This is a genomic window from Gulosibacter massiliensis (genome assembly GCF_900626105.1).
Lineage (GTDB): Bacteria > Actinomycetota > Actinomycetes > Actinomycetales > Microbacteriaceae > Gulosibacter > Gulosibacter sediminis.
The window spans coordinates 1,992,870-2,050,540 of the sequence record NZ_UYZX01000001.1; the positions used below are offsets into that span (position 1 = coordinate 1,992,870).

Genomic DNA, 57,671 nt, shown 5'->3' on the forward strand with positions numbered 1-57,671 from the left:
CCGGAATACCGGGCGACACGCCCGGGCTGCAGGCGTGATTTGCACGACCCCCCGGATCTCCGTAAAGTATTCATCTGTTGCCACCGCAGCGAAAGAAACACCATCTGGTGCTCATCGCAAAGGAGGCAACGGTCGCCGCCCAAGCGACAGGGTCTTCACAGACTCAGCGCTTGAGCCACTTGCACGCCACGGCGAGCATGGGGTAAGGTAGACGACCTAACAACAACTTCACTACCACGAGGTTACGTCAGACATCGTCCGACACGCCGAGGTAGTAGAACCTAGAGCTCTCAGTAGCAACCACGCAAGCGCGGGGTGAAAATGAGAAGCGAACGGTCTTTGAGAACTCAACAGTGTGCACTAAATAAATTGTCATATGCCATTTTTTATATGGTTACCTCGTGACTGGCTAGCTTCGGCTGGCTGGTTTATTTGGTTCCTTTTTTTAATATTTTGGATGATGATCGCCAGATTAATTTTGGTGTTTTGATTCTGGATTGAACTCATTTTTTACGGAGAGTTTGATCCTGGCTCAGGACGAACGCTGGCGGCGTGCTTAACACATGCAAGTCGAACGATGAAGCCCAGCTTGCTGGGTGGATTAGTGGCGAACGGGTGAGTAACACGTGAGCAACGTGCCCGAAACTCTGGAATAACCACCGGAAACGGTGGCTAATACTGGATATGTGCCAGGGAGGCATCTCCTCTGGTTGGAAAGATTTTTCGGTTTCGGATCGGCTCACGGCCTATCAGCTTGTTGGCGGGGTAAAGGCCCACCAAGGCGACGACGGGTAGCCGGCCTGAGAGGGTGACCGGCCACACTGGGACTGAGACACGGCCCAGACTCCTACGGGAGGCAGCAGTGGGGAATATTGCACAATGGGCGCAAGCCTGATGCAGCAACGCCGCGTGAGGGATGACGGCCTTCGGGTTGTAAACCTCTTTTAGTAGGGAAGAAGCGAAAGTGACGGTACCTGCAGAAAAAGCACCGGCTAACTACGTGCCAGCAGCCGCGGTAATACGTAGGGTGCAAGCGTTGTCCGGAATTATTGGGCGTAAAGAGCTCGTAGGCGGTTTGTCGCGTCTGCTGTGAAATCCCGAGGCTCAACCTCGGGCCTGCAGTGGGTACGGGCAGACTTGAGTGCGGTAGGGGAGATTGGAATTCCTGGTGTAGCGGTGGAATGCGCAGATATCAGGAGGAACACCGATGGCGAAGGCAGATCTCTGGGCCGTTACTGACGCTGAGGAGCGAAAGCATGGGGAGCGAACAGGATTAGATACCCTGGTAGTCCATGCCGTAAACGTTGGGCGCTAGATGTGGGGACCATTCCACGGTTTCTGTGTCGTAGCTAACGCATTAAGCGCCCCGCCTGGGGAGTACGGCCGCAAGGCTAAAACTCAAAGGAATTGACGGGGGCCCGCACAAGCGGCGGAGCATGCGGATTAATTCGATGCAACGCGAAGAACCTTACCAAGGCTTGACATATACCGGAAACTTCCAGAGATGGTTGCCCTGCTTGCAGTCGGTATACAGGTGGTGCATGGTTGTCGTCAGCTCGTGTCGTGAGATGTTCGGTTAAGTCCGGCAACGAGCGCAACCCTCGTCCTATGTTGCCAGCACGTTATGGTGGGAACTCATGGGATACTGCCGTGGTCAACACGGAGGAAGGTGGGGATGACGTCAAATCATCATGCCCCTTATGTCTTGGGCTTCACGCATGCTACAATGGCCGGTACAATGGGCTGCGATACCGCGAGGTGGAGCGAATCCCAAAAAGCCGGTCTCAGTTCGGATTGGGGTCTGCAACTCGACCCCATGAAGTCGGAGTCGCTAGTAATCGCAGATCAGCAACGCTGCGGTGAATACGTTCCCGGGCCTTGTACACACCGCCCGTCAAGTCATGAAAGTCGGTAACACCCGAAGCCGGTGGCCTAACCCTTGTGGAGGGAGCTGTCGAAGGTGGGATCGGTGATTAGGACTAAGTCGTAACAAGGTAGCCGTACCGGAAGGTGCGGCTGGATCACCTCCTTTCTAAGGAGCATTGACACGGTCACAATCAGTGTGGTCGTGGTGCCCAGTCTCATCCGAATGTGGTGAGTGGGTGCTCAAGGGTGGAACATATGGCAAGTGTGGGAGTGACGTGATGCGTTAGTACCTGGTTCGTTCGCGAGCCGGTGGAAGGGGTGTTGTGGAGCTGTTGCGCGGTGTGCACGCTGTTGGGTCCTTGGGGACCGGTCAACTGCCAGGCCTTCGGGTTGGGTGGCGGTTTCCTGCAGACCATTGCAGGCCACGGAATGGAATGTTCGGTGGTGTGGGGTGGTGCTGATTGTATGTTGAGAACTACATAGTGGACGCGAGCATCTTATTAGCTGTCGCGTAGTGTTGAGTCGCTGTTGGTGGCTTGATGGTGCGTGGTGGTGTAATAGTTTCTAGATTTCTAGATTTCTAGATTTCTAGATTTCTAGAGTTCAAATTTTTTTGATTCTTATTCTTATGTATCGTACTTGGTGATTTTGAAGTTGCTAAGAGCGAACGGTGGATGCCTTGGCATCTGGAGCCGATGAAGGACGTAGTAATCTGCGATAAGCCTCGGGGAGCCGATAAACGGGCGTTGATCCGAGGATTTCCGAATGGGGAAACCTGGCCACATTTATTGTGGTTACTCGCACCTGAATGTATAGGGTGTTGAGGGGGAACGCGGGGAAGTGAAACATCTCAGTACCCGCAGGAAGAGAAAACAATTGTGATTCCGTTAGTAGTGGCGAGCGAACGCGGATGAGGCTAAACCGGTTGTGTGTGATACCTGGTAGGGGTTGCATGGTCGGGGTTGTGGGACTTGTTGTGTCGTGCTACCACGCGACGAGTGTCTGATGCAGTGTAGGAGAACAGGTTTGAATGCCTGACCGTAGGGGGTGGGAGTCCCGTATCCGAAACAGTGTGTTGGTGCTGATGAGTATCCCAAGTAGCACGGAGCCCGTGAAACTTTGTGTGAATCTGTCGGGACCACCCGATAAGCCTAAATACTTCCAGATGACCGATAGCGGACAAGTACCGTGAGGGAAAGGTGAAAAGCACCCCGGGAGGGGAGTGAAATAGTTCCTGAAACCGTTTGCTTACAATCCGTCGGAGCCTTTCGGGGTGACGGCGTGCCTTTTGAAGAATGAGCCTGCGAGTTAGTGATGTGTGGCGAGGTTAACCCGTGTGGGGTAGCCGTAGCGAAAGCGAGTCTGAAGAGGGCGTTGAGTCGCATGTTCTAGACCCGAAGCGAAGTGATCTAGCCATGGCCAGGTTGAAGCGTCGGTAAGACGTCGTGGAGGACCGAACCCACCTAGGTTGAAAACTGGGGGGATGAGCTGTGGTTAGGGGTGAAAGGCCAATCAAACTTCGTGATAGCTGGTTCTCTCCGAAATGCATTTAGGTGCAGCGTTGCGTGTTTCTTGCTGGAGGTAGAGCTACTGGATGGCTAATGGGCCTTACCGGGTTACTGACGTCAGCCAAACTCCGAATGCCAGTAAGTGAGAGCGCAGCAGTGAGACAGTGGGGGATAAGCTTCATTGTCGAGAGGGAAACAACCCAGACCACCAATTAAGGTCCCTAAGCGTGTGCTAAGTGGAAAAGGATGTGGAGTTGCAGTGACAACCAGGAGGTTGGCTTAGAAGCAGCCACCCTTGAAAGAGTGCGTAATAGCTCACTGGTCAAGTGATTCCGCGCCGACAATGTAACGGGGCTCAAGCACACCACCGAAATTGTGGCAGTCCATTTGTTGGGCTGGGTAGGAGAGCGTCGTGTACTGGGTGAAGCGGCACGGGAACGTGGTCGTGGACGGTACACGAGTGAGAATGCAGGCATGAGTAGCGAAAGACGGGTGAGAAACCCGTCCTCCGAATAACCAAGGGTTCCAGGGTCAAGCTAATCTTCCCTGGGTAAGTCGGGACCTAAGGCGAGGCCGACAGGCGTAGTCGATGGACAACGGGTTGATATTCCCGTACCGGCGAAAGACCGTCCAATCCAATCCAGTGATGCTAAGAGCCTGAAGTTCCCTGCTGCGCCTTTGGTGTGGTGTGGGGATGGAGCGTTCGAACCTATGCTGGGGCGGGTAGCGTAGTAACAGGTGTGACGCAGAAAGGTAGCCAATCCGGGTGAATGGTTGTATCCGGGCAAGGTTGTAGGGTTCGTGGTTGGTAAATCCGCCACGTGGATGCCTGAGAACTGACGCGGAAGCCGTAATGGCGAAGTTGGTGATCCTCTGCTGCCAAGAAAAGCATCGACGCGAGGTCTGAGTTGCCCGTACCCCAAACCGACACAGGTGGTTAGGTAGAGAATACTAAGGAGTTCGAGAGAATCGTGGTGAAGGAACTCGGCAAAATGCCCCCGTAACTTCGGGAGAAGGGGGGCCATCCACTTATTAGGATTTACTCCGAAAGGGTGTGGTGGCCGCAGAGACTAGTGGGAAGCGACTGTTTATCAAAAACACAGGTCCGTGCGAAGTTGCAAGACGATGTATACGGACTGACGCCTGCCCGGTGCTGGAAGGTTAAGAGGAAGTGTTAGCTTTGGCGAAGCACAGAATTTAAGCCCCAGTAAACGGCGGTGGTAACTATAACCATCCTAAGGTAGCGAAATTCCTTGTCGGGTAAGTTCCGACCTGCACGAATGGCGTAACGACTTCCCAGCTGTCTCCACCGCGAACTCGGCGAAATTGCAGTACGAGTAAAGATGCTCGTTACGCGCAGCAGGACGAAAAGACCCCGTGACCTTTACTATAGCTTGGTATTGGTGATTGGTGTGGCTTGTGTAGGATAGGTGGGAGACTGTGAAGCTGGCACGCTAGTGTTGGTGGAGTCGTTGTTGAAATACCACTCTGGTCACTCTGATTATCTAACTTCGAACCGTGATCCGGTTCAGGGACAGTGCCTGGTGGGTAGTTTAACTGGGGCGGTTGCCTCCCAAAGAGTAACGGAGGCGCCCAAAGGTTCCCTCAGTCTGGTTGGTAATCAGATTTCGAGTGTAAGTGCACAAGGGAGCTTGACTGTGACACTGACAGGGGGAGCAGGGACGAAAGTCGGGACTAGTGATCCGGCAGTGGCTTGTGGAAGCGCTGTCGCTCAACGGATAAAAGGTACCTCGGGGATAACAGGCTGATCTTGCCCAAGAGTCCATATCGACGGCATGGTTTGGCACCTCGATGTCGGCTCGTCGCATCCTGGGGCTGGAGTAGGTCCCAAGGGTTGGGCTGTTCGCCCATTAAAGCGGTACGCGAGCTGGGTTCAGAACGTCGTGAGACAGTTCGGTCTCTATCCGCTGCGCGCGTTGGAAGTTTGAGGAGATCTTTCTTTAGTACGAGAGGACCGAGAAGGACGAACCTCTGGTGTGTCAGTTGTTCTGCCAAGGGCATGGCTGATTGGCTACGTTCGGAACGGATAACCGCTGAAAGCATCTAAGCGGGAAGCCGGCTCCAAGATGAGACTTCCTACCCTTTGTTGGGGTGAGGTGTCCAGTAGATGACTGGGTTGATAGGCCGGATGTGGAAGCGCTGTAAGGTGTGGAGCTGACCGGTACTAATACGCCGAAGACTTCAATAATTTTCTCACTGAGTATGTGTATGTGTATGTTGCTGTTGTGTGAGTTGTTCGCGTCCCTGTGTGGTTCTTGACATACGATGAGTGTGTTAGAAAGTGTTTCGGTGGTTTTAGCGAGATGGAAACGCCCGGTTACATTCCGAACCCGGAAGCTAAGCGTCTTTGCGCCGATGGTACTGCAAGGGGGACCTTGTGGGAGAGTAGGACACCGCCGAACTTAACTTAATGAAGAGGGGTCATTCCTTTTAGGAATGACCCCTCTTTTTCTTTTTCCGCAACTTTCTGTTGCGGGGTACTGCGCGCGCCTGAAGGTGCGCGCGTTAGACTTGCGCAGATTAATTCCACAGTGCACCGACGAGAGGATTGAGCATGGTAGATCAGCGAGGGCGCGACCGAGACCGGCACTCCTCCGGCGGAGCACGAGGCGGCAACCAGCGCCGCGACGACAACCGCGGCGGTGGCTACCAGCGCCGCGACCGTAACGATGGTGAGCGCGGCGGATATCAGAAGCGCGACGGTGACAACCGTGGCGGCTACCAGCGCCGCGACCGTAACGACGGCGAGCGTGGCGGTTACCAGCGACGCGACCGTAACGACGGCGAGCGGGGCGGCTACCAGCGTCGCGATCGCAACGATGGCGAGCGCGGCGGTTACCAGAAGCGTGATGGTGACAACAGTGGCGGTTACCAGCGTCGGGACCGCAATGACGGTGAACGTGGCGGTTACCAGAAGCGTGATGGTGACAACCGTGGCGGTTACCAGCGTCGGGACCGCAATGACGGTGAACGTGGCGGTTACCAGAAGCGCGACGGCGAGCGGGGCGGCTACCAGCGTCGCGACCGCAATGACGGTGAGCGCGGCGGCTATCAAAAGCGTGATGGTGACAACCGCGGTGGCTACCAGCGTCGCGATCGCAACGATGACGAGCGTGGCGGTTACCAGAAGCGTGATGGTGACAACCGTGGCGGTTACCAGCGTCGCGATCGCAACGATGGCGAGCGTGGTGGCTACCAGCGTCGCGATCGCAACGATGGCGAGCGCGGCGGGTATCAGCGTCGCGACCGCAATGATGGCGAGCGCGGTGGCTACCAGGGGCGTGACGGCGAGCGGGGCGGCTACCAGCGTCGCGATCGCAACGATGGCGAGCGCGGTGGTTACCAGCGTCGTGACGGCGACAACCGTGGCGGCTACCAGAAGCGTGACGGTGACAACCGTGGCGGCTACCAGAAGCGTGACGGTGACAACCGTGGCGGCTATCAGCGTCGTGATCGCAATGACGGTGACCGTGGTGGCTACCAGCGCCGTGACGGTGACAACCGTGGCGGTGGCTACCAGCGTCGCGACCGCAACGATGGCGAGCGCGGGGGTTACCAGCGCCGCGATCGTGATGACAGCCGGGGCGGCGACCGTCGCGACGGCGGCCGGCCCGAGCGCCGCGGCGAATGGCAGAAGCCCGAGGGCAGCGCGCGCCTACAGCCGTCGCGTCCCGAGGAACTCCGCGCGGTCCGCGCCGAGCACACCGACCCCGAGATTCCCGACACCGTTTCGCCGCGCGACCTCGACGAGGTCGCGCGCATGGAGCTGAAGACGCTCGCGAAGGAAACGGCCGACTTCGTCGCCGAGCACCTCGTGATGGCGTCGGCGCTCGTCGACACCGACCCCGAGCTTGCGCACCAGCACGCGCTCAGCGCATCCCGCCGTGGCGGTCGTATCGCGATGGTCCGTGAGACGCTCGCGATCACCGCCTACCTCACCGGTGACTATGCGCTCGCCCTGCGCGAGCTGCGTACCTACCGTCGCATCTCGGGTCGCGATGACCAGATCGCGCTCATGGTCGACTCGGAGCGCGGCCTCGGCCGTCCCGACCGCGCCCTCGAGCTTGGTCGCTCGGTCGACGAGAGCAAGCTCGACACCAACGGAAAGGTGCAGCTCGCCATCGCGATGTCAGGCGCGCGCCTCGACCAGGGCAACGCCGAGCTGGCGCTTGCCGAGCTCGAGATTCCGCAGCTCGACCGCACCAAGGCGTTCTCCTACAGCCCCGCGTTGTTTGGCGCGTACGCGGCCGTGCTCACCGACCTCGGTCGCGACAAGGAGGCTGCCGTCTGGGAGCGTGCCGCCGAACTCGCGCAGAACGCCCTCGACGAGTCGCAGGAGGGCTTCGAGACCGTCGAATTCGTCACCGAGCCGAACCCCGACTACATCCCGCCAGAGGAGCCGGAGGACGCCGACGACGAAACCGAAGAATCGGAAGACGCCGCTTCGCAAGACGCCGATGAGGCAGACAACGTCGAAGACGAGCCCGCCGAAGAATCGGACGAATCGGACGACTCTGACGTGACCGAAGAGGTTGCTGACGACGACGCGTCGGATGACTTTGACGAAGCCACCGATGAACCTGAGGCTGCACCCGCCGAGCCCGAGTCGGCTGTTGCGGCTGAAGCTGTTAGCGCGGAACCCGCGCACGACGAGTCGGAAGCAGAAGACGTCACCGTCGCCGCCGACGTTCTCGACGACGACGAGTTCACTCGCGCATCCGTTTCGGAGCAGGTGGAGGCGGAGTTCGCCGAGATCCTCGCCGAGATCGATGAGGCCACCGAGGTTGAAGCCGAGGAGATCGTCGAAGAGATTGCCGAGGCGGGTGAGGTCGTTGAGGCTGAGGACGCTCAGGCTCCCATCGAAGCCGAGCTTGAGGTTCCAGTCGAGGTTGAGGTCGAGGCTGAAACCGAGCCCGAGCATGAAGCTGACGTTCAGTCGGCAGACGCCGAGCAGCCGGTCGCCAAGGCGGACAAAACTGAAAAGTATGACGACGAGTCGGAGGACGACGACGAGGACGACGAGCAGCTCTCGCTGTTCGACCTCTAGGAGCACTCGATGGCACTGTTCGGCAATCGCACGACGCCGGCACCGCTCGACGGCGTCGACGTGATCCTCTCCGACCTCGACGGCGTCATCTATCGCGGCCCGCACGCGATCGATCACGCGGTCGCTGCGCTCAACGAGTACGCGACCCGGGGCATCCGGCTCGGCTACATCACGAACAACGCGAGCCGCACCGATATCGCGGTGGCCGAGCAGCTCGCCGGCTTCGGCCTCAACACGACCCCGAGTGACGTCGTGACGAGCCCGCAGGCGGCCGTGCACCTGCTCAAGAACCACGCCGAGCCGGGCGCACTCGTGCTCGTGATCGGCGGCGAGGGCATCGTGCACGAGCTCGAGAAGGCCGGATTCCGTGCCACCCGTTCGGCGGACGATCAGCCGGATGCGGTGCTGCAGGGCTTCGCGCCCGAGGTTGGCTGGCAGCACCTCGCGGAGGCATCGTTCGCGCTCACGCGCGACATTCCATGGATCGCGACGAACCAGGACTGGACGATCCCGGTCGCGCGCGGCATCGCGCCCGGGAACGGCACACTCGTAAGCGCCGTGCACACGGCCGTGCAGAAGCTGCCGATCGTCGCGGGCAAGCCCGAGACGCCGCTCTTTGAAGCGGCCGTCGAACGCTTCGGCGCGACGTCGCCGATCATGATCGGCGACCGGCTCGACACCGACATCAAGGGCGCCTTCCGCTCGAACATGAAGTCGGTGCTCGTGCTCACCGGCATCGACGGCCCGAAGCAGCTCATTGCGGCGGGGCCCGACGAGCGACCCGACTACATCGTGGGTGACCTGCGCGACCTCGACACTCCGTATCCCGTGGTCGAGGTCAACGCCCGGCCCGAGTACGTTGAGGCGAAGGTCGGTAGCGAGCGCGTCGTGCTCGATGGTATCGACCTGCAGGTGAAGTCGCGCGGCAAGCACAAGCTCGACCTGCTGCGCGCTGCGACGGCCGCCATCTGGAACTCCGACAAGCTCATCTACGCGCTGCGCGTGCCCGAATACCTCACGCAGGACTGGTCGAAGTGGTAGACCTCGAGGGCGTTCCGCTCGGCGAGCACGCCGCTGCCCTGCAGCGGCAGCTTGACGCACTCAAGCGCGCCCTCGACGACCCGAACGTGCGGCTCGACCTCGACGGGCTCGACGACCTCGGTGCGCGCGACGACTTCGACGCGCAGGATGCGGTCGGCGAGGGCGATGACTGATCGTCTCGATCGAGCGCTCGCCGCGCGCGGGCTCGCGAAGAGCCGCACCGAGGCGGCGCGCCTCGTCGACGCGGGCCTCGTCTTCGTCGACGGCATCGCCGCCACGAAGGCGTCGCAGCAGGTTGGTGATGCGGCCATCCTCGAAGTGCAGCGCGAGCAGCGGTGGGTGTCCCGCGCCGCGCACAAACTCCTCACCGCGCTCGAGGCGTTCGGCATCGACTGCGCCGGGCGCGAGGCGCTCGACGTCGGGGCCTCCACAGGCGGTTTCACCCAGGTGCTACTGCACCACGGCGCGCGAGAGGTGATCGCGCTCGACGTCGGGCACGACCAGCTCGACCCGCTCATCCGCGCCGACACCCGCGTGCGGGTCGTTGAGGGCGAGAACGCGCGCTACCTCACGGCCGAGCGGCTCGAGCAGCTCGCGCCGGGCGTGCATCCCGACCTCGTCGTCGGTGACCTCTCATTCATTTCGCTGCGGCACGTCCTGCCCGCGCTGCGCGCGAGCGTACCCGCGGCGCGCGACTATGTGCTGCTGTTGAAGCCGCAGTTCGAGGTCGGTCGGGGCCACGTGCGCGGCGGGCTCGTGACCGACCCCGCGGTCGCCGCCGACGCGGCGCTCGACGTCGTGCGCGACGCGGCCGGGCTCGAACTCGGTCTCGCGGGCATCGCGCCCTCGCCGATTACTGGCATGCACGGCAACCACGAATACCTGCTCTGGCTGCGAGCCGACTTCGTACCTGAACACGACCCCATCGAGCGCATTCGTAGGATGGTAGGAGAGGGAGGCTTATGACCGGCGAAGTGCGCAGAATCCTTGTGGTGGGCCACGTTGCCCGCGACGAGGCAATCGACGCGACCCTGAACACCCTCCTGTTCTTGGCGGCGCACGACATCGTGCCGGTGCTCGAAGCCTCGTTCGCCAGCGAACTCAGTGAGCACCAGACAGAGGGGCTGCCCGAGCAGGTTGAGCGCCTCGGCGTCGACTGCGAGGTCGCCGACTGTGAGCTCGTCGTGGTGCTCGGCGGCGACGGCACGATCCTGCTCGGTGTCGACCTCGCGCGCGAGGCGAACGTGCCCGTGCTGGGCGTCAACCTTGGCCACGTCGGCTTCCTCGCCGAGTCGGAACGCGAGTCGCTGCCGCTCGTGCTGCAACGCGCCATCGACCGCGCCTACGAGGTCGAGGAGCGCATGGCACTGCGCGTCGACGTACACCGACCCGACGGCGTGGTCGAAACCGACTGGGCCCTCAACGAGGCCTCGATCGAAAAGGGCAACCGGCAGCGGATGCTCTCGGTCGGCATCGACGTCGACGGCGAGCCGCTCTCGAGCTTCGGCTGCGACGGCGTGCTGTTCTCGACCCCGACCGGGTCGACCGCGTACTCGTTCTCGGCGGGCGGGCCGATCGTCTGGCCCGCCGTCGAAGCGCTCCTGCTCGTGCCGGTTTCGGCGCACGCACTGTTCACGAAGCCCATCGTCGTCGCGCCCGATTCGGAGCTCGCCGTCGAGATTCACCCCGAGGGGCCGGATGCGATTATCTGGCTCGACGGACGCCGCCGGCTCGAGCTGCCCGCGGGCTCGCGCGCGACCGGCACGCGCTCTGAGCAGCCGGTGCGACTCGCGCGCCTGCACCCGGGGCCGTTCACGACGCGACTCGTGAAGAAGTTTCAGCTGCCGACGGTGGGCTGGCGGGGCTAATGCTCGACGACATCGAGATCCGTTCGCTCGGCGTCATCGATCAAGCGCGGCTGCCCCTCGGCCCCGGCTTCACCGCGATCACCGGCGAGACCGGTGCGGGCAAGACCATGGTCGTGACAGCGCTCGGACTGTTGCTCGGTGGCCGCGCCACGAGCGACGCGGTGCGGGCCGACGCTGACAAGGCCGTAGTCGAGGGTCACGCCGTCATCGATCCGAGCGGGCCCATCGCCGAGCTCGTCGCTGAGGCCGGCGGTGACGCCGAGCCGTTCACCGAGGACGACGCGACGCGCGCCGAGGTCGTGCTTGCGCGGCAGGTCGCGAAGTCGGGTCGCTCGCGCGCCTGGCTCGGTGGCCGCGCCGTGCCAGCGAGCGTGCTGGCGAGCGCGGGGGAGCACCTCGTCGCCGTCCACGGGCAGTCCGAGCAGCTGCGGCTCACGCGCGAGGAAGCGCAGCGCACCGCCCTCGATCGCTTCGGTGGGGTCGAGGTGGCGGATGCGCTCGAGCGCGTCGCCGCGCTGTACGACGAACTGCGCGAACGGAAGCAGGAACTTGACGCGCTCTGTGCCTCGGCGGGGGAGCGCGAGGCCGAGCGCGAAGGTCTGCGCAAGCTGGCGGATGCGGTGGACGCGGTCGCGCCGCAGCCCGGCGAGGACAAGGAACTGCTCGGCCGCATCGAGCGACTCAGCAACCGCGAGCAGCTGCGCAGCGACGTCGGCGGCGCGCACGAGCTGCTGTCGGGCGAGCATCCGGCCGGTTCGCTGCGCGATCGGGCCCGCGAGGTGCGCACCGCGGTCGACCGCGCGCTGCGGAGCGACTCGAGCCTCGAGTCCGTCGCCGAGGCCGCGAACGACCTCGAGTACACGATCGACGATCTCGCCGCGCAGCTCGGCGGGTATCTTGCCGACCTCGACACCGACGGCGTCGGCGAACTCGACTCGCTCAACGACCGCCTCGCCGCGCTCGAAGACCTCAAGCGCCGCTACGACGGCGAACTCGACGAGATTGCGGAGCGCGCGGCCGACGCGGGGCGGCGCTTGCTCGAGCTCACGGGCGCCGATACGCGCATCCCGCAGCTCGCCGAGACGGTCGAAGCCCTCGCCGCCGATCTCGATGAGGCCGCGACGCGCCTGAGCAATCTTCGTGCCGCCGCGGCCCAGGAGCTCGCCGAGGGCGCCACCGGCGAACTCGCCGCGCTCGCCATGCCAAACGCGCGACTGCACGTCGACGTGACGCCGGGCGAGCGCATCCGCCGCACCGGCCGTGACCAGGTGCAGTTTCTGCTGACACCGCATCCGGGCGCGAAGCCGTCGCCGCTCGCGGTTGGTGCCTCGGGCGGCGAGCTGAGCCGCGTCATGCTCGCGCTCGAAGTTGTGCTTGCGGCCGCGAGCCCCGTGCCGACACTCGTGTTCGACGAGGTCGACGCCGGCGTCGGTGGCGCCGCCGCGCTCGAGATCGGCGCACGCCTGCAGCGGCTCGCGACGACGAGCCAGGTGATTGTCGTGACGCACCTCGCGCAGGTCGCGGCGTTCGCCGATCACCACGTGCGCATCGAGAAGGCGACGGATGGGCAGGTCACGACCTCGTCCATCCGCGAGCTCGACGCGCCCGGGCGGGTCGAAGAGATGACTCGCCTGCTGTCGGGCCTGACCGAGTCGGAAACCGGCCGGGCACACGCTGAAGAACTGCTGCGCCGCGGGGCGCGTGAGGTAGGCTGAGAATCCGTGAACGACGCAACTGTGCACCCCGCCAAGTCCGAGACTCCGGTCAAGCAAATCTTCGTCACCGGAGGAGTTGTCTCCTCGCTCGGTAAGGGCCTCACGGCGGCCAGCCTCGGCAATCTGCTGACGGCCCGCGGCCTGCACGTCGTCATGCAGAAGCTCGACCCATACCTCAACGTCGACCCGGGCACCATGAACCCGTTCCAGCACGGCGAGGTATTCGTCACGAACGACGGTGCCGAGACCGATCTCGACATCGGTCACTATGAGCGCTTCCTCGACGTCAACCTCAGCGCCGCCGCGAACGTCACGACCGGCCAGGTCTACCAGACGGTCATCGCGAAGGAGCGCCGCGGCGAGTACCTCGGCGACACGGTGCAGGTGATTCCGCACATCACCGACGAGATCAAGCGCCGCATGCGCCTCCAGGCCGAAGAAGAGCCGCGCCCCGACGTGATCATCACCGAGGTTGGCGGCACCATCGGCGACATCGAGTCGCTGCCATTCATCGAGTCGGCCCGCCAGATTCGCCACGAGCTCGGCCGCGACAACGTGTTCTTCGTGCATGTTTCGCTCGTGCCGTTCATGGGTGCGTCGGGCGAGCAGAAGACGAAGCCGACCCAGCACTCGGTCGCGTCGCTGCGCTCGTACGGTATTCAGCCGGATGCGCTCGTGCTGCGCAGCGACCGCCCCGTCACCGACTCGAACCGCTCGAAGATCGCGCTCATGTGCGACGTCAACGAGCGCGCAGTCGTGAACACCCCCGACCTGCCGTCGATCTACGAGATTCCGTCGACGCTGCACGAGCAGGGCCTCGACGACTACATTATCGAGCAGCTCAAGCTACCGGTCGAGGACGCCTTCGAGTTCGACGACTGGGAGCGACTGCTCGACGTCGTGCACAACCCGAAGCGCACCGTCACGATCGGCCTCGTCGGCAAGTACATTGACCTGCCCGATGCGTACCTCTCGGTCTCGGAGGCGCTCAAGGCCGGCGGTTTCACGAATGACGCGCGCGTCGAACTGCGCTGGGTTCCCTCGGACACTTGCGAGACGCCCGAGGGTGCCGCGGCAGCGCTCTCCGACCTCGACGGCATCTGCGTGCCCGGCGGCTTCGGCGTGCGCGGCATCGAGGGCAAGCTCGGCGCCCTGCGCTTCGCCCGCGAGAACCGCATCCCGACCCTCGGCCTCTGCCTTGGCCTGCAGTGCATGGTGATCGAGTATGCGCGCAACGTCGCCGGCATCGCTGGCGCTTCGTCGAGCGAGTTCGACCCCGAAACCCCGGCACCCGTCATCGCGACGATGGCCGAGCAGGTCGACATCATCGACGGCGGCGACCTCGGCGGCACCATGCGCCTCGGCGCCTACCCGGCCGCGCTGCAGGCCGGCTCGATCGTCTCGGGCGTCTACGGTGCCACCGAGGTCGAAGAGCGCCACCGCCACCGCTACGAGGTGAACAACGAGTACCGCGAGCAAATCGCCGACGCGGGGCTCGTCTTCTCGGGCACGTCGCCCGACGGCCACCTCGTCGAGTTCGTTGAGCTGCCCGCCGACGTGCACCCGTACTACGTGGCGACCCAGGCGCACCCCGAGCTCAAGTCGCGGCCCAACCACGCGCATCCGCTGTTCGCCGGCCTCGTCAAGGCCGCCATCGAGCGCGAGGCCGCGAGCCGCCTCGTGGAAGTGGACGACGCCGAGTGACCCTGCGCGACGAACCCGAGGTGCACGAGCTGCGGTCGCAGCGACTCGTGCATCGGGGTTGGGTGTGGAACCTCGTCGACGACGAGGTGCAGTACGGCGACGCCGTGATGCATCGCGAGTACGTCGACCACACCTCGGCCGTCGCGGTGCTCGCGATCAACGAAGACGACGAGGTGCTGCTCATTTCGCAGTATCGCCACCCCGTGCACTCTCGCAACTGGGAGATCCCGGCCGGCCTGCTTGACGGTGGCCCCGAGGAGTCGCCGCTCGTCGCCGCGCAGCGCGAGCTCGCCGAAGAGGCGCAGCTCGAGGCTTCGCAGTGGTGGCTGCTGCACGACTTCTGGAACAGCCCGGGCGGCTCGAACGAGTCGATTCGCATCTTCCTCGCCCGCGGGCTCAGCGCCTCGCCGCTCGAGTTTGAACGCACGCTTGAGGAGGCCGACATCGAGACGCGCTGGGTCGCGCTCGATGAAGCGATTGACGCGATCCTCGCCGGCGACCTGCACAATCCCGCGCTGCTGCAGGCGCTGCTCGTCGCGAACGAGTCGCGCCGCCACGACTGGTCGACGCTGCGCGACGCAGCAACGCCCTGGCCGACCCGTTCGCCGGGCCCGGAGGTGACGCCGCGCGCCCTCGAGGGCGGACGGCGCGCGTGAACCGCTTCGCCGAACGCTACCTTCGGCACCTCACGATCGAGCGCGGCCTCTCGGCGAACTCGCTCGGCGCCTACCGCCGCGACCTCGACCGCTACGTCGGGTTTCTCGCCGAGCGCGGCATCGACGAGCCGGTGAAGATCACCGCGAACGACACCCGTGAGTTCATGGCGTGGCTGCGTGACCCCGACGGCTTGGATCTCGCGGCTTCCTCGGCCGCGCGCATCGCCTCGAGCGTGCGCGGTTTCCACCGATTTCTCGACGACGAGGGCCTGGTGGACGAAGACGTCGCGAGCGAACTCCAGGCCCCGAAACTGCCAAAACGCCTGCCGAAGGCGCTCACGATCGACGAGGTGCAGCGACTGCTCGACGCCGCCGGCGGCGACACCCCCGAGCAGCTGCGCGACCGGGCGCTGCTCGAGGTGCTCTACGCCTCGGGCGCCCGCATCTCGGAGGCGGTCGGCCTCGCCGTCGACGACGTCATCGACCGCGACATGGTGCGGGTGCGGGGCAAGGGCGACAAGCAGCGCATCGTACCGCTCGGCTCCTTCGCCCAGGATGCGCTGAACGCCTACCTCGTGCGGGCCCGGCCGGGGTTCGCGGCGAAGGGCAAGGGCTCGCCCGCGCTGTTCCTCGGCGTGCGTGGCGGCCCGCTCTCACGCAATAGCGCCTGGAACATCCTGCAGCGCGTCGCCGAGCGCGCCGAACTCACGACGAACGTGTCGCCGCACACGCTGCGCCACTCCTTCGCGACGCACCTCATGCAGGGCGGGGCGGATGTGCGCGTCGTGCAGGAGCTGCTCGGCCACTCCTCGGTGTCGACGACGCAGATCTACACGAAGGTCACGGCCGACGCGCTGCGCGAGATGTACGCGCTCGCGCATCCGCGCGCCCGTTAGCAATCTTTAACGTTCAACTAGCACTTGAGGTGAGGTGCCTGTGACCCGGCGAGGCAGGGTCGGCGTGTCGGGGCCCGTGGCTACTATCTGAAAACGCGTGATCAACCTGTCGAAAAAGGAGGCGGCGACTGTGTCTGCAATGAACGAAGCCGACCTGCCCGAGCTGCCGGGCCTCGAGGTTCCGGCTGATCTGCTCAAGTCGAAGCCCAAGACCAAGCCGCGCCCGGTCACGGGCCCCGCGCCCGAACCCGCCGAGGGCAGCGCCCCCGGCCAGCCTCGCTCGGCCGAAGCCGTGTCGACCCGGCAGTACAACAAGTTTCCCGAGCCCGAGCCGCTGCCCGAGCACGGCCCCGCGCGCGTCATCGCGATGTGCAACCAGAAGGGCGGCGTCGGCAAGACGACGACCTCGATCAACCTCGCCGCGTCGCTCGCGTCGTATGGTCGGCGCGTGCTCTGCATCGACTTCGACCCGCAGGGCGCGCTCTCGGCGGGCCTCGGCATCTCGACGCACAACTCGCTGACGATCTACGACCTGCTCATCGGTCGCGAGTCTGACCCGCACGCCGCGATCACGAAGACCCACTTCGAGGGCCTCGACGTGATCCCCGCGAACATCGACCTCTCGGCCGCCGAGGTGCACCTCGTCACCGAGGTCGCCCGCGAGCAGATCCTCGCGTCGATCATCCGCAAGGTCGCCGACGACTACGACCTCGTGCTCATCGACTGCCAGCCCTCGCTCGGCCTGCTCACCGTGAACGCGCTCACGGCGAGCCATGGCGTGATGATTCCGCTCGAGTGCGAGTACTTCGCGCTGCGCGGCGTCGCCCTGCTCATCGAAACGATCGAGAAGGTGCGCTCGCGCCTCAACCCGGCGCTTGAGCTCGACGGCATCCTGCCGACCATGTTCGACGGCCGCACCCTGCACTCGCGCGAGGTGCTCGACCGCGTCTTCGAGGTGTTCGGCGACAAGGTGTTCGACACCGTCATCGGTCGCACCGTGAAGTTCCCCGACGCGTCGATTGCCGGCGTGCCGATCGTTGAGTTCGCGCCCGAGCACGCAGCGGCGAAGGCCTACCGGCAGCTGGCCCGCGAGCTGGTGGCCCGCGGTGCAGCCGCCTAGCGAGGCACCCACGGAGGGCGACTTTCGAGTCGCCCTCGACGTGTTTCAGGGGCCGTTCGACCTGCTGCTGCAGCTCATCGGCCGCCACGAGGTCGACATCACCGAGATCTCGCTGTCGCGGGTGACCGACGAGTTCATCTCCTACGTTGCCCAGCTCGAGCGCGCCGAAGAACTCGACCGCGCGAGCGAGTTCATCGTCGTCGCCGCGACGCTGCTCGACATGAAGCTCGTGAGCCTGCTGCCGCAGGGCGACTACGTCGACGCCGAAGATGTCGCGGTGCTCGAGGCGCGTGACCTGCTGTTCGCGCGGCTGTTGCAGTACCGCGCGTTCAAGGAGGCCGCCGAGTGGTTTCGCGGCCACTTCGAGGTCGAAGAGCGTCGCACGGCCCGCACGGTGCCGCTCGAGCAGAAGTTCATCGACCGCGTGCCCGACCTCGTGTGGACCCACTCGCTCGAGGACTTCGGCGCGATCGCCGCGCTCGTGTTTGCGCCGCGGGAGATCCCCACGGTCGGCCTCGACCACCTGCACGCGCCGCTCGTGTCGATTCGCGAGCAGGCGAGCCTGCTCGTCGGGCGGCTGCGCGACGGCGGGCCGGCGACGTTCCGCGAGCTCGTGGCGGATGCGGATGTCGCGGGCGTCGTCGTCGCTCGCTTTCTCGCGGTGCTCGAGCTGTTCCGCCGGGCCGCCGTCGAACTGCACCAGGAGGTGCCGCTAGGGGAGCTCACGGTGAGCTGGAGCGGCGAAGATTGGAACGACGAAGACTTGAGCACGCTGGGGGCCGACTATGACCAATGACCAACCCGTCGAGGTCGATCTCACGCGCGCGATCGAGGCGATGCTGTTCGTCAGCGACGAGCCGATTCCGGTCGTCGCGCTCGCGGCAGCCGTGTCGCAGCCGGTCAAGGCGGTCCAGCAATCCCTGCACGAGCTCGTCGCAGACTATGATGGAGAGTCTGGCGGCGCGCGCCGAGGCTTCGAGCTGCGCGAGGTCGGCGGAGGCTGGCGTATGTACGTGCGCTCGGACTTCGACGAGATCGTGGGCGACTTTGTGTCGGTGCGGCAGCCGTCGCGGCTGTCACAGGCGGCACTCGAGACCCTCACGGTGATCGCGTACCGCCAACCCGTGACGCGTTCGCAGGTCGCCCAGGTGCGAGCCGTGAACGTCGACTCCGTGGTGCGAACCCTCGTCAGCCGCGGCCTCATCACAGAATCGGGCGTCGAGCCGGTGACTGGGGCGACGCTCTACAGCACGACCGAACTGCTGCTGCAGCACCTCGGCATTAACTCCCTTGAGGAGCTTCCCAAGATTTCCCCGTTGCTCGACGACGGGCAGGATGGATTCCATGAATAACTACGACCGTGATCGCGAGCGCCGAGACGAGCGCGAGCGCAGCCGCCAGGAGCGCGAGCAGGAACGCGACGCCGTGCGTCGGGCGAAGCACGAGCGACCCCGCGGCGGTTATTCGCTCGCCGACTTCGACGACATCCCGTTCCAGCCGCAGCACCGACCCGAGGCGGCCGCCGCGCCGCGCGAAGAGCTCTCGACCGAGGGCGTGCGTCTGCAGAAGGCGCTCGCGAACGCGGGTGTCGCATCGCGCCGCGCATCCGAGAACCTCATCACCGCGGGCAAGGTGCGCGTCAACGGTCAGCGAGTTACCGAACTTGGCACGCGTATCGACCCGGAGCGCGACGAGGTCATTGTCAACGGCACCCCGGTGCAGTTCGACCAGAGCCGCCGCTACGTCATGCTGAACAAGCCCGTCGGCGTCGTCTCGACGATGCACGACGATCAGGGGCGCCCCGACCTACGCCAGTTCGCGAAGCAGTTCACCGAGCGCGTCTACAACGTCGGTCGGCTCGACGGTGAGACGAGCGGACTGTTGATTCTCACGAACGACGGCGAACTCGCGAACGTGCTCGCGCATCCCTCGTTCGGTGTGACCAAGACCTACGTCGCGAAGGTGCGCGGCAAGTTCACCCCCGGCAAGCTCAAGCAACTGCTCGACGGTATCGAGCTTGAGGACGGCTTCATTAAGGCCGACGCGGGCCACATCGTCGACCGCTCGGGAGGCGGGCGCACGACCCTCGTCGAGGTCACCCTGCACTCGGGCCGCAACCGCATCGTGCGCCGCATGTTCGACGCCGTCGGCCACCCGGTGCAAGAGCTCGTGCGCCGCAGCTTCGGCCCGCTTCAGCTCGGCACGCTCAAGACCGGCGAACTGCGCGAGCTCTCGCGCGACGAGCTCGGCAAGCTGCTGCGCCTTGCCAAGCGGGCGGCCCGCCAATGACCCCGACGCGTACGAACTCGCCGGTGCTTGTAGTCGGCACTGGGCTGCTCGGCTCCTCGGTGGGCCTCGGTTTGAGCGCCAAGGGCGTAGATGTGCTGCTCTCGGACGCCTCGCCCGTCGCGCTGGGGCTCGCCGCCGACTACGGCGCCGGCCGCGTCGCGCCAGCGAAAAACGCCTCCGAGGCGTCGTCCGCGGACACGCCGCAGATCGTCATCGTCTGCGTGCCGCCGGATGTTGCCGGGCACGTCGTCATGCAGCAGCTCGAGGCCTGGCCCGACGCGATCGTCACCGATGTGACGAGCGTCAAGACTGCGCCGCTCGAGCACGTGCGCGAACACGGCGGCGACCTGAGCCGTTACCTCGGCTCGCACCCCATGGCGGGCCGCGAGACCGGTGGCCCGCTCGCCGGCCGCATGAACCTGTTCGTCGGTCGCCCATGGGTGATCGCGCCGCACGAGCAAACGACCGTGTTCGCGCTGCAAGAGATCGAGGGCCTCGCGCTCGACCTCGGCGGCACCGTGGTGTCACTCAGCGCCGAAGAGCACGACAATGCGGTTGCACTGATCTCGCACGTGCCGCAGCTCGTCTCGAGCATCATGGCCGGGCAGATTTTGCGCGACGAGACCGACGCGGCTGCGCTCGCGGGCGGCGGCCTGCGCGATGTCACGCGCATCGCGGCGAGCGACCCCACACTCTGGAACCAGATTCTCGCGGCGAACGGGCCCCGGGTCGCCAAGATCCTGCGCCAGGTCGCAGCCGACGCGGGCGAGCTTGCCGAGGCCCTCGACGACGTGTCGGTGCCGGGCGCGCGCAAGGCCGTGGCCGAACACATGCGGGCCGGCAACGAGGGCGTTGCGAAGATTCCGGGCAAGCACGGCAGCCGCCGCACGTTCGCCCGGCTCACGGTGCTTGTGGACGACCGCCCGGGCCAGCTCGCGCAGCTGTTCCACGATATTGGCGAGGCCGAGATCAACGTCGAGGAGCTCGTGCTCGAGCACTCGCCGGGCGCGAACCTCGGCCTCGTGCAGATCGAGGTGCTGCCCGAGGTGCACACCCGACTCACGGAAGAACTTGAGGCGCGGGGATGGAGGCTGGCGGAGTGACCGCAACGGTAGTAGCAATCGACGGGCCCGCGGGCTCCGGCAAGTCGACGGTGTCGCGCGAGGTTGCACGCCGCCTCGGCTGGCAGCTGCTCGACACCGGCTCGGTGTATCGGGCCATCACGTGGTTCGGGCTGCAACGCGGCACCGACCTCGACGACACACAGGCCGTCATCGCGCTCATGCCTGAGTTTCTCGACGCGTGGCGTCTCTCGCTCGACCCCGACGAGTCGTGGGTGCGCGTGGGGGAGCAGGACATCACGGGCGACATCCGCACCACCGAGATCTCGGCGAGCGTGTCGAAGGTCGCGCGCATCATTCCCGTGCGCGAGGCCGTCAACGAGCGGTTCCGCGAACTGCTGTTTGGGGCGGATGCGGCGGGCATCGTCGCGGAGGGCCGCGACATCACGACCGTGGTCGCCCCCGACGCGAATGTGCGCATCCTGCTCACCGCCGACGAGGCCGAGCGCATTCGGCGCCGCCAGGCCGAGCTCGCGGGCGACGACGCGGCGGCCGTCGCCGCGACCGTGGCCGCGCGCGACGCGCGTGACTCGCAGGTCGTGAACTTTACTTCGGCAGCCGACGGCGTCACCGTCGTCGACTCCACTCATCTTGACCTTGACGCGGTGATCGACGCCGTGCTCGAGTTGATCCGCGAAAGGAGCGGCTCGTGAGCGACACCACCCCGTACGAACCCGAATTCATCGAGGGCGACGACCTCTTCGAGGAGGGCTACGAGGGCGACCTCGGCGAGCGCCTCGAAGAAATCGAGGACGACGTTGCCGAGCAGCGCGCCGAGGTGCTTCGCCGCGCCCTTGACGAGTACAACCTCGACGATGATGACCTCGAAGTGCTCGAGGGTGACTTCGCCGATGACGGCACCTTCCTCATGCCGGCGCTGCCCGTGCTCGCAGTCGTCGGCCGCCCGAACGTCGGCAAGTCGGCGCTCGTCAACCGAATCCTCGGCCGCCGCGAAGCCGTGGTTGAGGACGTGCCGGGCGTCACCCGCGACCGCGTGAGCTACCGCGCCGAATGGGGCGGCCGCCACTTCACTCTCGTCGACACCGGCGGCTGGGAACCCGACGCGCGCGGCATCGACCGGTCGGTTGCCGAGCAGGCCGAGATCGCCATCGAGCTCGCCGACGCCGTGCTGTTCGTCGTCGATGCGAACGTCGGCCCCACCTCGAGCGACGAGCACGTCGTGAAGATGCTCCGCAAGAGCGACCGCCCCGTGCTGCTGCTCGCCAACAAGGTCGATGACCTGGTGCAAGAGCCGAACGCGGCCACGCTGTGGGGCCTCGGCCTCGGCGAGCCCTGGCCGGTCTCGGCGCTGCACGGTCGCGGCGTCGCCGACATGCTCGATGAGGCCATGCGCATCTTGCCCGAGGTGTCGAAGGTCGCGAAGCAGGAGGTCGGTGGGCCCCGTCGCGTTGCGATCGTCGGCCGCCCGAACGTCGGCAAGTCGAGCCTGCTCAACAAGGCCGCGGGGGAGGAGCGCGTCGTCGTCAACGACCTCGCCGGCACCACCCGTGACCCCGTCGACTCGCTCGTCGAGATCGGCGGCCGAGTCTGGCGCTTCGTCGACACCGCGGGTATCCGCAAGCGCGTGCACCTACAACAGGGCGCCGACTTCTACGCCTCGCTGCGAACCGCGACGGCGATTGACAAGGCCGAAGTGGCAGTCGTCGTGTTCGACGTGACCGAGCCGCTCGGCGTGCAGGATGTGCGCATCGTCGACATGGTGCTGCAGTCGGGCCGCGCGCTCGTGCTCGCCTTCAACAAGTGGGACGAACTCGATGACGAGCGCCGCTGGCAGCTCGAACGCGAGATCGAGCAGGACCTCAAGCACGTCGCCTGGGCACCCCGCGTCAACATCTCGGCGAAGACCGGCCGGCACCTCGAAAAGCTCGTACCGGCCCTGACCGTCGCGCTCGAGTCGTGGGACACCCGCATCCCCACCGGCAAGCTCAACGCGTTCCTCACCGAGCTCACGCAGGAGCTGCCGCACCCGCTGCGCGGTGGCAAGCAGCCGCGCGTGCTGTTCGCGACGCAGGCGCAGACGCGCCCGCCCACGTTTGTGCTGTTCACGACGGGGTTCCTTGACCCCGGCTATCGGCGCTTTATTCAGCGACGCCTGCGTGAGGTGTTCGGTTTTGTGGGCACGCCGATTCAGATCAACATGCGTGTCCGCGAACGGCGGAAGCGGAAGTAGGCCAAAAAAGAGGGCGGGCGTCAACGACGCCCCTCCCTCTTTGCGAAAGCACTGAGGGCTGTGCAATAGTTGCATGTAGCATGCAACACTCTGGTGTGTTGTCTGCACGGAGTACGGCGATGGAATTCAGCGTTGAATGCAGGTGAGCAATCTTGACCATTATCGACCTTGAGCAGCCACGATTCTCAGGGATGCCGATCTTTCCGGATCACCAACCTGGGTATTCATATTTTCTCCATCGCCGGCACAGGGACACGCTTAAGTCGCAACCAGGAAGCCTTGGTCGCTCAAGCTCCTCAGGTGTTCTCGTGATGATGGAGCATTCAGGGACGCATGTGGATGCGATCTGCCATCAAGCTGAGGACCTCAAGTTCTACGGGTGCCACGACGCCGACGACTACGAATCCGTTAACGGGTTTAGCATGGGGGACGCGACCGCGATTCCGGTGTTTCACCATCCGGGCGTGCTGATAGACCTCGTTCGCGACAACGATGGTGCCGAGGTCTCCGCGTCAGCGTTGATCTCGCTCGAGCAGGTGCAGCGAGCGGCGAAAAAGCAGAATGCCGTACCGGCGCCCGGTGAGGTGGCTTTGATTCGCACGGGGAATGGTCGGTACTGGAACGACTCCGAGCGGTATCTCAACGGGCCCGGTATGTCGCCCGACGTCTCGCAATGGCTCGCGGATCTGGGTGTTGTCGCGGTCGGCGCCGACAACATGGCGTGGGATTTGCAAGGGTACGTCGACCCGAAAGTTAATTGCGACCTGCCAGGGCACGTCATACTACTGGTTCGATCGGGCATCCACATCTTCGAGAACGTAAACCTCGAGCGACTCGGTGATGCCGGCGTCGGGAGATTTACCTTCTTCGCTGCCCCGCTGCAACTCCGCGGCGCGACTGGCTCACCAATTCGCCCGATTGCTGTCTTGGAAGGGGGAGACCAATGAGCAGTGAAACGCACGTCAATGAAGGAGTGCCGCAGCCGCCAAAGACGTTCTGGGGCAAGCTGAGGGCCATCGGCCCCGGGATGATGGTTGCGGGCGCGTTCGTCGGTACTGGCACGATCACCACCAGCATTGTTGCTGGCACCGAGAACGGCTATCAACTCCTGTGGGCCTCCGTCACGTTCGCCATCATCCTCGTAATTATCCTGCAAGAGATGGTGGCCCGGCTTACGCTTGCCTCTGGCAACACGCTCGCCACCCTGATTCGCAGCAAGCTTGGGCTCTGGGTCGGCATCATTGCCGTCCTCGCGATTTTCGGCGGCAACGTGGTCTACAGCGTCGGCAACGTCAATGGTGTCGCATTGGCTACCACGTCAATGCCCGGAAATTTTCCGCCCGTCGTTTGGGTGGTCATCGTGACACTCCTGTATTGGGGATTGCTCATGATCGGCAAATTTAATGTGCTCGAGAAACTGATCACTTGTTTGGTTATTGGGCTCTTCGGACATTCGGTGGGGTCATGGGGTGAGTCCGCCGGCGGCGAGGAGCATTCGTAGGCGGTAGTTCTCGCGGTTGCGGAAGCCGCGAGCGAGGCGACGATGCAGCTCGATGATCCCGTTGATTGCTTCGGTGCCGCCGTTGTTTGCTCGGCTGGTGGTGAAGTAGGCGAGGAACGCTGAGCGCCAGCGTCGCAGGGTGCGGCCGAGGCGTGCGATCTCGGGGATCGGACAGGTGTGGAACGACTCGACGACCTTCTCGGCGATCTGTCGCCCCTCAGCGAGGTCCTTCTGGTGATAGGCCGAGCGAAGTTGCTGCGCGCACTGCCATGCGACGAACACCTCGTCGTGGGCCGGGTTCGCCTCGATGGCTGCGGTCAGGCGCGCCCACTGCTTGTCGGTGAGGTTCTCAGCCCCGGCGCGGAGGATGGTCTGGATCCCGTAGAGCGGATCACCTTTCCGACCGCGATGGCCGAGAGTGTCTTGCTGGACCCGACGGCGAACCTCGTCGACCGCGACGGTGCCGAGCTTGACGACATGGAACGCGTCCAGCACGGCGGTGGCATCTTGCAGTTTGTCGTCGATCGCGGTCTTGTAACCGGCGAACGGATCCAGCGCCGCGACCTTCACCTGCTCGCGGAATGCGTCGCCACGTGCGCTGAGCCAGGTCGCGTAGGCCTTCCCCGACCTGCCCGGCACGAGGTCCAACAGCCGGGCCCGCGTCTTCCCGGTGCTGTCGCGGGTGAGGTCGACCATCCCGGTCAGCTCTTTCGGACCGCGCTTGCGCGGGTCGACGTGATGCCAGATGTGCTCGTCAACGCCCAGCGTTGTCACGTTCTCGAACCGGGACTCATCGGCCGCGAGCTTCACAAGCTCCGGCTCGACGGCCCGCCACACCGTCTTCCACGACGTGCCCAGCTGGCGACGCAGTCCTTCGATCGTGGCGTGTTCGCGACGCAGCTGACCGACTGCCCAGACGACCGCGCGTCGGGTGAGTGCCCCACGCGGGGCGACAAGAGACGGCAGCTGTTCCACGAACGTCTGTCGTGCACAGCCCGACTCGTCGCACCGCCAGACTCGCTGCCGCCACACGATTCGCACCCGTGTCATGCCGGGCACGTCATGAAGCAGCCGGCGGTGACGTCCACGGCCGGTCGCCACGGTCCCGCACGACGGGCAACCGGCAGGCGCCGCAGGACTCGAGACCGTCACGATCAGTAGTCCGTTGCGGCGGTCCACGTGCTCGACATGGACGCCGTCGAGGCCGAGCAGGAGGTCGCAGCGGGAACACGGGTCAGTGGCAGAGCGCGCGTCAGCGCACCCCGAAGTAGGGTGAAGCACGTCGAGGTCCTCGTAATGGATCAGGTGGTTAGCGCTTCTGATCCTCGGGGACCTCGACCCCTACCCGTCGAACCTCACCCGGCGAGCCCTACCCCCACCGAATGTCCGAAGAGCCGGTTATTGTCATGAGTGCAGTATTTCTGATCGACATGATCGCGGTGGGCCCTAATTATGGAGAAATGATTAAGGGACTCACGATACCGGAGTTCTCTTCCTCGCAGGTGTTGCTTGTCACCGGTTTGATCGGCACGACCGTCGTCCCGTACAACCTCTATCTGCACTCCTCTGCGGTATTGGAGCGAGGATGGCACAAGAATCCCAAGGGATTCACTGGTCTAGCACGCCTCGACACCATCATCCCGATGTGCATCGGCGGTCTCGTGACCATGGCGGTCGGTGTCACCGCTGCCGCGGTGCTGAACCCAAGGTTCCTTGAAGGCACGCTAAAGATTGAGAACGCGGCAGACATGTCGACGGCGCTGGAACCGATTCTTGGCCCGTTCGCGTATGTCTTCTTCAACATTGGCTTATTCGCCGCTGCAGTCTCTTCCATGCCGATGGCTGCACTATCTGCAGCGTATGTAACAACGGAAACTTTCAACATGTCGAATGACTTGAAGGCGCCGGGTTTCCGAATCATCCTTTCACTCGTGGCCTGGCTGCCAGTGATTATCTTTGTAGTCATGAATTCGTCACCAATTGCGACCATTATCGCGGCGCAATCCATTAATGGAATGCTCCTGCCGATTACTGCAGTGTTCGTGCTCATCTTCGTAAACCGAAAGAGCATTATGGGTGATTTGGTGAACAAGGCCTGGCTCAACGTTCTGGCATTTGTCGCCGTTGGGTTCGTTTGCTTCCTTGGAATCGTGAACATCTTGAAAGCAATTGGTGTCGTGTAAATCTGGCCATTTATGTCGGTCGAAGGGTGGTCGCCTGTAGCGTCCTGGCACTAGAGGCAGTCAGGTACTCTGAAAGAGCCCACAGTGCGCCGACAAGCGCCGAAAACCGGACCCAACGGAGGACGTCCCACTATGACCGAAGTGCATCAGGCTGAGCAGCGTCAGTGGTTTGAACAACTGGACGCCGCGGAGCAGGTGATTCCGCTGATTTCTAAGCTGTACCGCGAGCGGAATATCGTCACCTCGATCCACGGTCGCCGCCTGATCAACATGTCGTCGATCGACGTCATCAAGGCGCACCGTTTCGGTCGTCGTCACGCGGGCGGCGAAGCACTCAGTCTTGACGTCACCCGCCAGCTGCTCGAGGGCCTCAGCCGCATGAGCCTGAACATTGCCTCGGTCGATCTCGGCGCGCTTGGCGTCGCGTTTAAGCAGGCATCCTCGGGTGATGTGGATGCGTTCCTCGCTGACCAGCTGACGGATGTTCGCCCCGTGGTTGAGGGCGACGGCGGCACCGACGTCGTGCTCTACGGTTTCGGCCGCATCGGCCGCATCCTCGCGCGCATCCTCATCGACCAGGCGACCACCGGCCCCGGCCTGCGCCTGCGCGCCGTCGTGGTGCGCAAGAACGGCGACGATGACCTCGAGAAGCGCGCCTCGCTGCTTCGCCGCGACTCGGTGCACGGCCCGTTCAAGGGCACGATTAGGGTCGATCGCGACAACAACACGATCCTCGCCAACGGCACGCTGATCCAGGTCATCTACTCGAACGACCCGACCGCCGTTGACTACACCCAGTTCGGTATCAACGACGCGATTGTCGTCGACAACACCGGTCGTTGGCGCGACGAGGAGGGCCTCGGCCAGCACCTCCAGGCGAAGGGGGTGGCCCGCGTGCTGCTCACCGCGCCGGGTAAGGGCGACATCCGCAACGTCGTGTTCGGTATCAACGACAAGGACATCCGCGACGACGAGCAGATACTCTCGGCCGCCTCGTGCACCACGAACGGCATCACCCCGGTGCTGCACGCGCTCGACAAGAAGTTTGGCGTCAACCACGGCCACGTCGAGACGGTGCACTCGTTCACGAACGACCAGAACCTCATCGACAACTACCACAAGGGTTCGCGCCGCGGCCGCGCCGCGACGCTGAACATGGTGCTCACCGAGACCGGTGCGGCGAAGGCCGTCGCGAAGGCCCTGCCCGAGTTCGCGGGCAAGCTCACCGGTAACGCGATCCGCGTCCCCACCCCCGACGTCTCGATGGCCGTGCTCAACCTCGAGCTCGAGACCGAGGTGACGAAGGAGCAGGTCAATGACTACCTGCGCCAGGTATCGCTGCACTCCGAGCTGCGCCAGCAGATCGACTACATCGAGTCGAAGGACGTCGTGTCGACCGACTTCGTCGGCCACGACCGCGCCGGCATCGTCGACGGTCTCGCGACCATCGCGAACGGCAAGAACCTCGTGCTCTACGTCTGGTATGACAACGAGTTCGGCTATTCGAAGCAGGTTGTGCGAGTTATCGAGGCGCTCGGCAACGTGCATCCGGCCGTCGTGCCGGTGCGCCGCGACGTGCTCGAGGTATAGACCCCTCGAAGTACCGCTGTGAACGGTGACACTCGCCCGAGTATCCTTGGGCGAGTGTCACCGTTGACCATTTCTCGCATTCAGCTTGACGACGAGCGCGGGCTCGAGGCGGTCGCGGCGTTTCGCGGCGCCCACGACCTCGCCCAGTTTGGCGGCAGCGTCGTGCAGACCGCGGCGCAGCTGCGCGCCGAGATTGCCGACAGCGAGTTCAACCGCCACCTGTTCTGGGCCGCCTGGGAGGGCGACTGGGTCGTCGGCGAGGCGAGCGTTGATTTCCCGCTGCAAGAGAACCTTGATCTCGGCTATGCCGAGCTGCAGGCAGAGGCGGATGCGCGCAGCGCCGGCTACTCGACGCTGATCTGGTCAAACCGCGTGCCCGACGAGTACCTCGAGCAGTACGGCAAGCTGCTCACGCAGCTCGAGCTCGACGAGCCCGACGAGGACGTCGTGGGCGAGATCGCCGACTACACGCCCGAACGCATCCGCGAGGGCGAGGCCCGCAGCACCGCCTCAGGCTACTTCAGCATCATCGCGGTGTCGCAGGCGCCCGACGGCAGCCTCGCCGCCCACTCCGAGGTCGAGGTGCGCACCGAGCCGGGCGCCGACCTTGCGTTTCAACGCAACACGCTCGTGTTCGAGGCGCACCGGGGCCACCGCCTCGGCCTGGCGCTCAAGCTCGCGACGCACCGCGCCATCGCCGAACAGTTTCCGGCGGTGCGCCGCATCGCGACGTGGAACTCGCACGTCAACCCCTGGATGATCGAGGTCAACGAGCGCATGGGGTACCGTCCGCGGTACCGCGAGGTCATCTACCAAACGGGGTGACTCGGCGGCGTGTAGCGTCGAGCGAGTGACCAATCTCGACGCCGCCACCGCCGCCATGAATGACTGGCGCATCCACGCCTTCGCCGAACTCGCGCCATACACTCGGCCCGAGGGCGAGCGGATGCACGCGGCCGGCAGCCTGGTCGGCGTCGCGAGCGAGGTGCGGCCCGATCCGGGCGCATCCTGGTCGATCTTTAACCCGCCCGTCGTCGATGAGCTTGTGGTGCGCGGCGCCGACACCTCGGGGGAGGACCCCGAGGCGCCGGCGGGCGGCGACCTCGCGGCGCTGCTTGATGCGTGGGCGACGGGTGCGCCGACCGGCGTGCCGCTGCAGCTCGAGCTGCCCGTCGCGTTGCGGGGCGCCCCGGCGGTGCTCGCGGCCCGCGGCTTCACACCCGTGAGCACGTTCGCGGTGCGTCGCGTTGAGGGCGAGCCGCGCCCGTCGGCGTGGGCGTCGAAGCCGGGCCGCAAGCTCCGCGAGGTGACCGCCGAGGATCGGGCGGGCGTCGCCGGATTGCTCGAGGAACTCCACGCAGCCGACGCCGCCGCCGCGACCGGCGCGTGGGCGCATCCGCAGCTGCGCGAACACCTGCTCGACTATGCGGCCAAGGTCGTCGATGTGCCCGTGCTCGCGGTCATCGCCGAATACTTCGGTCTCGTTGCGGGCGTCGCGAACTTCGCCGCCCCGGGTACCGTGGCGCCGCGCACGAGTCGCGAGCGGGAGCTCTACGTGCAGTTCACGGCCGTGACGCGGCGCCTGCGCGCGGGTGGCGTCGGCGCGGCGCTCGTCGGCGAGCTCGACGCGCGCGCCCGCGCGGCGGGCGCCGAGCTGCTCGCCGTTGACTTCGGCGCGCTCAACCCCGAGTCGGGGCCGTTCTGGCTGCGGCAGGGCTTTCGCCCGCTGACGACGATGTGGCGGCGTCGATAACCGGCTCTTCGGACATTCGGTGGGGTCATGGGGTGAGTCCGCCGGCGGCGAGGAGCATTCGTAGGCGGTAGTTCTCGCGGTTGCGGAAGCCGCGAGCGAGGCGACGATGCAGCTCGATGATCCCGTTGATTGCTTCGGTGCCGCCGTTGTTTGCTCGGCTGGTGGTGAAGTAGGCGAGGAACGCTGAGCGCCAGCGTCGCAGGGTGCGGCCGAGGCGTGCGATCTCGGGGATCGGACAGGTGTGGAACGACTCGACGACCTTCTCGGCGATCTGTCGCCCCTCAGCGAGGTCCTTCTGGTGATAGGCCGAGCGAAGTTGCTGCGCGCACTGCCATGCGACGAACACCTCGTCGTGGGCCGGGTTCGCCTCGATGGCTGCGGTCAGGCGCGCCCACTGCTTGTCGGTGAGGTTCTCAGCCCCGGCGCGGAGGATGGTCTGGATCCCGTAGAGCGGATCACCTTTCCGACCGCGATGGCCGAGAGTGTCTTGCTGGACCCGACGGCGAACCTCGTCGACCGCGACGGTGCCGAGCTTGACGACATGGAACGCGTCCAGCACGGCGGTGGCATCTTGCAGTTTGTCGTCGATCGCGGTCTTGTAACCGGCGAACGGATCCAGCGCCGCGACCTTCACCTGCTCGCGGAATGCGTCGCCACGTGCGCTGAGCCAGGTCGCGTAGGCCTTCCCCGACCTGCCCGGCACGAGGTCCAACAGCCGGGCCCGCGTCTTCCCGGTGCTGTCGCGGGTGAGGTCGACCATCCCGGTCAGCTCTTTCGGACCGCGCTTGCGCGGGTCGACGTGATGCCAGATGTGCTCGTCAACGCCCAGCGTTGTCACGTTCTCGAACCGGGACTCATCGGCCGCGAGCTTCACAAGCTCCGGCTCGACGGCCCGCCACACCGTCTTCCACGACGTGCCCAGCTGGCGACGCAATCCTTCGATCGTGGCGTGTTCGCGACGCAGCTGACCGACTGCCCAGACGACCGCGCGTCGGGTGAGTGCCCCACGCGGGGCGACAAGAGACGGCAGCTGTTCCACGAACGTCTGTCGTGCACAGCCCGACTCGTCGCACCGCCAGACTCGCTGCCGCCACACGATTCGCACCCGTGTCATGCCGGGCACGTCATGAAGCAGCCGGCGGCGACGTCCACGGCCGGTCGCCACGGTCCCGCACGACGGGCAACCGGCAGGCGCCGCAGGACTCGAGACCGTCACGATCAGTAGTCCGTTGCGGCGGTCCACGTGCTCGACATGGACGCCGTCGAGGCCGAGCAGGAGGTCGCAGCGGGAACACGGGTCAGTGGCAGAGCGCGCGTCAGCGCACCCCGAAGTAGGGTGAAGCACGTCGAGGTCCTCGTAATGGATCAGGTGGTTAGCGCTTCTGATCCTCGGGGACCTCGACCCCTACCCGTCGAACCTCACCCGGCGAGCCCTACCCCCACCGAATGTCCGAAGAGCCCGATAACCTCGAGCAGCCGCGCCCGCAGCTGCTGTGAGCGGGCGGCAAACGCGCGCTGCTGGCGCACGTACTCGGCCTTGCCCGCCGGGGTCTCGATCTCGACCGGGTCGACGCCGTAGTCGCGCACGTCATAGGGCGATGCCGCCATGTCGAGCCAGCGGATCTCCTTCGCGAGGGCGAACGCGTCGAGCAGCAACTCACCCGGCACGAGCGGGCCGAGCTTGACGCACCACTTGTAGACGTCCATGTTCGCGTGCAGGCATCCCGGCTGGTCGAGCTCGCACTGGCGCTCTCGCGTCGGTTCGAGCAGGTTGCGGGGCCGGGCGTCGGGCGTGAAGAAGCGGTAGGCGTCGTAGTGGCTGCAGGTGATGCGGTGCGACTCGACCACCGCATCCGTACCCCGCTGGCCGAGTCGCAGCGGAATCGGATGCCGGTGCTCGTCGTCGCGGTAGACCATCGCCCACTCGTGCAGCCCGAAGCAGCCGAACTGGCCGTCGCGGCCCGCGATCGAGGCGGTGAGGGCCCGGATGCGCTCGACGAGATCGCCCTTCGCCGCGAGGAACGCCGCGGCATCGACCTCGACGCGACCCGACGCATCCTGCCGATACCAGCGGCGCTCGGCGAACGCATCCGCGCCCTCGAGGGCGACGCCGATGCCGGGGTGCCAGCGGCGCAGCACGGCCGGCTTGTACGAGTAGTACGTGAAGAGGAAGTCGTCGATGGCGTGCTTGCGGCCGGCGTCGCGCGCGGCGCGATAGTCGGAGGTGAGGGCGTCGGCGCGCTCGCGGTGTGCCGCCTCGCGCGCCTGCCAGGTGGTCTGCAACATGACCAGACAAGATTACCGGTATGACCACATCGCAGCTGCCCGCCGCCATTCTGTTCGACCTCGACGGCACCCTTGTCGACTCGGAGCCGCTCTGGAGCGCCTCGGAGCGTGCGATGGCCGACCGCCACGGCTCGCGCTGGACGGAGGACGACGCCCGCTCGACGATCGGCAAGCCGCTCGCAGTGACGATCGCCGAGATGCGCGCGCTCGGCCTGCCGCTCAGCGCCGAGGCGGCGCTCGACGACCTCGTCGGCGTGATGGTCGACCATCACCGCGACGGGGTGACCTGGATGCCCGGGGTCGAGGCGCTCCTCGCCACCGTTCGCGCGGCACAGGTGCCGGCGGCGATCGTCTCGGCGAGCTACCGTCGCCTCATCGACGCCGTGCTCGCCGCCGCGCCCGCGGCCGTGTTCTCGGAGTCGGTCGCCGGTGACGAGGTGCACGCGAACAAGCCCGAGCCCGAGCCGTACCTCACCGCCGCCGAGCGCCTCGGCGTGCCGATCGCCGACTGCCTGGTCATCGAGGACTCGGTGAGCGGCGCGACCGCGGGCGTCACCGCCGGCGCGCACGTGCTCGTGGTGCCGAGCTCGCTCGCGCAGCTCGATGAGTTCGAGCGGCTCGGTGTCTCGCTCGCCGACTCGCTCGAGCGCATCGGCATCGACGAGCTCGCGCGGCTGCGCGCCGGCGAGCGCCTGCGATTGGGCGTCGCATGAGCATCCGCCACACCCGCATTGAGACGCAGCTCGGCTGCGTGATCCTCGTCGGCGACGTGGATGTGCTGCGCGGCTGCTACTTCAGCGACCAGAAATACCTGCCCGACCCCGCGACGTTCGGGCCGGAGGTGGATGCCGAGGACGACGCGCTGTTCACCTTCGCGAGCGACGAGCTCGCGCGCTACTTCGCTGGGGAGCTGCGGGAGTTCACGGTGCCGCTGCGACCGACCGGCGACGAGTTCTCGGAGCCCTGCTGGGCGCTCCTGCGCGAGATTCCCTACGGCGACGACGACGTACGGCGAGCTCGCCGAGCAGCTTGGCAACCGCCACCTCGCGCAGCGCGTCGGCCAGGCCGTCGGCCACAACCCGCTCAGCGTGATCATCCCGTGCCACCGCGTCGTCGGCGCCAACGGCACGCTCACCGGCTACGCGGGCGGCCTCGAACGCAAACGCTGGCTGCTCGAGCTCGAAGAGCCCGAGGCAGCCAGCGCGGCGCGGTTGTTCTAGCGAGTTAGCTCTTGAGCTGGGCGTCGACGCGCGCGTAGATCGCGTCGGCGTCGCCCGAGACGAGTGTCTCGCGCATCTCGTCGTCCATGAGCCCGCGCGCGATCTTCGCGAGTAGCTCGAGGTGGGTGCTGCCCGCCTCGGCCTCGGGCACGAGGATCGCGAGGGCGGTCGAGACGAGTTCGCCGTCGGTCCAGGTGACGGCCTGCGTGCCGCGGACGATGATGATCGCCGCCTCGCTCACCGCCGCCGACTTCACGTGGGGGATCGACACGCCCTGCGCGAGCGCTGTCGTGCTCTGCGCCTCGCGGTCGAGCATCCCGTCAACGACCGCCTGCGGGTCGTTCGTCACGCCGAGCTCCTGCGCCGTCGCGGCGACCCGCTGCAGCAGCCCGTCGCGGCCCGAGGCCTCGACGCCGACGCGCACGTGGTCGCGGGTGAAGATGCGGGTTGCGGTGAGCGTCGTGCCGGCGGCAGCCGGGGCCGCAGCGGGCGCGACCGGCGCGGCCGAGGCGACCGGCGCATCCTGCTTGACCGGCGCATCCGCCTCATTCGCCGCCGCGCGGCGGGCCGACGCGGTGCGGTAGAGGCCGAAGATCACGCCGCCGACGAGGGAACCGATGAGGATCGCGAGGAACCAGAGCAGCGGGTTTGTGACAACGGGGAGGATGAGGAAGCCGCCGTGCGGGGCCGGCGAGCCGGCGCCCCAGACGAGCGAGAGGGCGCCGCTGATCGCGCTCGAGACCATGAAGATCGGGATGACGACGAGCGGGTTGCGTGCGCCGAACGGGATCGCGCCCTCGGTGATGAACGTCGCGCCGAGCACGTAGTTGACGTAGCCCGCGCGGCGCTCGGCGGGCTGGAAGCCCTTCGGGAACAGCGTCGTGGCGATCGCAGTGACGAGCGGCGGGGTCATGCCCGCGGCGATGACGGCGGCCATGAACGTGAGGTTGCCCTCGCCGAGCAGCGCGACGCCGGTGACGTATGAGGCCTTGTTCACGGGGCCGCCCATGTCGAACGCCATCATGCAGCCGAGCACGATGCCGAGCAGCAGCGGGTTCGCGTCCTGGAACGAGGTGAGCCAGTCCTGCAACGCGGTCGAGATGCCAGCCATCGGCGTCGCGATCCAGAGCGTGATGAGGCCGAACACAACGGTGCCGATGACGGGGAAGAGGAAGATTGCCTTGAGGCCGTTGAGCGACTTTGGCAGCCACTTCAGCGCGCGGTCGAGCAGGAGCATGCCGTACCCGGCGAGGAAACCGGTGACGAGGCCGCCAAGAAAGCCGGTGCCGTAGGTCGAGGCGATGAGGCCCGTGATGAAACCGACGACGAGACCGGGGCGCTTCGCGATCGCGTCGGCGATGAACGCCGAGAGCACCGGCACCATGAGGCTCATCGCGATGCCGCCGATCTCCTTGAGGCTCGCGGCGAAGGGGTTGTACTGGTCGCTCGACGGGTCGGCCGAGTAGATGCCCCAGAGGAACGAGACCGCGATGAGTACGCCGCCCGCGACGACGAACGGCAGCATGTGCGAGACGCCGTTCATGAGGCTCTTGTAGATGTCGCGGCCGACCTTGCGCCAGCCGGTGCCGCTCGTCTCGATCGACTTCACGTCGAGGAGGTCGGCGTCGAGCGCCGACTCGGGCTCGCCGTCACTCGCGGCGGCGCGCTCGCCGGCCTCGGCCTTCGCAAGGGCCTGGTCGATGAGCTGGTCGGCCTTGTGGATGCCGGCGGCGACCGACACGTTGACGAGCGGCTTGCCGGCGAAGCGCTCGGCCTGCACGTCCTTGTCGGCCGCGACGATGACCGCGGTGGCGCGGCGGATGTCGTCGGCGGTGAGGGCGTGCTCGACGCCCGCCTGCCCGTGGGTTTCGACCTTCACTTCGATGCCGCGCGCCTGCGCGGCCTTGATGATGGCCTCCTCGGCCATGAACGTGTGTGCCACACCGGTGGGGCACCCGGTTGCGGCGATGATGTACGGCTCGGTCATCTCTCCGTCTCCTTAGTTAGCGGGGGTTGTTGCGGGCGGAGCGGCGGGCTCCGAAAGTGCGGTGCTAGCGAGCGTGGACTCGGTCGCGAAGTCGCGCACGGTGATGCGGCTCGCGAACTCGTCACGCACGGGGAACAGCGTGGTGGGGGAGGCAACGGCGCTCGAGGCCCACAGCGAGGCGTTGCGCAGGCTCTCGGAGTCGAAGTTGCCGTCGGCAAGGAAGCCGGCGAGCAGCGCGTCACCCGCGCCGACAGTGTTGACGACGGGGATGTCGTGGGCTCGGGCGATCCAGGCGCCATCGGCTGTGACGAGCATCGAGCCGTCGCCGCCGAGGCTGGCGAGCACGGCACCGGCGCCGAGTTCGCGGGCGTGGTCGGCGGCCGCGCGCACCTCGCCGAGACTGCGCAGCGGGCGGCCCGTGAGTTCGGCGAGCTCGTCGACGTTCGGCTTGATCAAGTCAGGACCGGCGCTGACCGACTGGTTCAGCGGCTCGCCCGAGGTGTCGAGTGCGATGCGCACGTGGGGAGCGCGGGCTCGCACCGACGCGATGAGTCGGCCATACACATCCGCTTCGGCGCCGGTGGGCAGGCTGCCGCAGAGCGCGATGATGCTCGCGTTCTTGGCAGCGAGCTCGACGGCGGCGCTCAGGCTGGCCCACTCGGCGTCGTCGAGGGGCGTGCCCGGCTCGTTGATCTTGGTGGATTCGCCGGGGGAGATGAGCGTGATGTTCGTGCGCACCTCGCGGGCGATGGGGATGATCTCGTGGCCGAGCCCGCCTGCGGTGAACTGGGTGGCCATGAATTCAGCGGTGTTGCCGCCCGCGGGCACGATGGCCTGGCTGGCAACGCCCGCGCGGTGCAGGGCCCAGGCGACGTTGACGCCCTTGCCACTGGCCTCGCGGGTTGAGGTGGTCGCCCGGTTCACGGCGCCGAGCGCGAAGCTCGAGACGGTGACCGTCCAGTCAATCGCCGGCGCTGGCGTGACGGTGACGATGTGGTGCGCGGTGTTCTCGCTCACGTGCCCCTCCGATGCTTGTTTGGCTTTAATTGGAATTATTGGAGATTGTTGGACTTTTGGCAAGTGTCTTGCGGGGATACCTTTGGATTGTGTTGGATTCGCAACGGAATGAGGAGTTGGCATGACCGGAGCACCCACCCTGCCCGCCGCGATCTGCTGGGACATGGACGGCACGCTGATCGATTCTGAGTACGCCTGGGAGGTGTGCGAGCAGGAGCTCGCGCGCGAGGCCGGCGTGACCTGGACTTCGGCGCAGGCGCGCGAGGTCTTCGGCACGCCGCTCATCAACACGGCGCGCGAGTTGGTGGCCGCCGGGGTGCGTGGCGACCCCGAGGTGATCGCGCAGGTGCTCACCGAGCGCGTGGCGGCACACCACGCCGAGGGGCCGGACTGGCTGCCGGGCTCGCGCGAGTTGCTGCGGCTGGTGGCGGATGCTGGGGTGCCCTGCGCGCTCGTGTCGTCGAGCTATCGCCCGCTCATCGACCCGGTGCTCGCCGTAGCGCCGATTGCATTTGCCGCATCCGTGGCCGGCGACGAGGTGGCGCGCGCCAAGCCGCATCCCGAGCCGTACCTGACCGCCGCCAGCGCGCTCGGCGTCGAGCCCGCGCGCTGCGTCGTGGTCGAGGACTCGGTGAGCGGGGCGACCGCGGGGCGGGACGCGGGGATGCGCGTGATCGCGGTGCCGTCGGATGCTGCGGATCGCGAGGCGTTCGAGGCGCTCGGCGTCGAGGTGGTTGCGAGCCTGGCCGAGATCGACGTCGAGCTGCTTACGCGATAACGAGTTCCACGCCCGCAGCGTCGAGTTCACGGTGCATCTCCGCGGGCACGTCGCGGTCGGTGATGATGATGTCGATGTCGGCGAGCTCGGCGTGGCGCACGCCGCGCACGAGCCCGAACTTCGAGTGGTCGGTGAGCACGATGCGCTGCTCGGCGCAGGCGAGCATCGCGTGCTTGACCGCGGCCTCGTCGGGGTTCGGCGTCGTGAGCCCGCGCTCGGGGTGGATGCCGTTCGTGCCGAGGAAGGCGACGCCGACGTTGATGCCGCCGAACGCGCGCACCGTACGGTCGCCGACCGCGGCCGAGGTGACCGCGCGCATCATGCCGCCGACGAGCTCGACGCGCACCTGCGGCTGGCGTAGGAGTGTCGTCGCAAGCGGCAGCGCGTTGACGTAGGCCGTGAAGTTCGCCGAGTGGGGGAGTTGCTGCACGAGCCGGTGCGTCGTGGTGCCTGCGTCGAAGAGCGCCGCCCCGCCGTTTGGGATGTACTCGAGCGCCTTGTGTGCGATGCGCTGCTTCTCGGCCGAAAACTCGATACGCGCCTCGAGCGTCGGCTCGTACAGGTGCGAGTCGGCCGGCACTGCGCCGCCGTGCACTCGCCGCAGTAGGCCCGTGTTTTCGAGCGCGATGAGGTCCTTGCGCACTGTCTCAGAAGTCACGCCAAACTCGGCTGCGACCGTGGCCGCGTCGATTCGGCCCGCCGATGCGAGGATGCGCAGCAGCTCCGCCCGACGCTCTTCTGCGTACTTTGCCTCGGCCATCCTTGCTCCCGAACCTCGTGTTGCTGTCGATTGTGTTCGCAAGAATACCCAAGTCGCCACCGCGCGCCAGCTCGGTTTCATTCGCGGCGCCGGATGCGCTAAGCTATTCGAGTTGTCACCACGGTGAACAACGGGCTGTGGCGCAGTTTGGTAGCGCACTTGACTGGGGGTCAAGGGGTCGCAGGTTCAAATCCTGTCAGCCCGACCGAAAAGCCCTGATGAGAAGCAATTTTCATCAGGGCTTTGTCGTGTGAACAGTGGGTCAAAATGGCCAATGTACCCGCAAATGTACCCGCAAGGTTTTTTGCGAACTATCCCGACACTCCAAGCCTGTACGTGGCGCGCTCGCAAGGCAGGTGAGACGAAGACCCTCGTGATTCTGGGGTTTATCTGCTCGCTGTAGTACTGGATTGCCCGGCGACTGGCCTATCGAATGACGTCTAACGACGGCGCAGAACCTCAGGTTTACATCCAATCGCTAGGCATGACGGTCCTTGTCAGGTGGGCATAGCCCACCTCGAGTGAATACTTGTCATACTGCCTAGGCAGCGCGCGTCCGACACGTAGTCGTATCCCGAGAGATCCCGTCAGATCCTGAATGATCCCGACCGACGTCCTGCGAAGCCCTGCGCGATCCCGAGAGATCCCGACGTATCTTGATCTCCATCCGGACCCTCGATGTGGTCCGCTCCATGAACCTGAGCCTAGAGCGAGGACGAGCTTTGTAGTGGCGACCGTAGCAGGGGGTTAAGCGATGCGCAGCTTCCAGCGATCTCTGGGCTGTCCACCCTGCTGCAGCTTGATGACGCCGGCGAGCTTCAGCCGGTCTACAACGGCTCTCAAGGACTGCGTATTGCCAACCTCGAACGCCTGACCCGCAGCCCCTGCGAATCCGGCGAAGTCGCCGGACATCGAACCGAGGATCCCCATGACCGTCTGCACGCTGATCGAACCAGCCTGCTCCTTCAGTTGCCACACGACATCCTCGTGGTTGCTGACAGCAGCGGCGCTTCGGCTGCTCACGTCAGCGTCGAACGTCGCATTGGCGAACCCGGAGGAACAGGTCTTCAACGCGATGATCGAGGGCTGGCGGAACCAGCAGTTGTCACGCGGGCTCCGCGAGCAAACGATTCGAAATCGGACGGCGACGGTGTCGCGGTTCCGTGATTTCGTGGACAAGCCCCCGTGGAGGTGGACGGTCGCCGATGTGGATGAGTTCACCGCGGAATCGGGCGGACGCACTCGCACGCTGTCGACGATGCGCGCCAATCACGGGTCCATCCGGGGATTCTGCGACTACCTCACGAACCCGTTGTACGACTGGATGGAGATCTGCGACCGGGAGTTCGGTGAGGTCCCGTCCCAGGTGTGTCTGCCGTGGAACACGGTCGCGCACCGGTTTGAGTTCGAGGGGGACGGGAAACGCCGCCCGTTCACGTACGACGAGATCGAGCGCCTGTTCGACACCGCCGACGCTCGCGTCGAGCTGCTCGTGGCGTCGGGCCGGCAGGGCGCTCTCGGGGCGTTGCGTGACGCACAACTGCTGAAGACGGTCTACGCGTTCGGGTTGCGCCGCACGGAGGCGGTGATGCTCGACACCGTCGACCTGCACCACAACGCAAAGATGCGCCAGTGGGGGCGTTACGGCGCGATACACGTGCGGTGGGCGAAGGCTGCAGGAGGTGGTGCGCCGCGGCGGCGGACGGTGCTGCTGGTGCCGGAGTTCGACTGGTGGGTGCCGGGCATGCAGCAATGGCTCGAGCAGGCCCGGGAACGCTTCGCGCCCGGAGTTGACCTTGACGCGCTCTGGGTGACCGAGCGTCGCACGCGTCTGTCCGCCGGGTATCTCGACCGGAGGTTCGCGGAGCTGCGGGACGAGGCTGGCCTGTCGAAGGATCTGACGCTGCACAGCCTCCGGCATTCCTACGTCACGCATTTGCTGGAGTTCGGCTATGCCGATCGATTCGTCCAGGAGCAGGTCGGGCACATGCACGCCTCGACGACCTCGATCTACGCCTCCGTCAGTTCGGACTACAAGAACCGGGTGCTCGCGGAAGCACTGAAGGCCCTCATCGAAGGAGAAGCTGATGACCGTTGAGCTCGACACCGGATGGAATCTCCGCAGAGTGATGGCTTCGCGCGGGATCTTCCAGACCTCCAAGCTGAAGCCACTGCTCGAGGAACGCGGGATCGACCTGTCCAGGGAGCAGGTGTATCGGCTGGTGACGCAACCGCCTCAGCGGGTGCGTCTCGACGTGTTGGCGGCGTTGTGCGATGCGCTGGAGTGCTCACTCGACGATCTCGTGACAATCGCTCGCCGAGAGGCATCGACCCCGGTGGCCGTGGGCGAGGAAGCGACGCGCGGGTCGATCGGTGATCTCCGTCCTGTCCGCGCAACCATCCGCCGTCCGCGTACGAAGTAGCCACGGTGGCCAAGCCTCCGCAGCAGCCGAGAGTCACGGAAGTTATCGACCTCGTGCGTCCCCTCGTTCCCGAGATCTTGCCCGAGCGTCTCGCTGAGATCGTGCATTCGGTTGCGCCAGTGCCCCTCACGCAGCGGCTTCTTGAGCTCGCGCTGATCAAGCAGCCTGGGGTCCTCGAGGGGCGGCATGCGAATGTGCCGGTGACCGTCCAGGATCTGGCCCGCGCGCTGGTAGAAGAAGGAGCGGACCGGGTAGTGCTGCCGACGTGCGAGTCCTGCGGCCGCTCGGTGAGAATGCCCCACAAGACGCCGAGCGGTGGTCGGCACTGCTCTCGTTGGGGACTGCCGAAGGTTTGGTTGACTCCAAGACCGCATGATTCCTGAGAGGGCGTCGTGCTGAAAGGATGGCAACCATGCCGAAGATCACCTACACCGACGAGTTCAAGCGCGACGCGGTCGCGTTGGTCGAGTCGGGTATCCCTCAAAAGCAGGTCGTCAAGGACCTCGGAGTGGCGAAAACCACGCTGCAGGCATGGCTCCGTGACGCGAGGTTCAAGTCCCATGGGATGACCCCGACCACCGATCCAGAGGCGCGCAAGGACATGTCGCAGGCACTGCGTCGGATCCGGGAGTTGGAGATGGAAAACGAGGTGCTACGGCGCGCGGCGGCGTATCTGTCGCAGGCTCACATCACGCCCCCAAAATGATCTATCCGCTCGTGAAGGAGATGGCCGCGGTCGGTGCCCGGGTGAGGGTGCCGGTGGCGGTCGCGTGCCGGATACTGGGATTCTCCAAACAGGGCTACTACAAGTGGCTCAAGCAACCGGTGTCAGCCCGTGAGGCCGAGGAGCAAGAGCTCATCTCGGTGTTGCATCAGCTTCACAACGACGACCCGGAGGGCGGCTACCGGGTGCTGGCAGACGACCTCGCTGAGTTGGGCTACGAGTTGTCCGAGCGCAGAGTGTGGCGGTTGTGCCGGGTCGCCGGCATCCAATCGGTGTTCACCACGCGGAAGACTCGCTACAAGAAGGCCGGCGCGCCGGTTCACGATGACCTGGTCAACAGGCAGTTCAGCGCCGACGGCCCCAACGAGCTATGGCTGACCGACATCACCGAGCACCGCACCCGCGAGGGCAAGGTCTACCTGTGTGCGATCAAGGACGTGTTCTCCAACCGGATCGTCGGCTACTCGATCGATTCACGGATGAAGGCCCGGATCGCCGTCAACGCGCTCGAGATGGCAGTGGCCCACCGAGGCCGGCCCGCTGGGGTGATCGTCCATTCCGATAGAGGGTCCCAATTCCGGTCGCGCCGCTTCCGCAAAGCGCTGAAGCGCCACAGGCTACGTGGCTCGATGGGCAGGGTCGGGGCATGTGGCGATAACGCCGCGATGGAGTCGTTCTTCGCGCTCCTGCAGAAGAACGTCCTCGACCGTCGATCCTGGGGCACACGAGAGGAACTGCGCCTGGCCATCGTGTCCTGGATCGAGGGCAAGTACCACCGCAAACGCCGTCAACGCCGACTCGGGAAACTCACCCCCATCGAGTTCGAACTCATCATGAACCCAGCCGCTACACTGGCGGCATAAACCCGGAGGTCAACCAAACCTTCAGCGGACCCTTGCGAGCGGAACGCCAGGTCCGTCTCCTGCGCTTCCTGTGGCCGGGTCCGACCCGTGCAGCGCACGATCGACGGACAGCGCTTCTGCCGCGAATGCTGGCGAGCCGACCCTCGATCGTTCGGTGACTGCTCGCGGTGCAGGCAGCACGCGACCATCATCGTCCGCCGCCCGGAACTCGTCTGCCTGGCCTGTTATACCGCACCGATCAAGACCTGCGGTCTCTGCGGAGAACCTGGCCGGGTCGCCTCCCACCTTGACGGGCGACGGGTATGCGCACGCTGCTATTACGCGATGCGTAGACCGCAGCCCTGTCCCGAGTGCGGGCGCAGGGTGTTCTTGACCGGTTTCATGAACGGTCAGAAGGTCTGCGCCGACTGCGCGGGCGCTCCGGTGACGATGGCCTGCCCTGGGTGTGGCTCGATCGAGGAGATCCGCAAGCATCATCTCTGCGTCGAGTGCCGCCGGCCCGTCGCGATCCAGCAGTTGCTCGCCGACGACGCGGGAGAGATCCGCGCGGACCTCCACCCCCTTGCGGACTATCTGCTCACGCACCACAGCAAAGCCGCATCGTTCGAACGCTGGATGCACAAGAGCAAGTGCGCGATGGTGCTCCGCGAGATCGCGGACGGAACCCTGCCACTCACCGCCGAGGCGATCATCACCCGAGCCCGGTCGGGACAGTCGGTAGCGTTCCTCCTCTCGCTTCTGGTCCGCTCAGGAGTGCTTCCGGAGATCGATGTCGAAGGCACGCGCTTCGACCACTGGCTCGATGGATGGTTGGCGGGCATCGAACATGCCGAGGACCGGCTGGTCCTGCGCCGGTACTGCACCTGGGAGCTCCTCCGGTCCACCCGGGCTTTCCGAGCGGTACCCCGCAGTACATCGAGTCCAGCCGCTGGCTTCCAAAGGCAACGGGCCGCGCTGAAGTACTGCGCCGCGCTTCTTCGAGAGATTCGGTCACAGCAAGAGACGCTGGCAACCTACCCGCAGCGCCGGCTCGACGCATATCTGACTGATTCACCGAGCCAGCGTGACGCGCTGGCACCATTCACTCGCTGGCTACGACGGCACCGGATGAGCACCCTCCGAGTCGAGTTCCGAGCCCATCGCCTCGAAGGGCGAAGCTACGCCTCCGACCACCGATGGCAGATGGCTCGCAAGTTCCTGTCGGATGCCGGCATGGACCCGAAGACCCGGGCAGCCGGGCTCCTCGTACTGCTCTACGGCATCCAGCTGACCCGCATCGTCACGATCACCCGGACACAGATCGATACGAGCTCGCGGCCCGTCACGCTGACCGTCGGGGCCGAGCCGATCGGGCTCCCCGAGATCCTTGGCGACGCCATCAGCGATCTCGCCGACGCCGCGAAGCACCATCCTGAAGGATGGCTGTTCCCCGGCCGGAACCCAGGCAATCACCTCACCCCGGGCCCGCTGAGCCGTCGTCTTCGCGCCGAAGGCCTGCTCGCGGGAAGCGCACGCACCACAGCGCTCATCGAGCTCACCCGGCAAATGCATCCCCTGATCGTCTCGGATCTCCTCGGCATCACGACCTCGTCCGCCGCCGCATGGTCGCGTCTCGCCGGCGGTGACTGGTCCGACTATCCGGCACTCCGTTCCGACCACGCCTGAACGAGCATCACACGTCAGCGCCCGGGCCGGAAATCGCTTCGCGCAACTGCTCGACGGTCGGCGACCCGGCGATCCCAGCTGGCGTGCGGAACATCCGGCAGGCGAGCCCGACGTGGGTACGCTCGTCGGCGAACGGGTCGATGCCGTCGACGAGCACGGTTGGGGAGCCGTGGAACCCGAGGCGCACGGCGTCCTCGGGGGTCTCGACCAGCTGACGTATGACCCTGACATCGGATCGGTCGTTGACTACTTCAGCGAGCCGCTGGTCGAGCACCTCCCAGTTGGGGCAGCCGTTGAAATACTGCAGGATGATCTCCATGATGGTCCTCTCAGTTCTCGTTGCCGCGGATCATCAGAAGCGCTCCGGCGATCGCGGCGGTGACGATCACGACGTCGGCGACGTTCCCGATGAACCAGTTCCCGTAGGCGAGGAAGTCCACGACGTGCCCCTGGGCGAACCCTGGAGCACGGAAAAGCCTGTCGCCGGCGTGGGAGGCGGCGGCCCCGCCAAGCGCGCCGATCACGATCGCCCACCCGGGGTGTCGGACACGGAACGCGAACACGATCGCGGTGACGGTGGCCGCGACGGCCACCAGCGCGAACACCCAGGTGGAACCCTCACCGAAGGAGAACGCCGCGCCGGGGTTGTAAGCGAGTTGCAGGCCCAGCAGGTCGCCGATCAGCGGGAGGCGCTCACTTACTGTGAGCGTGGCCTCCGCCCATGCCTTCGTCCCCTGATCGATCAGGAGGACGAGCCCGCCGAGCGCGAGTGCCCCCGCCGTGAGCCGCCAACGCCCCCTCTGCTGCCGCTCTCCCGACGTCAGCTCAGCATCGGCAGCCGCGTCCGGGGTCATGCGAGGACCTCGACGAGGCGGACGATGACGCCGGAATCGATCAGGATGAACAGGCCCAGGCCGATGAACACGACGGGTACGAGCCAGTGCTCGACGCGTTCAAGCGTTTCGGTGACGGCCTTGTGGGTTCCGATCAGGCGTCCAGCAGCGCACCAGACGGCGACGAGGACGAGGAACACCGCGATCATGACGACGACGTCGCCGGGCGAACTGGTGCGGAAGATCGGCGTGTAGAGGGAGATGTTGTCGGCCCCGTTGGCGATCGTGATCCCGGCGACGCCCCACAGCCCGACCGCGGTGATCTTCTCGTCGTCGTCATCGTCGTCACCGTTGCGTCGCAGGCCCCGCACGAGGGTCCAGATGCCGATGCCGAGCGGGATCAGGCCGAGGAAGCCCACCCATTCGTCGGGGACGATGGTCAGGCCGTGCGCGGCGATCACGCTGATCACGACGAGGGTGATGAACCCGAGGTACTGGCCTGCGACGATCTGCCACGGTCGCGGCTTCCCTCGGCTGGAGGCCAGGAACAGCACGGTCAGCACGACGATGTCATCGATGTTGGTCGCAGCAAACAAGCCGATCGCTGAGCCGATGGTCGCAAGCATCAGCTCTCCAGCCGTGGGGTACGCGTGCGGGCGGCGCGGAGTCCGTTGAGGATCACGACGACCTCGGCGATCTCGTGGACCAGCACCACAGCGGCGAGTCCGAGGACGCCGAACAGCGCGAGCGGCAGCAGCGCGGTGATGATCAGCAGCGACAGGACGATGTTCTGGTTGATGATGCGGCGTCCGCGGCGGGCGTGGTCGAACGCGCGCGGGATGAGGCGGAGGTCGTGGCCGGTGAACGCGACGTCGGCGGACTCGATCGCCGCGTCCGAGCCGGTCGCGCCCATCGCGATGCCGATGTCCGCGGCGGCCAGAGCGGGGGCGTCGTTGATGCCGTCGCCGATCATTGCAACCGACCCCGCCTTTGACAGCTCCCCGATCGCGGTCGCTTTGTCTTCGGGACGCAGTTCCGCGCGCACGTCGCTGATACCGGCCTGCGCTGCCAGCGCCCGTGCCGTGCGGGCGTTGTCGCCGGTGAGCATCGTCACCCCGACGCCCTGCGCCGCGAGAGTCCGCACCACTTCGGGGACCTCGGGACGCAGCTCGTCGCGGACGCCGATCGCGGCGACAGGGGCCCCGTCGCGGTGCACGATCACAACGGTCATGCCCTGCTCCTCCAGGCCCGCGACCTGGTCGCCGAGCACCCCGGCGTCGAGCCAGCGGGGGCTGCCGACGGTGATCCGAGTCCCGTCGATCTTGCCCTCGATGCCGTGCCCGGCCTGCTCGGTCACGCCCTCCGCAGCCTGGGCTCCGGGGGCTGCGGCGGTGATCGCCGCGGCCAGCGGGTGCGTGCTGTGCTGCTCCAGCGCAGCCGCCCAGGCCAGCGCCTGGGCGTCGGTCACGCCGTCCGCGGCGAGGACCGCGGTGACGGCGGGCTCGTTGCGGGTGAGGGTGCCGGTCTTGTCGACGGCGACATGGCGGACCGTGCCGAAGCGCTCGAACACCGCGCCGGACTTGATGATCACGCCGAACTTGCTCGCCGCGCCGATCGCCGCGACCACCGTCAGCGGCACCGAGATCGCCAGCGCGCACGGGGAGGCGGCGACGAGGACGACGAGGGCTCGGGTGATCCACAGCTCCGGGTCCCCGAACAGCGAGCCGACCAGGGCGACCAGGGCCGCGAGGACCAGCACGCCCGGGACCAGCGGGCGCGCGATCCGGTCCGCGAGGCGCGCTCGCTCGCCCTTCTCCGCCTGCGCCTGCTCCACCAGCTCCACGATGGTCGTGAGCGAGTTGTCGGTGCCCGCCGCCGTCGTCTCGACCTCCAGCGCACCGGCGCTGTTGATCGCGCCGGCCGACACGGCGTCGCCGGGCTCGACCTCGACCGGGATCGACTCGCCCGTGATCGCCGAGGTGTCCAGGCTGGAGCGCCCCGCACGGACGACTCCGTCGGTCGCGATCCGCTCGCCGGGACGAACCACCATGACCTGCCCGACCGCGAGGTCCTTCGCCGCAATCTCCACCGAAGCGCCGTCGCGGCGCACGGTCGCGGTGTCGGGGACCAGCTTCAGCAGCGCTCGCAGCCCGCCGCGGGCGCGGTCCATCGCCTTGTCCTCCAGCGCCTCTGCGATCGAGTAGAGGAACGCCAGCGCCGCAGCCTCTTCGACGTAGCCGAGGACGACTGCGCCGACCGCGCTGATCGTCATCAGCAGCCCGATGCCCAGCTTGCCCTTGAACAGCTTCCGGATCGCGCCCGGCGTGAACGTCGACGCGCCCAGCAGCAAGCCGACCCAGAACAGCACCAGTGCCGGGATCTCCATGCCGGACCACTCAAGGATCAGACCAGCGAGGAACGCGACACCGGAGAAGACCGGCACCATGATCCCGCGGTCCCTCCACCAGGGCCGCTCCTTCTCCTCGCTCTCATCGACTGCCGTGGTCGTCGGCTCGTGCTCGCAGCCGCATGCCGCGCTCACGCGTCTGCTCCCGCTCCGCAGCAACCCGGAACGGTGCACGACGAGTCCACGCACGGAGCGTGCTCGTCGACAGCCAGAGTCACATCCACCAGCGCGATGAGAGCGGCCGCGAGGTGCGGATCAGCGATCTCATACCTAGTCTGGCGACCCTCCGGCTCAGCGACCACGATGCCGCAGTCGCGCAGGCAGGTGAGGTGGTTCGACACGTTCGAGCGAGTCAGCTCCAGCTCACGCGAGAGCACCGCCGGGTAGCTCGGTCCCTCGAGCAGGGTCATCAGGATCCGGGAACGCGTCGGATCCGCCATGGCCCGGCCGAGCCGGTTCATGACGTCGAGTCGAGAAGCAATAGTCAGCATGCACTGAACTATACAGCACAGGCTGATCAATCGCCGGATGCATCAGCCTCCGCCACAAGGCGAAACAGCAGTCGACATCTGATGAATACGCGACTCAGCAACAATCGGTGCTACCAGTACGTGCCAGCTCCTTGTGGAGCGCTCAAGCCCAAAATCCATGTACCCGCAAATGTACCCGCAAGCTCCGGGCTTTTGCCGGTTTTGACGGGATCTGACGGGTTGTGGGATCTCCCGACTTGCCTACTCCCGCAAGGGATCTACGGCTATCAAGCGTGACGGAGGGAGAACCCTTCTTCGACTCAAGGGGTCGCAGGTTCAAATCCTGTCAGCCCGACCAAAAAATCGCGGAAACTCAAGGGTTCCCGCGATTTTTTCGTAGGTGAGATTTGATCCGGTCAACACAAACCCATCTTTTTGACACGCCGAAAGGGCACTCGGGCATCATTCACCCGGCAGTGCCCCGACCGCTCCGGTTGTGTACGGTCAGCTGCGATGCGCGCCGTGCACCTGTTCGACATGGACACCGAAGCACAACCCACCCCGTGGGGCCTGGAGCCCCTGATCGATGTCGGCGAGCTGGCCACGTATTTGGGCATCCCCGTCTCGACGATCTACGACTGGCGCACCCGCGGCCTCGGCCCGCCCGCGTACCGCTTCGGCAAACACCTGAAGTTCGCCGTCTCCGATGTACGTGTCTGGATCGAGCAGCAACGCGACGGCGCCCAGACCTTCCCGCTCGACGGGAGGTGACGCGATGAGCCGCCCACGCCTCACCATCGGCACGTTCGGCACGATCGGGTTCCAGACCGCGTCGAACGATCGCGTGACCGCCCGTGCGAGGTATCGCGACTGGGATGGAAAGTCCAGGCTCGTGCAAGCCACCGGCGACATGAAGCGCGCCGCCGAGCAACGGTTGAAAGCGAAGCTTGCCGAGCGCACGCTCTACCAGCCCGAAGGCATCGGGCTCACTGCCGACAGTCCCTTCCCCGACCTGGTGGCGTACTGGCTTGAAGATCTCGACCTTGAAGACCGGCTCTCGACCACCACCCGTCAACTGTACGAACGCAACATGCGCACGCTCGTACTTCCCGCGTTCAAAGACCTCACGTTGCGCGAGATCGGTGTCGCCCGCTGCGACCACTTCTTGAAGCAGCTGGCGAAGCAAAGCTACAACCGTGCCAAGCAGGCCCGAGTAGCATTGCGGCTCGCGCTCGGGCTCGCGGTAAGGCACGAGGTGCTGCCGCGTAACCCGATGGATCACGTCTCAAGGCTCCGGAAACCCCCGACGACACCGAACGCGCTCACCCCCGCCGAGGTGAACGCCATCCGCACTGCGATCGCATTCTGGGAGACCGGGGTCTCACCCTCCGGACCGAAACCGGACGGGCAGCTCGGCGCGATCGTCGAGGTGATGCTCGGCACGTCGGCCCGCATCGGTGAGGTGCTCGCGATCCGTCGCCGCGATATCGACATCGTGAGCGCCCCGCCGTCGATTCGCATTAGCGGCACCATCGTCGCGCACCGCGGCGAACCCACCCAGCGGCAAGATCATCCCAAGACCGCGAAGTCCAGACGCACCGTCGCGCTCCCCGCGTTCGCTGCCGAGGCGGTGCGGCTCAGGCCTGCCCGCCGTGATGATGCCTCGCTTGATGCACTGTTGTTCTGCAATCGTGACGGTGGCCCGCTGACGACGAACAACGTGCGCAGGCAGCTTCGGCACGTGCTCGACCTCGCAGGCATCGAGGGCATCACGCCGCACATGTTTCGTCGCACGGTTGCCACCGCAATCAGCAATGAGGCGGGCGTCGACCTTGCCGCCGAGCTACTCGGACACACGGACCCGGCGATCACGGTGCAGCACTACATCCGCCGCAACGAGATGGTCAACCCGGCGACCGCCGAGATGCTCGACCGCGCTTTCGGGAAGAAAGCGTAGACATTCGCGGATGCTCGGCGTTCCGTTGCAGCATGTCCGCCGACCTCGGGTCAACCACTCGCGACGTGACAGAAACGGACTAGAGGTAGCGTGACGGCCCCGCAAAATTTTGCGGCACCGTCACCTGATCCGCGGAATTTCAGGTCCCGCCGATTCGGAGGGACCGTTGAACCCGTGAAGTAGCGCTTCATGCGGATTTTGGGATGGCGGTTGGGATTGAGGTTGGGCGTCACACCCGCATGCCTGCTCCTCCAGCTCAAAACTACTTCGAACGCGCAAGAGTTCGACCTGGGCATGACAGTCTCCTCCCGCCAGTGTGCATACATAAAAATAGGTGCACATCGTCTCCCAAGGTGCCAGTCAAGCGCCGATATATACACACATGACCTTTCCGCTGCCACGCCTCTGGCAGATCGAGGAAATCGTAAATCATCGAGTTCTTTGTGGACCGCTCATCCATGATCTGCCAGACGCGTGGGGCTACAGACGAAGGTCTGGTCTATGCCTACGACCGGCGTGATCGATCAAGTCCAGGCGACAGGAATCTCTACGGCATACCTTGGTTCAGTGCGCAGGGTCAGCGCCGTGGGTGCCGACCTCGGACAGCTGCTCGCTCCGTCCTTTGGCACATGCCACGCAGAAGCCACGCTCCCGTTGAATACCCCGGGGAGGTATCATGCGGAATGATATTGAATAGAATGGGTGAGGCAATTTGAGTCTTACCGGCCCGGGAGGTGGAGGTATGTCGATAACGAATACCGCCCCTTCGGGTCCGGTCCGCCCGCACCCACCCCGGTTCCTCGTTGCGCTATTCGCACTCGGTGCTCTCCTCCTGTGCGCCGTACTCATGCACGCCTTCGGGCATGGTGGGAGCCACGAGGCCGCACCTGCAACGGCGTCGGTAATGCACGCTGAAGCCGCGCCTGGAAGCGCCCCGACGGCGGTCACCTCCGGGCATGGCGAGCACCCAACGGCCGCGCACGCAGATGGACTTGCGGATTCCGGTGTCGCCTGCGGAGCGAGCTGCGGCGAACATGACATGGTCCAGGTCATCTGCATGCTCGTGTTCCTGACCGCAGGTGTGTTCTTTCTCTTCGTTCTTGCCCGGCGATTGGCCACCGATCACTGGTTCGGTGCGCGCGCATTGAAGATCGCAGTGCATGTCCGCGGTGCGCCTCGTCCGATGACGCCGTCGCCGCAAGAACTCTCCATCAGTCGAACTTGATCGGTCTACCGGGGCCGCGCCACGTGCGCATGGCCTCGCTTTGCCGATCCCAAATTCTTCGACGTATTGGAATAACTCATGAAACTCCGAACCTTATTTATTGTCCCGGGCATCCTCGCCGCCGGACTGGTCCTTGCCGGTTGCACGACTGGCCCAGCGGAACCCGCACCTGCTACTTCGACAGCGCCATCATCAGTGGCGGAGGACTTCAACTCTGCTGACGTGATGTTCGCGCAGATGATGGTGCCTCACCATGTGCAAGCCGTCGAGATGTCCGACCTGATTCTCGCGAAGGATGACATCGACCCTCGCGTTGTCACCCTCGCCGAAGAAATCAAAGCCGCACAACAGCCTGAGATCGACACGCTCAACACCATGCTCGAAACCTGGGGCATGCCACAGGCCGCAACCGATGGCATGAGCATGGGCCACGGCAGCCACATGGACGGCATGATGACCGAGGAAGACATGCAGGCACTCGAAGCCGCAACTGGACCCGACGCGAGCCGACTGTTCCTGGAGCAGATGATCGTGCATCACGAGGGCGCCGTGGAGATGGCGCAAGCTCAGGTCGATTCCGGGGTGAATCCGGATGCCGTCGCGATGGCACAGGCGATCATCGACACCCAGAACAGTGAGATCGAGACCATGCGCGACATCTTGCTGCGCCTCTAACCACCCATCCCCCTGGGGTCGGCGCGAAACTACTTGCGCGCCGACCCCGGCAACACCAACACACAGCACCGGTTGCGCACCCTTGGCTAGCCAGGGCCACAGCCGGGCCTCGACTGAAAGACGACGACGCTATGAAGCGATTCACAACCCTTGCCGCGGCAGCTGCGGCAATCCTCTCCCTTACGCTGGCTGGGTGCTCCGCCCCGGATGCTGCGGTGCCCAACACACCCAGTGCCGACCTGCTCGCCTCTCACAACCTGACCGACATGTCGGCGAGGGAGATCGTCGACACGCTCGACCGGATGAACGTGAGCGACCGGCCTACCGACTTGATCGCATCCGTGCAGCCCGATGCCCTCGTCCTGACCGACAACGTCACCGAAGTCTCCTTGGACATGCCGGATGACGTGACCTATGTCTCGGTTGCCCCCTTCGTTTCGCAAACACACGAGTGCTTTTACCACGGCCTCACGACCTGCCGAGGAGAACTCTCTGCGCAGCAAATCGAGGTGCGGTTCATCGACGATGCGACCGGTGACGTGATTCTCGAAGAAACCACGACCACGTTCGACAACGGGTTCGCTGGGTTCTGGCTCCCCCGCAACCTGAGCGGGACGATCGAGGTGACGTACGACGGGAAGACCGGCGAAACCCCGTTCTCGACCGCGAACGACGCGGCGACCTGCATCACCACGCTCCAACTCACGTGATTTTCGGGAGCCGCCCGATGAGACACGGCGACTCCCACCCGACAACAGCGGGGCATCGAGCCCGATGCACCCGCCGATAGAAAGGACTTCACCATGCATCGAGATCCAGCCCATGAGCACCACGACCACTCGGGAGGTCACGGCGATCACCCGCCGGAGGCGCTAACTAGGGACAACGCATCCGGCGACCACAACCATCATCAGGCACAGGCGCATCCTGATCACCACGCGCACGCTGAAACCGCTACCGACGCGCGTCTGGATCAGCCTGCCGCCCACGACGCTCATGCGGGCCATGCCCACGGGGCAGCGAACCACGAAGCCCACGCGGATCATGACACGGGTGCGCATGCCGGACACAGCGTCGCGATGTTCCGCAACCGGTTCTGGGTGACGCTTGTGCTGTCGATTCCGGTGGTCATCTTTAGTCCGATGGTCGCGATGATTTTCGGCTACCACATACCTGAAACCGGCTGGACGACATGGATCGCCCCGGTCCTTGGCACGGTTATCTTCTTCTACGGCGGCATGCCGTTCTTGAAGGGCGCGCTCCGGGAGATCCGGCTTCGGCAACCAGGCATGATGCTGCTGATCGCGATGGCCATCACCGTCGCGTTCCTCGCGTCCTGGGCCACGTCGCTGGGCGCTGGGCTTGACCTCGACTTCTGGTGGGAACTCGCCTTGCTCGTGGTCATCATGCTCCTCGGGCACTGGCTGGAAATGCGCGCGCTCGGTGGGGCATCAAGCGCTCTTGATGCCCTTGCTGCATTGCTGCCCGATACCGCCGAGCTGGTCCGCGAAGACGGAACCGTGGAGCAAGTGCCGAGCACCGATGTCGCAACGGGTGACCTCGTCCTCGTGCGAGCCGGAGGGCGCGTGCCAGCCGACGGCACTGTAGAAACAGGGTTCGCCGACATGGATGAGTCCATGGTCACCGGTGAATCAACGACCGTTACCCGCACCGCTGGAGACGCGGTCACAGCGGGCACCATCGCCACTGACTCCGCAATCCAGGTTCGTGTGACCGCCGTTGGCGAGAACACCGCGCTGGCTGGCATTCGTCGACTGGTTGCTGATGCGCAAGCATCGTTCACCCGTGCGCAGGCACTCGCCGACCGTGCAGCGGCCTTGCTGTTCTACTTCGCAGTCACCGCGGCCATCATCACGGTGATCGTGTGGCTCATTGTCGGTAGCCCCGCCGATGCCATCACCCGCGCCGTGACGGTGCTGATCATCGCGTGCCCGCATGCTCTGGGTCTTGCCATCCCGCTCGTGATCTCCATCGCAACCGAGCGCGCCGCTCGCGCTGGCGTTCTCGTCAAGGACCGTCTGGCGCTTGAGCGCATGCGTAGCGTCGACGTCGTCATGTTCGACAAGACCGGAACCCTCACCGAAGGTCGCCACGCGGTCACGGCGGCAACCATCGTCCCGGGCGCCGACCCGGAGCGCGCGTTCCTGCTGGCTGCCGCCGCAGAATCCCCCAGCGAGCACCCGGTCGCCCGCGCCATCGGCGCATGGGCGCAGGAACACGCTGCCGGATCGGCAATGCCATCGGTGGACGCGTTCCGTTCCGAGCCGGGCGTAGGAGTCACAGCATCAGTGGATGGCGTCGAAGTGCGGGTCGGTGGACCGCGCCTGCTCGATTCACTTGGTCTGTCCATCCCCGAGGGCATTCAAGCGAAGGTCTCCGAATGGGAGTCGCTTGGATCGAGCGTCCTCTTCGCGGTTATCGACGGTCGCATCGAAGGTGCATTCGCCCTGCAAGATGTGATTCGTCCCGAGTCGCGGGCTGCCATCGATGAACTGCATCGACGCGGTATCCGCGTGGGCATGATCACCGGCGACGCCCAGCAGGTGGCGGATGCGGTTGCAGCTGACCTCGGCATCGATGAGGTCTTCGCTGGGGTTCTGCCCGGTGACAAGTCGGACAAAGTTGCCGAGTTGCAGGACCGCGGTTACAAGGTCGCGATGGTTGGCGACGGCGTGAATGACGCACCTGCTCTTGCCCGCGCGGATGTGGGTGTCGCGATCGGTGCGGGTACCGACGTCGCGATCGAGTCGGCAGGCATCGTTCTGGTATCGAGCGATCCGCGCGCCGTGTTGAGTGCGATCGAGCTTTCACACGCCTCCTACCGGAAGATGGTGCAGAACCTGGTGTGGGCAACCGCCTACAACGTGATCTCTGTGCCGCTGGCCGCGGGTGTGCTCGCGCCGATCGGATTCACACTCCCACCGGCCGCAGCGGCCGTGCTGATGTCGCTCTCCACGATCATCGTCGCTCTGAACGCTCAACTGCTCCGTCGTCATGAGCTGGGCCCAGAGAAGCTGGCACCACTCCAACCGACGAAACGCGAATCCGCCCTGACCCATTGAGTCAGAAGACGAATCGAATCAACCCGGGCCGCGCGCGATTAAGCGACGGTCCTGTTGCCGCGGCCGAGTACACCCGAATGATGGGCAGATCATCAGTACTCGGTCGCGGCATGGGTAAGTGGATGCGCATCGACATGCCAAACGGGGCGACGCCAAGTTCTCATCGTTCGTGCCGGTTTTCGCCATATCTCCCCGGGCAGACGCTGCCTCGATGCATGGATGCGACCGAAAGGCCGTGCTCATTCCGAGATAACTGGCCTGTAGCCGATAAGATCCGGTCTAGTACCGTCTGTTCCACCGAGCCGCCGCGGAGGCGACATGACTGAGCCATGGCTTTCTGCCGACGAAATCGCCTCCCATCTCGGCGTCTCGAAAGACACCGTGTATGCGTGGATCAGTACTCAGAACATGCCCGCTCACAAGGTTGGGCGCCTGTGGAAGTTTCAGGCAAGCGAAGTCGACGAGTGGGTGCGCCAAGGCGGCGCCTCGACAAAGGAGAACGAATAGCCAATGTCACGCCTTACGGATCTTCTCCGTCAACTGCGCAGCGCCGACCCTCAGCTCGGTGCGGATCTCGAAAAGGAGATCACCGCACTCACGAAGCGACGCAGCTTCGGGCTGGTTTTCGAACGCCACCAGCCCGAGGCCGTCGAACTACCCGGCCAACCCATACGCCGCGGATCGAAGGTGCGTGTGCTTCCGCCGCGAGGAGAGATCGCCAAGCGTAATTCACGGCTCTGGCGCGTCGAATCCTTCACGTTCGATGAGACCGGTGCGCAGCTCGCACAGTTAGTCGAGAACGTCACCGATGAGCCCGAGCGCCAAACCGCATCGCTTGACGATCTCGTCGTCGTCGCCGAGTTCGACGACAAGATCTTCCCCGGTCTCGTTGAAACCGGACGGGTCGAGCACGGCGGCGACAAGCCGTTCCACACTGTGATCAATGCCGAGAACTACCACGCCCTCGAAATGCTCACATATACGCACCGTGGCAAAGTCGACGCGATCTATATTGATCCTCCGTACAACACCGGTGCTCGCGACTGGAAGTACAACAACGACTACGTCGAAGGCGACGACGACTACCGCCACTCGAAGTGGCTCGCGTTCATGGAGCGACGTCTTGTTATAGCACGTGAGCTTCTGAACCCAGAAGATTCCGTGCTCATCGCCACGATCGACGAGAAGGAAGTTCTCCGCTTAGGCTTACTACTCGACCAGCTCTTTCCCGAATCAGACAAGCAGCTTGTTACGATCGTCACGAACCACGCGGGCTCGATTAGAAGTGGTCGATTCACTCGGGTCGAGGAGTATGCATTCGTACTGTTTCTGGGTGCAGCAGTTGCTGGCAACTGGTCTCGCAATATGTTGTCCAGCGATCGAGTCGAAGGTAAATCGAAGCGCCAAGACCCAACAGTTTGGTTCTCTGCTACACGGACCGGCGGAGCCGCAGCGCTTCGTGCAAACCGGCAAAGTCCTGTACTTTTCTACCCGGTGCATCGGGAACGCGAGACCGGTCGATTTCATTCCGTTGGTGAGCCCATCCCTCGTGGCGTTGACCGCTCGACACATCAACCTCCGGAGGGGACAGACGCAATTTGGCCTTTGGCGTCAGACGGCTCCGAACAGACCTGGCAAGTATCAGGACCAAAACTGGCTGAGTACTTTAGTACGGGCCATGCGCGCTTCGGTACCGTCAATCGTGCAACCGGGTTGCCAACTGTCATGTACCTTCGCCAAGGCACGATTGAGAAACTCCAAAGGGGTGAGTACCGGGAGGCGGGGCGTGCAGATGACGGCTCGATCATCTTTGACTTCGGTGACGTTGCGATAGACCGCCATCCACCTACCAGCGTTTGGTACCAGCAGGGACATTTCGCAAGAGACTACGGCACGCAGTTACTCAGCCGAGTTCTAGGTGGACGCCCCTTCCCGTTCCCGAAGTCACTCTATGCCGTCGAAGACACTTTGCGGTTCTTTGTCAAAGACAAACCGAACGCAGTTGTTCTAGATTTTTTCTCCGGTTCAGGCACAACGGCACACGCTGTGATGCGCTTGAACAAACAGGACGGCGGGTCCCGCCAGTGCATTTCAGTCACGAACAATGAGGTGGGAGCCGACGAGCAGAAGGGCTTACGCCAGCAGGGTTTTCGCCCCGGCGACCCCGAATGGGAGCAGTGGGGCATTTGCGACTACATTACGAAGCCTCGCATCCGTGCTGCGATCACCGGTCGCACGCCTGATGGCGAACCGATCAAGGGCGACTACAAGTTCACAGATGAGTCCCCAATGGCCGATGGGTTCGAGGAGAACGCCGCGTTCTTGACCCTGACTTACGAGTCGCCGCTCTCGGTACGCCACAACCGTGCTTTCGAGCGCATCGCACCAATGCTGTGGATGAGGGCTGGCTCCACAGGCCGCATCATTAATGATCTCGATGATCGTGGGTGGGATGTCTCCGAGGTGTACGCAGTGCTGGAGAATATCGACAACGCTGAAGCCTTCTTCTCCGCGATGCGCGACGCCGAGGATGTGCGCACGGTGTTCGTCATCACCGACGACGATGCCGCGTTCCAGATGGTCTGCCGAGAGCTTCCGTCGGAGCTTGACATGGTACGGCTCTACGAGTCGTACCTACAGAACTTTGAGATCAATCAGGGGCGGGCAATCTGATGCGGTACACACTCAAGGACTATCAAGCTGAGGCTGTCGGTGCCGTACTCCGGAATCTGGCCCAGGCGAAGGACATGTACCAGCGCTATGGGTCGCTGTCACAATTCTCCCTCTCTGCTACCACCGGTGCTGGGAAGACTGTGATGGCAGCAGCCGTCATCGAAGCGCTCATCTCGGGGTCTGACGAGTTTGACTTCCCGGCTGACCCCGGAGCGGTCGTGCTGTGGTTCTCAGATGACCCCTCACTGAACGAACAATCCCGCGCCCGGATTCAGGCAGCATCCAGCGAGTTGGACTGGCGGCTGAAGCTCATCACAAACGACTTCCGTGAAACCTCCTTCCGTCCGGGGCACGTCTATTTCCTGAATACTCAGAAGCTCAGCAAGACCTCAAACCTGGTCAAGGGCGCCGGCGCCAGGCTCGACCCGACGGCGACGATCGATGAGCTGACCCCTGCACCTGATGAGATGCAGTCGAACATCTACGACACGATCATCAACACGATCGAGAACAAAGAACTCACGCTGTATCTGGTGCTTGATGAGGCTCACCGTG

Annotated in this window: 50 protein-coding genes, 1 tRNA gene, 3 rRNA genes and 1 pseudogene (1 of these 55 only partly in view); 43 read left to right on the forward strand and 12 right to left on the reverse strand. The window is 65.0% G+C overall.

What is annotated here, in order from left to right; translation table 11 throughout:
- Positions 1–509 precede the first annotated feature (509 nt).
- From EJL01_RS09455 to EJL01_RS09555, 21 genes are all read left to right on the forward strand, one after another.
- Positions 510–2,032: ribosomal RNA gene (locus EJL01_RS09455) — 16S ribosomal RNA — on the forward strand.
- 481 nt (positions 2,033–2,513) lie between these two features.
- Positions 2,514–5,583 (forward strand): 23S ribosomal RNA (locus EJL01_RS09460).
- A 97-nt stretch (positions 5,584–5,680) separates the two neighbouring features.
- Positions 5,681–5,797, forward strand: a 5S ribosomal RNA gene (gene rrf / locus EJL01_RS09465).
- The 16S, 23S and 5S rRNA genes sit together here, the layout of an rRNA operon.
- Positions 5,798–5,949: 152 nt before the next feature.
- The gene (locus EJL01_RS09470; RefSeq protein ID WP_125107273.1) at positions 5,950–8,442 is read left to right on the forward strand and encodes a primosomal protein; all 2,493 of its coding nucleotides are present in this window, start codon (positions 5,950–5,952) and stop codon (positions 8,440–8,442) included.
- A 9-nt stretch (positions 8,443–8,451) separates the two neighbouring features.
- Positions 8,452–9,483 (forward strand): HAD-IIA family hydrolase, encoded by a 1,032-nt coding sequence (locus tag EJL01_RS09475; RefSeq protein WP_125107274.1) that lies wholly within the window; start codon positions 8,452–8,454, stop codon positions 9,481–9,483.
- On the forward strand, positions 9,477–9,656 hold the full coding sequence (locus tag EJL01_RS09480) for a hypothetical protein (protein WP_125107275.1): 180 nt from the start codon (positions 9,477–9,479) through the stop codon (positions 9,654–9,656). The genes EJL01_RS09475 and EJL01_RS09480 overlap by 7 nt, the downstream gene beginning before the upstream one ends.
- Positions 9,649–10,449: a TlyA family RNA methyltransferase gene (locus tag EJL01_RS09485; RefSeq protein WP_125107276.1), complete on the forward strand. Its 801-nt coding sequence runs from the start codon at positions 9,649–9,651 to the stop codon at positions 10,447–10,449. The genes EJL01_RS09480 and EJL01_RS09485 overlap by 8 nt, the downstream gene beginning before the upstream one ends.
- A complete protein-coding gene (locus tag EJL01_RS09490; protein ID WP_125107277.1) occupies positions 10,446–11,351 on the forward strand; it encodes an NAD kinase in 906 nt (301 codons plus the stop codon). Before EJL01_RS09485 ends, EJL01_RS09490 begins: the two co-directional genes overlap by 4 nt.
- Positions 11,351–13,066 (forward strand): DNA repair protein RecN, encoded by a 1,716-nt coding sequence (recN, locus tag EJL01_RS09495; RefSeq protein ID WP_125107278.1) that lies wholly within the window; start codon positions 11,351–11,353, stop codon positions 13,064–13,066. The genes EJL01_RS09490 and recN overlap by 1 nt, the downstream gene beginning before the upstream one ends.
- A 6-nt stretch (positions 13,067–13,072) precedes the next feature.
- Positions 13,073–14,770: a CTP synthase gene (locus EJL01_RS09500; protein WP_125107279.1), complete on the forward strand. Its 1,698-nt coding sequence runs from the start codon at positions 13,073–13,075 to the stop codon at positions 14,768–14,770.
- Positions 14,767–15,426, forward strand: coding sequence for an NUDIX domain-containing protein (locus EJL01_RS09505; protein WP_193128781.1), 660 nt, complete (start codon positions 14,767–14,769; stop codon positions 15,424–15,426). The genes EJL01_RS09500 and EJL01_RS09505 overlap by 4 nt, the downstream gene beginning before the upstream one ends.
- A complete protein-coding gene (gene xerD, locus EJL01_RS09510; RefSeq protein ID WP_125107280.1) occupies positions 15,423–16,322 on the forward strand; it encodes a site-specific tyrosine recombinase XerD in 900 nt (299 codons plus the stop codon). The genes EJL01_RS09505 and xerD overlap by 4 nt, the downstream gene beginning before the upstream one ends.
- 139 nt (positions 16,323–16,461) lie before the next feature.
- Positions 16,462–17,442 carry an AAA family ATPase gene (locus EJL01_RS09515; RefSeq protein WP_206427727.1) on the forward strand — a complete coding sequence of 327 codons (981 nt, stop codon included), beginning with the start codon at positions 16,462–16,464 and terminating at the stop codon, positions 17,440–17,442.
- Positions 17,429–18,238 (forward strand): segregation and condensation protein A, encoded by an 810-nt coding sequence (locus tag EJL01_RS09520; RefSeq protein ID WP_125107281.1) that lies wholly within the window; start codon positions 17,429–17,431, stop codon positions 18,236–18,238. The genes EJL01_RS09515 and EJL01_RS09520 overlap by 14 nt, the downstream gene beginning before the upstream one ends.
- On the forward strand, positions 18,228–18,794 hold the full coding sequence (gene scpB, locus EJL01_RS09525) for an SMC-Scp complex subunit ScpB (RefSeq protein ID WP_125107282.1): 567 nt from the start codon (positions 18,228–18,230) through the stop codon (positions 18,792–18,794). The genes EJL01_RS09520 and scpB overlap by 11 nt, the downstream gene beginning before the upstream one ends.
- On the forward strand, positions 18,787–19,731 hold the full coding sequence (locus tag EJL01_RS09530; protein WP_125107283.1) for a pseudouridine synthase: 945 nt from the start codon (positions 18,787–18,789) through the stop codon (positions 19,729–19,731). Before scpB ends, EJL01_RS09530 begins: the two co-directional genes overlap by 8 nt.
- Positions 19,728–20,834, forward strand: coding sequence for a prephenate dehydrogenase (locus tag EJL01_RS09535; RefSeq protein ID WP_125107284.1), 1,107 nt, complete (start codon positions 19,728–19,730; stop codon positions 20,832–20,834). Before EJL01_RS09530 ends, EJL01_RS09535 begins: the two co-directional genes overlap by 4 nt.
- Positions 20,831–21,505, forward strand: a complete 675-nt coding sequence (gene cmk / locus EJL01_RS09540; protein WP_125107285.1) for a (d)CMP kinase — start codon at positions 20,831–20,833, stop codon at positions 21,503–21,505. The genes EJL01_RS09535 and cmk overlap by 4 nt, the downstream gene beginning before the upstream one ends.
- 92 nt (positions 21,506–21,597) lie before the next feature.
- Positions 21,598–23,043, forward strand: coding sequence for a ribosome biogenesis GTPase Der (gene der / locus EJL01_RS09545; protein WP_431834731.1), 1,446 nt, complete (start codon positions 21,598–21,600; stop codon positions 23,041–23,043).
- Positions 23,044–23,195: 152 nt separating this feature from the next.
- Entirely contained in the window at positions 23,196–23,990 is a 795-nt protein-coding gene (locus EJL01_RS09550) for a cyclase family protein (protein ID WP_125107286.1), read from the forward strand.
- Positions 23,987–24,544, forward strand: coding sequence for an Nramp family divalent metal transporter (locus tag EJL01_RS09555; protein ID WP_125107287.1), 558 nt, complete (start codon positions 23,987–23,989; stop codon positions 24,542–24,544). The genes EJL01_RS09550 and EJL01_RS09555 overlap by 4 nt, the downstream gene beginning before the upstream one ends.
- Here EJL01_RS09555 and EJL01_RS09560 read toward each other — a convergent pair.
- Positions 24,506–25,825 carry an ISL3 family transposase gene (locus EJL01_RS09560; RefSeq protein WP_431834727.1) on the reverse strand — a complete coding sequence of 440 codons (1,320 nt, stop codon included), beginning with the start codon at positions 25,823–25,825 and terminating at the stop codon, positions 24,506–24,508. The two genes, EJL01_RS09555 and EJL01_RS09560, sit on opposite strands and share 39 nt — an antisense overlap.
- A 101-nt stretch (positions 25,826–25,926) precedes the next feature.
- On the opposite strand from EJL01_RS09560, the gene EJL01_RS09565 reads away from it, so the two are divergent.
- From EJL01_RS09565 to EJL01_RS09580, 4 genes are all read left to right on the forward strand, one after another.
- Entirely contained in the window at positions 25,927–26,727 is an 801-nt protein-coding gene (locus EJL01_RS09565; RefSeq protein ID WP_125107288.1) for an NRAMP family divalent metal transporter, read from the forward strand.
- 132 nt (positions 26,728–26,859) lie between these two features.
- On the forward strand, positions 26,860–28,317 hold the full coding sequence (locus EJL01_RS09570) for a glyceraldehyde-3-phosphate dehydrogenase (protein WP_125107289.1): 1,458 nt from the start codon (positions 26,860–26,862) through the stop codon (positions 28,315–28,317).
- A gap of 63 nt (positions 28,318–28,380) precedes the next feature.
- Positions 28,381–29,142: a hypothetical protein gene (locus tag EJL01_RS09575; protein ID WP_125107290.1), complete on the forward strand. Its 762-nt coding sequence runs from the start codon at positions 28,381–28,383 to the stop codon at positions 29,140–29,142.
- Between the two features lie 25 nt (positions 29,143–29,167).
- On the forward strand, positions 29,168–30,070 hold the full coding sequence (locus EJL01_RS09580) for a GNAT family N-acetyltransferase (RefSeq protein ID WP_125107291.1): 903 nt from the start codon (positions 29,168–29,170) through the stop codon (positions 30,068–30,070).
- A 25-nt stretch (positions 30,071–30,095) separates the two neighbouring features.
- Here the strand turns inward: EJL01_RS09580 and EJL01_RS09585 are convergent, their stop codons facing one another.
- Both EJL01_RS09585 and EJL01_RS09590 read right to left on the reverse strand, forming a co-directional pair.
- Entirely contained in the window at positions 30,096–31,415 is a 1,320-nt protein-coding gene (locus EJL01_RS09585; RefSeq protein ID WP_431834720.1) for an ISL3 family transposase, read from the reverse strand.
- Between the two features lie 74 nt (positions 31,416–31,489).
- Entirely contained in the window at positions 31,490–32,356 is an 867-nt protein-coding gene (locus tag EJL01_RS09590) for a 3-methyladenine DNA glycosylase (RefSeq protein ID WP_125107292.1), read from the reverse strand.
- Between the two features lie 20 nt (positions 32,357–32,376).
- Here EJL01_RS09590 and EJL01_RS09595 point away from each other — a divergent pair, with 20 nt between their 5' ends.
- The 3 genes and pseudogenes from EJL01_RS09595 (at position 32,377) to EJL01_RS09600 (ending at position 33,576) form a co-directional block, all read left to right on the forward strand.
- Positions 32,377–33,069 (forward strand): HAD family hydrolase, encoded by a 693-nt coding sequence (locus EJL01_RS09595; RefSeq protein ID WP_125107293.1) that lies wholly within the window; start codon positions 32,377–32,379, stop codon positions 33,067–33,069.
- A pseudogene (locus EJL01_RS13485) lies at positions 33,066–33,236 on the forward strand (hypothetical protein); the annotation flags it as partial. The gene EJL01_RS09595 and the pseudogene EJL01_RS13485, both read left to right, overlap by 4 nt.
- On the forward strand, positions 33,202–33,576 hold the full coding sequence (locus EJL01_RS09600; RefSeq protein ID WP_428831931.1) for a methylated-DNA--[protein]-cysteine S-methyltransferase: 375 nt from the start codon (positions 33,202–33,204) through the stop codon (positions 33,574–33,576). The pseudogene EJL01_RS13485 and the gene EJL01_RS09600, both read left to right, overlap by 35 nt.
- Positions 33,577–33,580: 4 nt before the next feature.
- Here the strand turns inward: EJL01_RS09600 and EJL01_RS09605 are convergent, their stop codons facing one another.
- Both EJL01_RS09605 and EJL01_RS09610 read right to left on the reverse strand, forming a co-directional pair.
- Positions 33,581–35,563 carry a fructose-specific PTS transporter subunit EIIC gene (locus EJL01_RS09605; protein WP_125107294.1) on the reverse strand — a complete coding sequence of 661 codons (1,983 nt, stop codon included), beginning with the start codon at positions 35,561–35,563 and terminating at the stop codon, positions 33,581–33,583.
- Between the two features lie 12 nt (positions 35,564–35,575).
- On the reverse strand, positions 35,576–36,580 hold the full coding sequence (locus EJL01_RS09610; protein ID WP_164509772.1) for a 1-phosphofructokinase family hexose kinase: 1,005 nt from the start codon (positions 36,578–36,580) through the stop codon (positions 35,576–35,578).
- Positions 36,581–36,701: 121 nt separating this feature from the next.
- Here EJL01_RS09610 and EJL01_RS09615 point away from each other — a divergent pair, with 121 nt between their 5' ends.
- Positions 36,702–37,358, forward strand: a complete 657-nt coding sequence (locus tag EJL01_RS09615) for an HAD family hydrolase (RefSeq protein WP_125107296.1) — start codon at positions 36,702–36,704, stop codon at positions 37,356–37,358.
- Here EJL01_RS09615 and EJL01_RS09620 read toward each other — a convergent pair.
- Complete coding sequence (locus tag EJL01_RS09620) at positions 37,348–38,118, reverse strand: DeoR/GlpR family DNA-binding transcription regulator (protein WP_125107297.1); 771 nt, start codon at positions 38,116–38,118, stop codon at positions 37,348–37,350. The genes EJL01_RS09615 and EJL01_RS09620 overlap by 11 nt on opposite strands.
- Positions 38,119–38,249: 131 nt before the next feature.
- Here EJL01_RS09620 and EJL01_RS09625 point away from each other — a divergent pair.
- Positions 38,250–38,323 (forward strand) — tRNA-Pro (locus EJL01_RS09625).
- A gap of 542 nt (positions 38,324–38,865) precedes the next feature.
- On the opposite strand, the gene EJL01_RS13120 is transcribed toward EJL01_RS09625, so the two are convergent.
- The gene (locus tag EJL01_RS13120) at positions 38,866–39,060 is read right to left on the reverse strand and encodes a hypothetical protein (RefSeq protein WP_206427703.1); all 195 of its coding nucleotides are present in this window, start codon (positions 39,058–39,060) and stop codon (positions 38,866–38,868) included.
- Between the two features lie 100 nt (positions 39,061–39,160).
- On the opposite strand from EJL01_RS13120, the gene EJL01_RS09630 reads away from it, so the two are divergent.
- The 4 genes from EJL01_RS09630 (at position 39,161) to EJL01_RS09645 (ending at position 43,793) form a co-directional block, all read left to right on the forward strand.
- Positions 39,161–40,216: a tyrosine-type recombinase/integrase gene (locus EJL01_RS09630; RefSeq protein WP_125107478.1), complete on the forward strand. Its 1,056-nt coding sequence runs from the start codon at positions 39,161–39,163 to the stop codon at positions 40,214–40,216.
- Positions 40,206–40,541 (forward strand): helix-turn-helix domain-containing protein, encoded by a 336-nt coding sequence (locus EJL01_RS09635; protein ID WP_026936353.1) that lies wholly within the window; start codon positions 40,206–40,208, stop codon positions 40,539–40,541. The genes EJL01_RS09630 and EJL01_RS09635 overlap by 11 nt, the downstream gene beginning before the upstream one ends.
- A gap of 412 nt (positions 40,542–40,953) precedes the next feature.
- Positions 40,954–42,128 (forward strand): IS3 family transposase gene (locus EJL01_RS09640; RefSeq protein ID WP_241209084.1). Its coding sequence is split into 2 segments (ribosomal slippage): positions 40,954–41,233 and positions 41,233–42,128, totalling 1,176 coding nucleotides; the frame shifts between segments, so codons are not numbered across the junction.
- Positions 42,129–42,491: 363 nt separating this feature from the next.
- The gene (locus EJL01_RS09645) at positions 42,492–43,793 is read left to right on the forward strand and encodes a hypothetical protein (protein WP_125107298.1); all 1,302 of its coding nucleotides are present in this window, start codon (positions 42,492–42,494) and stop codon (positions 43,791–43,793) included.
- A 7-nt stretch (positions 43,794–43,800) separates the two neighbouring features.
- Here the strand turns inward: EJL01_RS09645 and EJL01_RS09650 are convergent, their stop codons facing one another.
- Genes EJL01_RS09650 through cmtR form a run of 5 tightly spaced genes read right to left on the reverse strand, consistent with a single transcriptional unit; the run spans position 43,801 to position 47,524 of the window.
- Positions 43,801–44,112 (reverse strand): thioredoxin domain-containing protein, encoded by a 312-nt coding sequence (locus EJL01_RS09650; RefSeq protein ID WP_026936351.1) that lies wholly within the window; start codon positions 44,110–44,112, stop codon positions 43,801–43,803.
- 10 nt (positions 44,113–44,122) lie between these two features.
- Positions 44,123–44,647 carry a signal peptidase II gene (locus EJL01_RS09655; RefSeq protein WP_026936350.1) on the reverse strand — a complete coding sequence of 175 codons (525 nt, stop codon included), beginning with the start codon at positions 44,645–44,647 and terminating at the stop codon, positions 44,123–44,125.
- Positions 44,644–45,252: a cadmium resistance transporter gene (locus EJL01_RS09660; RefSeq protein ID WP_125107299.1), complete on the reverse strand. Its 609-nt coding sequence runs from the start codon at positions 45,250–45,252 to the stop codon at positions 44,644–44,646. The genes EJL01_RS09655 and EJL01_RS09660 overlap by 4 nt, the downstream gene beginning before the upstream one ends.
- Positions 45,252–47,168: a heavy metal translocating P-type ATPase gene (locus tag EJL01_RS09665; RefSeq protein ID WP_028707591.1), complete on the reverse strand. Its 1,917-nt coding sequence runs from the start codon at positions 47,166–47,168 to the stop codon at positions 45,252–45,254. The genes EJL01_RS09660 and EJL01_RS09665 overlap by 1 nt, the downstream gene beginning before the upstream one ends.
- Positions 47,165–47,524, reverse strand: coding sequence for a Cd(II)/Pb(II)-sensing metalloregulatory transcriptional regulator CmtR (gene cmtR / locus EJL01_RS09670; protein ID WP_026936347.1), 360 nt, complete (start codon positions 47,522–47,524; stop codon positions 47,165–47,167). Before cmtR ends, EJL01_RS09665 begins: the two co-directional genes overlap by 4 nt.
- A 492-nt stretch (positions 47,525–48,016) precedes the next feature.
- On the opposite strand from cmtR, the gene EJL01_RS09675 reads away from it, so the two are divergent.
- The 9 genes from EJL01_RS09675 to EJL01_RS09715 form a co-directional block, all read left to right on the forward strand.
- Positions 48,017–48,274 carry a helix-turn-helix domain-containing protein gene (locus tag EJL01_RS09675; RefSeq protein ID WP_125107300.1) on the forward strand — a complete coding sequence of 86 codons (258 nt, stop codon included), beginning with the start codon at positions 48,017–48,019 and terminating at the stop codon, positions 48,272–48,274.
- A 4-nt stretch (positions 48,275–48,278) separates the two neighbouring features.
- Positions 48,279–49,460 (forward strand): tyrosine-type recombinase/integrase, encoded by a 1,182-nt coding sequence (locus tag EJL01_RS09680; RefSeq protein ID WP_125107301.1) that lies wholly within the window; start codon positions 48,279–48,281, stop codon positions 49,458–49,460.
- Between the two features lie 904 nt (positions 49,461–50,364).
- The gene (locus tag EJL01_RS09685) at positions 50,365–50,685 is read left to right on the forward strand and encodes a hypothetical protein (protein ID WP_125107302.1); all 321 of its coding nucleotides are present in this window, start codon (positions 50,365–50,367) and stop codon (positions 50,683–50,685) included.
- 78 nt (positions 50,686–50,763) lie between these two features.
- Positions 50,764–51,360, forward strand: coding sequence for a DUF305 domain-containing protein (locus tag EJL01_RS09690; RefSeq protein WP_125107303.1), 597 nt, complete (start codon positions 50,764–50,766; stop codon positions 51,358–51,360).
- Between the two features lie 215 nt (positions 51,361–51,575).
- Complete coding sequence (locus EJL01_RS09695) at positions 51,576–52,070, forward strand: CueP family metal-binding protein (protein ID WP_241209161.1); 495 nt, start codon at positions 51,576–51,578, stop codon at positions 52,068–52,070.
- A 93-nt stretch (positions 52,071–52,163) separates the two neighbouring features.
- Complete coding sequence (locus EJL01_RS09700) at positions 52,164–54,443, forward strand: heavy metal translocating P-type ATPase (RefSeq protein WP_241209162.1); 2,280 nt, start codon at positions 52,164–52,166, stop codon at positions 54,441–54,443.
- 318 nt (positions 54,444–54,761) lie between these two features.
- On the forward strand, positions 54,762–54,950 hold the full coding sequence (locus EJL01_RS09705; protein WP_125107305.1) for a helix-turn-helix domain-containing protein: 189 nt from the start codon (positions 54,762–54,764) through the stop codon (positions 54,948–54,950).
- A 3-nt stretch (positions 54,951–54,953) separates the two neighbouring features.
- On the forward strand, positions 54,954–57,116 hold the full coding sequence (locus tag EJL01_RS09710; protein ID WP_125107306.1) for a site-specific DNA-methyltransferase: 2,163 nt from the start codon (positions 54,954–54,956) through the stop codon (positions 57,114–57,116).
- Positions 57,116–57,671, forward strand: the start of a protein-coding gene (locus tag EJL01_RS09715; protein ID WP_125107307.1) for a DEAD/DEAH box helicase. Its footprint extends 2,024 nt past the window's final position; 556 of the gene's 2,580 nt are visible here — the first part of the coding sequence; it begins with the start codon at positions 57,116–57,118; its stop codon lies beyond the right edge, outside the window. Before EJL01_RS09710 ends, EJL01_RS09715 begins: the two co-directional genes overlap by 1 nt.

Bases quoted from the DNA above. Each gene is read 5' to 3' on its own strand.
- EJL01_RS09620 (WP_125107297.1), bottom strand. From the start codon at position 38,118: ATGGCCGAGGCAAAGTACGCAGAAGAGCGTCGGGCGGAGCTGCTGCGC.
- recN (WP_125107278.1), top strand. From the start codon at position 11,351: ATGCTCGACGACATCGAGATCCGTTCGCTCGGCGTCATCGATCAAGCG.
- cmtR (WP_026936347.1), bottom strand. From the start codon at position 47,524: ATGCTGACTATTGCTTCTCGACTCGACGTCATGAACCGGCTCGGCCGG.
- EJL01_RS09700 (WP_241209162.1), top strand. From the start codon at position 52,164: ATGCATCGAGATCCAGCCCATGAGCACCACGACCACTCGGGAGGTCAC.
- EJL01_RS09655 (WP_026936350.1), bottom strand. From the start codon at position 44,647: ATGACCCCGGACGCGGCTGCCGATGCTGAGCTGACGTCGGGAGAGCGG.
- EJL01_RS09570 (WP_125107289.1), top strand. From the start codon at position 26,860: ATGACCGAAGTGCATCAGGCTGAGCAGCGTCAGTGGTTTGAACAACTG.
- EJL01_RS09490 (WP_125107277.1), top strand. From the start codon at position 10,446: ATGACCGGCGAAGTGCGCAGAATCCTTGTGGTGGGCCACGTTGCCCGC.
- EJL01_RS09475 (WP_125107274.1), top strand. From the start codon at position 8,452: ATGGCACTGTTCGGCAATCGCACGACGCCGGCACCGCTCGACGGCGTC.
- EJL01_RS09705 (WP_125107305.1), top strand. From the start codon at position 54,762: ATGACTGAGCCATGGCTTTCTGCCGACGAAATCGCCTCCCATCTCGGC.
- EJL01_RS09535 (WP_125107284.1), top strand. From the start codon at position 19,728: ATGACCCCGACGCGTACGAACTCGCCGGTGCTTGTAGTCGGCACTGGG.
- EJL01_RS09515 (WP_206427727.1), top strand. From the start codon at position 16,462: ATGAACGAAGCCGACCTGCCCGAGCTGCCGGGCCTCGAGGTTCCGGCT.
- EJL01_RS09680 (WP_125107301.1), top strand. From the start codon at position 48,279: ATGAGCCGCCCACGCCTCACCATCGGCACGTTCGGCACGATCGGGTTC.
- scpB (WP_125107282.1), top strand. From the start codon at position 18,228: ATGACCAATGACCAACCCGTCGAGGTCGATCTCACGCGCGCGATCGAG.
- EJL01_RS09470 (WP_125107273.1), top strand. From the start codon at position 5,950: ATGGTAGATCAGCGAGGGCGCGACCGAGACCGGCACTCCTCCGGCGGA.
- EJL01_RS09530 (WP_125107283.1), top strand. From the start codon at position 18,787: ATGAATAACTACGACCGTGATCGCGAGCGCCGAGACGAGCGCGAGCGC.
- EJL01_RS09615 (WP_125107296.1), top strand. From the start codon at position 36,702: ATGACCGGAGCACCCACCCTGCCCGCCGCGATCTGCTGGGACATGGAC.
- EJL01_RS09635 (WP_026936353.1), top strand. From the start codon at position 40,206: ATGACCGTTGAGCTCGACACCGGATGGAATCTCCGCAGAGTGATGGCT.
- EJL01_RS09650 (WP_026936351.1), bottom strand. From the start codon at position 44,112: ATGGAGATCATCCTGCAGTATTTCAACGGCTGCCCCAACTGGGAGGTG.
- EJL01_RS09600 (WP_428831931.1), top strand. From the start codon at position 33,202: ATGCCGAGGACGACGCGCTGTTCACCTTCGCGAGCGACGAGCTCGCGC.
- EJL01_RS09690 (WP_125107303.1), top strand. From the start codon at position 50,764: ATGAAACTCCGAACCTTATTTATTGTCCCGGGCATCCTCGCCGCCGGA.
- EJL01_RS09555 (WP_125107287.1), top strand. From the start codon at position 23,987: ATGAGCAGTGAAACGCACGTCAATGAAGGAGTGCCGCAGCCGCCAAAG.
- EJL01_RS09675 (WP_125107300.1), top strand. From the start codon at position 48,017: ATGCGCGCCGTGCACCTGTTCGACATGGACACCGAAGCACAACCCACC.
- EJL01_RS09660 (WP_125107299.1), bottom strand. From the start codon at position 45,252: ATGCTTGCGACCATCGGCTCAGCGATCGGCTTGTTTGCTGCGACCAAC.
- EJL01_RS09605 (WP_125107294.1), bottom strand. From the start codon at position 35,563: ATGACCGAGCCGTACATCATCGCCGCAACCGGGTGCCCCACCGGTGTG.
- EJL01_RS09590 (WP_125107292.1), bottom strand. From the start codon at position 32,356: ATGTTGCAGACCACCTGGCAGGCGCGCGAGGCGGCACACCGCGAGCGC.
- EJL01_RS09485 (WP_125107276.1), top strand. From the start codon at position 9,649: ATGACTGATCGTCTCGATCGAGCGCTCGCCGCGCGCGGGCTCGCGAAG.
- EJL01_RS09595 (WP_125107293.1), top strand. From the start codon at position 32,377: ATGACCACATCGCAGCTGCCCGCCGCCATTCTGTTCGACCTCGACGGC.
- EJL01_RS09685 (WP_125107302.1), top strand. From the start codon at position 50,365: ATGCACGCTGAAGCCGCGCCTGGAAGCGCCCCGACGGCGGTCACCTCC.
- EJL01_RS09565 (WP_125107288.1), top strand. From the start codon at position 25,927: ATGTCCGAAGAGCCGGTTATTGTCATGAGTGCAGTATTTCTGATCGAC.
- EJL01_RS09710 (WP_125107306.1), top strand. From the start codon at position 54,954: ATGTCACGCCTTACGGATCTTCTCCGTCAACTGCGCAGCGCCGACCCT.